At 70.9% G+C, this 57,671-nt stretch carries 46 protein-coding genes, 1 tRNA gene and 6 pseudogenes (1 of these 53 running past the window's edge); 15 read left to right on the forward strand and 38 right to left on the reverse strand.

The window, feature by feature from the left end:
• Nucleotides 1-1,448, reverse strand: a 1,448-nt coding sequence (gene eccD, locus ACXAHD_RS07225; protein ID WP_475049323.1) for a type VII secretion integral membrane protein EccD, incomplete at its 3' end; no start/stop codon positions are given.
• A gap of 103 nt (nt 1,449-1,551) precedes the next feature.
• On the opposite strand from eccD, the gene eccCb reads away from it, so the two are divergent.
• Both eccCb and mycP read left to right on the forward strand, forming a co-directional pair.
• Nucleotides 1,552-5,562, forward strand: a complete 4,011-nt coding sequence (gene eccCb / locus ACXAHD_RS07230; RefSeq protein WP_281555802.1) for a type VII secretion protein EccCb — start codon at nt 1,552-1,554, stop codon at nt 5,560-5,562.
• A gap of 42 nt (nt 5,563-5,604) precedes the next feature.
• On the forward strand, nt 5,605-6,999 hold the full coding sequence (gene mycP / locus ACXAHD_RS07235; protein WP_289211978.1) for a type VII secretion-associated serine protease mycosin: 1,395 nt from the start codon (nt 5,605-5,607) through the stop codon (nt 6,997-6,999).
• Here mycP and ACXAHD_RS07240 read toward each other — a convergent pair.
• The 6 genes from ACXAHD_RS07240 to ACXAHD_RS07265 all read right to left on the reverse strand — a co-directional run bounded on the left by ACXAHD_RS07240 (nt 6,920) and on the right by ACXAHD_RS07265 (nt 12,441).
• Nucleotides 6,920-8,098, reverse strand: a complete 1,179-nt coding sequence (locus ACXAHD_RS07240; protein ID WP_281552786.1) for a MarP family serine protease — start codon at nt 8,096-8,098, stop codon at nt 6,920-6,922. The genes mycP and ACXAHD_RS07240 overlap by 80 nt on opposite strands.
• A gap of 61 nt (nt 8,099-8,159) precedes the next feature.
• Complete coding sequence (locus ACXAHD_RS07245; protein ID WP_475049327.1) at nt 8,160-8,915, reverse strand: NUDIX hydrolase; 756 nt, start codon at nt 8,913-8,915, stop codon at nt 8,160-8,162.
• Nucleotides 8,912-9,526 (reverse strand): TlpA family protein disulfide reductase, encoded by a 615-nt coding sequence (locus ACXAHD_RS07250; RefSeq protein WP_475049329.1) that lies wholly within the window; start codon nt 9,524-9,526, stop codon nt 8,912-8,914. Before ACXAHD_RS07250 ends, ACXAHD_RS07245 begins: the two co-directional genes overlap by 4 nt.
• Before the next feature lie 83 nt (nt 9,527-9,609).
• Nucleotides 9,610-10,380, reverse strand: coding sequence for an endonuclease III (nth, locus tag ACXAHD_RS07255; RefSeq protein WP_289213682.1), 771 nt, complete (start codon nt 10,378-10,380; stop codon nt 9,610-9,612).
• Between the two features lie 107 nt (nt 10,381-10,487).
• Complete coding sequence (locus tag ACXAHD_RS07260; protein ID WP_475049370.1) at nt 10,488-11,597, reverse strand: CapA family protein; 1,110 nt, start codon at nt 11,595-11,597, stop codon at nt 10,488-10,490.
• A 76-nt stretch (nt 11,598-11,673) separates the two neighbouring features.
• Nucleotides 11,674-12,441: an adenosylcobinamide amidohydrolase gene (locus ACXAHD_RS07265; protein ID WP_289211977.1), complete on the reverse strand. Its 768-nt coding sequence runs from the start codon at nt 12,439-12,441 to the stop codon at nt 11,674-11,676.
• Nucleotides 12,442-12,659: 218 nt separating this feature from the next.
• Between ACXAHD_RS07265 and ACXAHD_RS07270 the strand changes: the two genes are divergently transcribed.
• Nucleotides 12,660-13,337 (forward strand): Crp/Fnr family transcriptional regulator, encoded by a 678-nt coding sequence (locus ACXAHD_RS07270; RefSeq protein ID WP_281552784.1) that lies wholly within the window; start codon nt 12,660-12,662, stop codon nt 13,335-13,337.
• 62 nt (nt 13,338-13,399) lie between these two features.
• Here the strand turns inward: ACXAHD_RS07270 and ACXAHD_RS07275 are convergent, their stop codons facing one another.
• From ACXAHD_RS07275 to ACXAHD_RS07310, 8 genes and pseudogenes are all read right to left on the reverse strand, one after another.
• On the reverse strand, nt 13,400-14,446 hold the full coding sequence (locus ACXAHD_RS07275) for a hypothetical protein (RefSeq protein WP_281552783.1): 1,047 nt from the start codon (nt 14,444-14,446) through the stop codon (nt 13,400-13,402).
• Nucleotides 14,443-15,393 carry a transporter substrate-binding domain-containing protein gene (locus tag ACXAHD_RS07280; RefSeq protein ID WP_281552782.1) on the reverse strand — a complete coding sequence of 317 codons (951 nt, stop codon included), beginning with the start codon at nt 15,391-15,393 and terminating at the stop codon, nt 14,443-14,445. Before ACXAHD_RS07280 ends, ACXAHD_RS07275 begins: the two co-directional genes overlap by 4 nt.
• A 396-nt stretch (nt 15,394-15,789) precedes the next feature.
• The gene (locus ACXAHD_RS07285; RefSeq protein ID WP_475049333.1) at nt 15,790-17,556 is read right to left on the reverse strand and encodes a serine/threonine-protein kinase; all 1,767 of its coding nucleotides are present in this window, start codon (nt 17,554-17,556) and stop codon (nt 15,790-15,792) included.
• 54 nt (nt 17,557-17,610) lie between these two features.
• Complete coding sequence (locus ACXAHD_RS07290; protein WP_289211975.1) at nt 17,611-18,063, reverse strand: hypothetical protein; 453 nt, start codon at nt 18,061-18,063, stop codon at nt 17,611-17,613.
• Between the two features lie 142 nt (nt 18,064-18,205).
• A pseudogene (locus ACXAHD_RS07295) lies at nt 18,206-21,793 on the reverse strand (adenylate/guanylate cyclase domain-containing protein); the annotation flags it as partial.
• Nucleotides 21,790-22,644: an MBL fold metallo-hydrolase gene (locus ACXAHD_RS07300; protein ID WP_281552779.1), complete on the reverse strand. Its 855-nt coding sequence runs from the start codon at nt 22,642-22,644 to the stop codon at nt 21,790-21,792. The gene ACXAHD_RS07300 and the pseudogene ACXAHD_RS07295, both read right to left, overlap by 4 nt.
• 89 nt (nt 22,645-22,733) lie before the next feature.
• Complete coding sequence (locus ACXAHD_RS07305; RefSeq protein ID WP_281552778.1) at nt 22,734-23,195, reverse strand: RidA family protein; 462 nt, start codon at nt 23,193-23,195, stop codon at nt 22,734-22,736.
• Complete coding sequence (locus tag ACXAHD_RS07310) at nt 23,192-23,347, reverse strand: DUF4177 domain-containing protein (RefSeq protein WP_123603862.1); 156 nt, start codon at nt 23,345-23,347, stop codon at nt 23,192-23,194. The genes ACXAHD_RS07305 and ACXAHD_RS07310 overlap by 4 nt, the downstream gene beginning before the upstream one ends.
• Before the next feature lie 149 nt (nt 23,348-23,496).
• Here ACXAHD_RS07310 and ACXAHD_RS07315 point away from each other — a divergent pair, with 149 nt between their 5' ends.
• From ACXAHD_RS07315 to bagB, 3 genes are read left to right on the forward strand one after another with little or no spacing between them, the layout of a single operon-like run.
• Nucleotides 23,497-24,324, forward strand: a complete 828-nt coding sequence (locus ACXAHD_RS07315; RefSeq protein WP_475049337.1) for an Rv0361 family membrane protein — start codon at nt 23,497-23,499, stop codon at nt 24,322-24,324.
• A 28-nt stretch (nt 24,325-24,352) separates the two neighbouring features.
• Entirely contained in the window at nt 24,353-25,363 is a 1,011-nt protein-coding gene (gene bagA, locus ACXAHD_RS07320) for an ATPase BagA (protein ID WP_281552776.1), read from the forward strand.
• A 34-nt stretch (nt 25,364-25,397) separates the two neighbouring features.
• A complete protein-coding gene (gene bagB / locus ACXAHD_RS07325) occupies nt 25,398-26,546 on the forward strand; it encodes an ArsA family ATPase (RefSeq protein WP_281555797.1) in 1,149 nt (382 codons plus the stop codon).
• Between the two features lie 52 nt (nt 26,547-26,598).
• On the opposite strand, the gene ACXAHD_RS07330 is transcribed toward bagB, so the two are convergent.
• Nucleotides 26,599-26,895 (reverse strand): WhiB family transcriptional regulator, encoded by a 297-nt coding sequence (locus ACXAHD_RS07330; protein ID WP_281552775.1) that lies wholly within the window; start codon nt 26,893-26,895, stop codon nt 26,599-26,601.
• Nucleotides 26,896-27,290: 395 nt separating this feature from the next.
• Here ACXAHD_RS07330 and ACXAHD_RS07335 point away from each other — a divergent pair, with 395 nt between their 5' ends.
• Both ACXAHD_RS07335 and ACXAHD_RS07340 read left to right on the forward strand, forming a co-directional pair.
• Nucleotides 27,291-29,732 (forward strand): penicillin-binding protein, encoded by a 2,442-nt coding sequence (locus ACXAHD_RS07335; RefSeq protein ID WP_289211974.1) that lies wholly within the window; start codon nt 27,291-27,293, stop codon nt 29,730-29,732.
• A gap of 13 nt (nt 29,733-29,745) precedes the next feature.
• Nucleotides 29,746-29,997, forward strand: a complete 252-nt coding sequence (locus tag ACXAHD_RS07340) for a hypothetical protein (protein WP_475049342.1) — start codon at nt 29,746-29,748, stop codon at nt 29,995-29,997.
• A 469-nt stretch (nt 29,998-30,466) separates the two neighbouring features.
• Here the strand turns inward: ACXAHD_RS07340 and ACXAHD_RS07345 are convergent, their stop codons facing one another.
• The 6 genes and pseudogenes from ACXAHD_RS07345 to ACXAHD_RS07370 form a co-directional block, all read right to left on the reverse strand.
• Nucleotides 30,467-30,646 (reverse strand): hypothetical protein, encoded by a 180-nt coding sequence (locus ACXAHD_RS07345; RefSeq protein ID WP_281552772.1) that lies wholly within the window; start codon nt 30,644-30,646, stop codon nt 30,467-30,469.
• A gap of 10 nt (nt 30,647-30,656) precedes the next feature.
• On the reverse strand, nt 30,657-31,136 hold the full coding sequence (locus ACXAHD_RS07350) for a zinc ribbon domain-containing protein (protein WP_281552771.1): 480 nt from the start codon (nt 31,134-31,136) through the stop codon (nt 30,657-30,659).
• 431 nt (nt 31,137-31,567) lie between these two features.
• Complete coding sequence (locus ACXAHD_RS07355) at nt 31,568-35,548, reverse strand: glycoside hydrolase family 9 protein (protein ID WP_281552770.1); 3,981 nt, start codon at nt 35,546-35,548, stop codon at nt 31,568-31,570.
• A gap of 555 nt (nt 35,549-36,103) precedes the next feature.
• Nucleotides 36,104-36,861 (reverse strand): annotated as a pseudogene (locus ACXAHD_RS07360) (IS5 family transposase).
• Nucleotides 36,862-36,959: 98 nt separating this feature from the next.
• Nucleotides 36,960-37,233: pseudogene (locus ACXAHD_RS07365) on the reverse strand (transposase family protein); the annotation flags it as partial.
• Between the two features lie 247 nt (nt 37,234-37,480).
• On the reverse strand, nt 37,481-37,936 hold the full coding sequence (locus ACXAHD_RS07370) for a GatB/YqeY domain-containing protein (RefSeq protein ID WP_281552768.1): 456 nt from the start codon (nt 37,934-37,936) through the stop codon (nt 37,481-37,483).
• 25 nt (nt 37,937-37,961) lie between these two features.
• On the opposite strand from ACXAHD_RS07370, the gene ACXAHD_RS07375 reads away from it, so the two are divergent.
• Entirely contained in the window at nt 37,962-38,855 is an 894-nt protein-coding gene (locus ACXAHD_RS07375) for a metallophosphoesterase (RefSeq protein ID WP_281552767.1), read from the forward strand.
• Between the two features lie 143 nt (nt 38,856-38,998).
• Nucleotides 38,999-39,075, forward strand: a tRNA-Pro gene (locus ACXAHD_RS07380).
• Nucleotides 39,076-39,162: 87 nt separating this feature from the next.
• Here the strand turns inward: ACXAHD_RS07380 and ACXAHD_RS07385 are convergent.
• From ACXAHD_RS07385 to ACXAHD_RS07405, 5 genes are read right to left on the reverse strand one after another with little or no spacing between them, the layout of a single operon-like run.
• Nucleotides 39,163-39,360: a hypothetical protein gene (locus ACXAHD_RS07385; RefSeq protein ID WP_475049348.1), complete on the reverse strand. Its 198-nt coding sequence runs from the start codon at nt 39,358-39,360 to the stop codon at nt 39,163-39,165.
• Nucleotides 39,360-39,575: a flavin reductase gene (locus ACXAHD_RS07390; RefSeq protein ID WP_281552766.1), complete on the reverse strand. Its 216-nt coding sequence runs from the start codon at nt 39,573-39,575 to the stop codon at nt 39,360-39,362. The genes ACXAHD_RS07385 and ACXAHD_RS07390 overlap by 1 nt, the downstream gene beginning before the upstream one ends.
• Nucleotides 39,572-39,775, reverse strand: a complete 204-nt coding sequence (locus ACXAHD_RS07395; protein WP_281552765.1) for a hypothetical protein — start codon at nt 39,773-39,775, stop codon at nt 39,572-39,574. Before ACXAHD_RS07395 ends, ACXAHD_RS07390 begins: the two co-directional genes overlap by 4 nt.
• Nucleotides 39,768-40,010 (reverse strand): hypothetical protein, encoded by a 243-nt coding sequence (locus ACXAHD_RS07400; RefSeq protein WP_281552764.1) that lies wholly within the window; start codon nt 40,008-40,010, stop codon nt 39,768-39,770. Before ACXAHD_RS07400 ends, ACXAHD_RS07395 begins: the two co-directional genes overlap by 8 nt.
• Nucleotides 40,007-40,327 (reverse strand): DivIVA domain-containing protein, encoded by a 321-nt coding sequence (locus ACXAHD_RS07405; protein WP_281552763.1) that lies wholly within the window; start codon nt 40,325-40,327, stop codon nt 40,007-40,009. Before ACXAHD_RS07405 ends, ACXAHD_RS07400 begins: the two co-directional genes overlap by 4 nt.
• A 266-nt stretch (nt 40,328-40,593) precedes the next feature.
• Here ACXAHD_RS07405 and ACXAHD_RS07410 point away from each other — a divergent pair, with 266 nt between their 5' ends.
• Complete coding sequence (locus ACXAHD_RS07410; RefSeq protein WP_281552762.1) at nt 40,594-42,000, forward strand: NsdA family TPR-like regulatory protein; 1,407 nt, start codon at nt 40,594-40,596, stop codon at nt 41,998-42,000.
• A 65-nt stretch (nt 42,001-42,065) separates the two neighbouring features.
• Here the strand turns inward: ACXAHD_RS07410 and ACXAHD_RS07415 are convergent, their stop codons facing one another.
• The 3 genes from ACXAHD_RS07415 to ACXAHD_RS07425 all read right to left on the reverse strand — a co-directional run bounded on the left by ACXAHD_RS07415 (nt 42,066) and on the right by ACXAHD_RS07425 (nt 45,500).
• Nucleotides 42,066-42,959 (reverse strand): DUF3800 domain-containing protein, encoded by an 894-nt coding sequence (locus ACXAHD_RS07415; protein ID WP_281552761.1) that lies wholly within the window; start codon nt 42,957-42,959, stop codon nt 42,066-42,068.
• Nucleotides 42,960-43,148: 189 nt separating this feature from the next.
• Entirely contained in the window at nt 43,149-44,228 is a 1,080-nt protein-coding gene (locus ACXAHD_RS07420; protein ID WP_281552760.1) for an aspartate-semialdehyde dehydrogenase, read from the reverse strand.
• A 6-nt stretch (nt 44,229-44,234) separates the two neighbouring features.
• Nucleotides 44,235-45,500 (reverse strand): aspartate kinase, encoded by a 1,266-nt coding sequence (locus ACXAHD_RS07425; protein ID WP_281552759.1) that lies wholly within the window; start codon nt 45,498-45,500, stop codon nt 44,235-44,237.
• Between the two features lie 275 nt (nt 45,501-45,775).
• On the opposite strand from ACXAHD_RS07425, the gene ACXAHD_RS07430 reads away from it, so the two are divergent.
• From ACXAHD_RS07430 to ACXAHD_RS07445, 4 genes and pseudogenes are all read left to right on the forward strand, one after another.
• The gene (locus tag ACXAHD_RS07430) at nt 45,776-46,618 is read left to right on the forward strand and encodes a hypothetical protein (RefSeq protein ID WP_475049357.1); all 843 of its coding nucleotides are present in this window, start codon (nt 45,776-45,778) and stop codon (nt 46,616-46,618) included.
• Between the two features lie 488 nt (nt 46,619-47,106).
• A pseudogene (gene leuA / locus ACXAHD_RS07435) lies at nt 47,107-48,792 on the forward strand (2-isopropylmalate synthase); the annotation flags it as partial.
• A gap of 91 nt (nt 48,793-48,883) precedes the next feature.
• Entirely contained in the window at nt 48,884-49,594 is a 711-nt protein-coding gene (locus ACXAHD_RS07440) for an HNH endonuclease family protein (protein ID WP_475049359.1), read from the forward strand.
• A 98-nt stretch (nt 49,595-49,692) separates the two neighbouring features.
• Nucleotides 49,693-49,935: pseudogene (locus ACXAHD_RS07445) on the forward strand (hypothetical protein); the annotation flags it as partial.
• A 48-nt stretch (nt 49,936-49,983) separates the two neighbouring features.
• Here the strand turns inward: ACXAHD_RS07445 and ACXAHD_RS07450 are convergent.
• From ACXAHD_RS07450 to ACXAHD_RS07485, 8 genes and pseudogenes are all read right to left on the reverse strand, one after another.
• Entirely contained in the window at nt 49,984-51,075 is a 1,092-nt protein-coding gene (locus tag ACXAHD_RS07450) for an ABC transporter ATP-binding protein (protein ID WP_281567161.1), read from the reverse strand.
• A complete protein-coding gene (locus tag ACXAHD_RS07455) occupies nt 51,068-52,069 on the reverse strand; it encodes an ABC transporter ATP-binding protein (RefSeq protein ID WP_281552756.1) in 1,002 nt (333 codons plus the stop codon). Before ACXAHD_RS07455 ends, ACXAHD_RS07450 begins: the two co-directional genes overlap by 8 nt.
• Nucleotides 52,070-52,072: 3 nt before the next feature.
• On the reverse strand, nt 52,073-53,044 hold the full coding sequence (locus tag ACXAHD_RS07460) for an ABC transporter permease (RefSeq protein ID WP_475049363.1): 972 nt from the start codon (nt 53,042-53,044) through the stop codon (nt 52,073-52,075).
• A 73-nt stretch (nt 53,045-53,117) separates the two neighbouring features.
• Nucleotides 53,118-54,122 carry an ABC transporter permease gene (locus ACXAHD_RS07465; protein WP_278172097.1) on the reverse strand — a complete coding sequence of 335 codons (1,005 nt, stop codon included), beginning with the start codon at nt 54,120-54,122 and terminating at the stop codon, nt 53,118-53,120.
• A 138-nt stretch (nt 54,123-54,260) separates the two neighbouring features.
• The gene (locus ACXAHD_RS07470) at nt 54,261-55,922 is read right to left on the reverse strand and encodes an ABC transporter substrate-binding protein (RefSeq protein WP_281567162.1); all 1,662 of its coding nucleotides are present in this window, start codon (nt 55,920-55,922) and stop codon (nt 54,261-54,263) included.
• Between the two features lie 238 nt (nt 55,923-56,160).
• On the reverse strand, nt 56,161-56,754 hold the full coding sequence (gene recR / locus ACXAHD_RS07475) for a recombination mediator RecR (protein ID WP_123603876.1): 594 nt from the start codon (nt 56,752-56,754) through the stop codon (nt 56,161-56,163).
• A gap of 10 nt (nt 56,755-56,764) precedes the next feature.
• Complete coding sequence (locus ACXAHD_RS07480; RefSeq protein WP_281555792.1) at nt 56,765-57,073, reverse strand: YbaB/EbfC family nucleoid-associated protein; 309 nt, start codon at nt 57,071-57,073, stop codon at nt 56,765-56,767.
• Nucleotides 57,074-57,211: 138 nt separating this feature from the next.
• Nucleotides 57,212-57,671: pseudogene (locus ACXAHD_RS07485) on the reverse strand (DNA polymerase III subunit gamma and tau); its annotated part runs 136 nt beyond the window's last position; the annotation flags it as partial.

A 57,671-nucleotide genomic window follows, 5' to 3' on the forward strand; every position in this document is an offset into this window, starting at 1 on the left:
GGGGGGGGGGAGAAAGTATTTGGTTGTTCTCTTGGGGGGGGGTCTTCTTGGGCGCGCATCTTTCCCCCCCTCTCTCTCCCCGTTTTTCCCCTCCCCCCCCCCCCCCCCCCCCCCCCGGCCCACCGGTAGAGCCCGAAGACGGCACCGGCCAGCGGAACGACGCTGACCAGCGCGGTGATCTCCAGCAGGTCGGCCGCCCGGCTCAGGTACGGCGACGGTGACCGGCCGGCGTACCGGGCACCGACCGCAGCGGTCGACACCGCGACCATGCCCACGGCCACGACCAACGTCGACGGCGACACCGGCAGGTACGCCGGCAGCGCGCCGAACACGGACAGTGTCGTGGCCGCTGCCCCCGCGACAAGCAGTGGCGGCCGCTGCCGGGTACTGACGAACGACCGCGAGCGCAGTGACATCGCCAGCCCGACGACGCCGACCAGCACCACCCCGACCACCCCGCCGACCTGCGCCAGCACCACGCTGGCCGCGACGCCGACGGCGGCGTACCCGATCAGCATCCCGGTGAGTAGTTGCTCGGCCCGGGCCACGGCACCCGGCACCCGGTCGCTCGTCCCGACGACGGTCGGCACCTGGCCGAGCCGGACGGCGAGTCGGGGCAGCAACCCGACCCCGCAACCGACCACCACCAGCAGTCCGGCCGCCGCGCCGGCCGCCCCGGTGACCGTCGACGCGGCGATGGCCGCCATCGAGCCGAGCCCAGCCACGGTCACCACGGCGACGAAGATCGGCCCGCCGGCGGGCACCGCGGCCCCGGCAGTCACCGCCGTGCCCAGCAGCACGAGTAACCCGGTCGCCATGGCCGCAGCGGTCGGCCAGTCGTCGGGACGCAGCCCGACCGGATCACCGTCGCCGGCAGCGAGCAGACCGGCGGCGAACGCGTACGGCAACGAGCCGGCCCCGAGCACGACGCCGGCCGCCGCGTCCCGCCAGACCCGTCCGGCCAGTACCCCGACGGCGAGCACCGCAGCCCCGACGAGGACCGCCACCCTTGCCCGCTCGGCCGTCCCGGTGCCGGCCCCGACCAGCACCAGCCATCCCGCGCCGAGCCACAGCCCGGCCGCGCCGAGCGCGTACCCTCTGGTTGTCGCGGCCGACCAGGTCCGGCCCTGCTGACTGGCGGCGGCCGCAATCGCCTCGGCGACGTCGTCGTACTCCGGCTCCGGCCAGTAGGTCCGCCCGGGCACCAGATGCAGCACGTCGCCGTCGCGGATCCCCTGCTGGCGCAGCGCCTGCCCGGCAGACACCGGCGCCCCGTCCGCCCGACGCAGCACCCAGCCTCCGTGCCGTTCCCCGTCGTCGGCCAGCCCGTCCCCGTTGTGCCGCAGCAGTTCCGGCAGCAGCTCGGCGACCGGCACGTGTCCGGGCAGGGCGAGATCCAGTCGGCGGTGCGGTCCGCAGACGGTGATCCTGGCCAGGCTCACGTTCATCGCCCCTCCTCGACGCCGCGACGGCCGGACCGGTGCCGGACCGGCGACCGCCATCCACCGCCGGTCCATTGCGGAACACTCTACGTAGGTGTTAGCTGACGCGATGGCGGGCATCGTCCTCAACAGATCCGAGCGTCGTCCGGCACCCGGGATCCCGGCCGGGGAGGTCCGCATCCCCCCGCCTCCGCAGGTCGCCGATCCGGACTCCGGCCGCTGGCAACGCCTGCTGGCCCTGCTGCCGATGGCCGGCGGATCGGTGGCGATGGCAGTGCTGCCGGGCCGCGACGGCGGGGTCTACCCGTACCTGATGGCCGCGGTGTTCGGGGTGTCGACGCTGGCCATGCTGGCGACCAGTTGGAACTCCGCGCCCGGTGCCGGCACGCGGTCCGCGACCGACCTGGCCCGGCGTCGCTACCTACGGCAGTTGGCCGGCCTACGCGGCCAGGTCCGGGGGACCGTGGACCGGCAACGGACCGCACTGAACTACCGGTACCCGGATCCCGATCGGTTGTGGTCGACGGCGGCGAGCAGCCGGGTCTGGGAGCGCCGACCGCACGACCGGGATTTCGCGACCGTACGGGTCGGGGTCGGATCACGCCCACTCGCCACCCCGCTCGTGCCACCGGCCGACGACCGGCCTGTGGACGAGATCGAGCCGCTCACTGCTGCGGCGCTACGACGGTTCATCGACTCGTACTCGGTGGTGCCGGGGCTGCCGATCGTGGTCGGGCTGCGTGACGTCGCCCGGATCTTCGTCGTCGGACGGCCGGACGGCGATGCCCCGGACGGGGCACCGGCCGCGCTGGTACGCGCGGTGCTGGCCCAGCTGGCCGTCCTGCACGCCCCGGACGACCTGCGCATCGCGATCTACGCGCCGGCCGACCGCCGCGACCGGTGGGAGTGGGTCAAGTGGCTACCGCACGCTGGTCATCCGCAGCGCACCGACGCCACCGGCCCGCTGCGGTTGGTCGCCGGCAGCGCAGCGGAGCTGGCTCGGCTGCTGGACTCGATGTCCCCCGCGCACGTCGTGGTGGTGTGCGACGGCACTCAGCCGAACGACGGGACCGGAGCGAACGACAGGACCGGAGCGAACGACGGCGGCGGAAACGGCGTCACCGTGGTCCAGGTGGGCGTACCGGCACCCCGGATACTCGACCGGGTCACCGTGGAGCTGTCGGTCGGCCCGTCCGGTCGGCTGGTCATCCGTGGGTCGACCGGGCCCATCGACACCGGGACGGCCGACGGGCTGGGTGTCGTCGAAGCGGAGGCCCTCGCCCGCCAGCTCGCCCCGCTACGGCTCGCGACGAACAGCGGGCCGGCCCGATCCGCCGCAGTGGCCCAGGCGGACCTGGTCCAGCTGCTCGGCTTCGGCAGCGGTGGTGCCGGCGCCCGCTGGTGGACGACGGCCGGACCGGACCGCAGCCCGTCAGTCGACCGCCACCTGCGGGTCCCGTTCGGGGTCACCGCCGAGGGGCAGCCGGTCGAGCTCGATCTCAAGGAGTCGGCGCTGCACGGCATGGGGCCGCACGGGCTGGTGGTCGGTGCCACCGGCTCCGGCAAGTCGGAGCTGCTCCGTACGCTGGTCCTCGGGTTGGCTCTCACCCACCCGCCGGAGTCGTTGAACCTCGTCCTGATCGATTTCAAGGGTGGAGCAACGTTCGCCGCGCTGGACCGGTTACCGCACACCGCGGCGGTGATCACCAACCTGGCGCAGGAGCTGCCGCTGGTGGACCGGATGGCCGACGCGCTGCATGGTGAGGTGGTCCGCCGCCAGCAGCTGCTGCGCCGGGCGGGCAACCTGGCCAGCCGACAGGACTACCTGCGGGTACAGCCGACCGACGAGACCCTGCCGCCGCTGCCGTCACTGGTGATCGTCTGCGACGAGTTCACCGAACTGCTCACCGCCAAGCCCGACTTCATCGACATCTTCCTGCAGATCGGCCGGGTCGGACGGTCCCTGGGGATGCACCTGGTGCTCGCCTCGCAACGGGTGGACGAGGGCCGGTTACGCGGACTGGACACCCATCTGGCGTACCAGATCGGGCTGCGGACCTTCTCGGCGCTGGAGTCGCGGGCGGTCCTCGGGGTACCGGACGCGTACCACCTGCCCCGCGAGCCGGGTCACGGTTTCCTGCGGTACGGCACCGGGGCACCGGTCCGGTTCCGGGCCGCCTACGTCTCCGGGCCGTACCGCCGACCGGCCCCGCGCCGGGCCGGTGGTCCCCGCTCGACGCCCATGCTGTACGGCTTCCGGACGCACCCGGTGCCGGCGGCCGCCACCCGGCCCGAACCGTCGGCCGCGCCCGGCACGTCGGGCACCGGGGCCAGCCTGCTCGAGGTGAGCGTCGACCGGCTGGCCCGGAACGGTCCACCGGCGCACCGGGTCTGGCTGCCGCCGCTGGGCGAGCCGCCCCAGCTGGATGACCTGCTCGGTCCGGTGCGGCTGGTGCCCGGTCGGGGCCCGGCCGTGGCCGACCCGGACCGGTCGGAACAGCTGCGGGTGGCCGTCGCCGCGGTCGACAAGCCGTACGAGCAGCGCCGGGATCCCTTGTGGCTGGACCTGGACGGGGCGGCCGGGCACGTCGCGGTGGTCGGCGCACCGCAGAGCGGAAAGTCCCAGCTGATCCGGACATTGATCTGCGCCCTGGCGCTGAGCCGTTCGCCGGCCGAGGTGCAGGTGTACTGCCTCGACTTTGGCGGCGGGGCGTTGGCCGGGCTGCGGGACCTGCCACACGTCGGCGGAGTGACGGTCCGCACCGAGCCGGCAACGGTACGGCGTACCGTCGCCGAGGTCACCGACCTGCTCGCGAGCCGGGAGCGGCGGTTCGCCCGGGACGGGGTGGAGTCGATGGCCGCGTACCGCGCCCGCCGCGCGACCGGGACCGGGACCGCCACCGGCAGTACGCCGGACGACCCGTACGGTGACGTCTTCCTGGTCGTCGACGGCTGGACCACCCTGCGCGGCGAGTACGACGACCTGGAACCGTCGATCACCGACCTGGCCACCCGTGGCCTGTCGTACGGGGTGCATCTGGTCGCCTCGGCACCCCGCTGGGCTGACTTCCGGCCGGCGCTGCGGGATCTGTTCGGCTCCCGGCTGGAGCTGCGACTCGGTGACCCGATCGATTCGCTGGTGTCGCACCGGTCGGCCGCCAACGTGCCACCGGGGTCGCCGGGCCGCGGGATCACCAGCGACGGCCTGCACTTCCTCGCCGCGGTGGCCGACACCGCCGCACTGGTCGATGCCATCGCCGACGGCTGGGCAGGGCCGGCGGCACCGCCGGTCCGGCTGCTCCCGGGCCTGGTGCCGTACGCCGCGTTGGACCGCACCGGCACGGCCGGGCTCCGGCTGCAGGTCGGGCTGGCCGAGTCGGACCTGCGACCGGTGTCGATCGACTTCGCCGCTGATCCGCACCTGCTGCTGTTCGGCGAAGCGGAGTCCGGCAAGTCAAGTTTCCTGCGCGCCCTCGCCACCACCGTCGCCGGTCGGTTCGCCCCGGAGCAGGCCCGGTTGATCATCGTCGACTACCGCCGCAGCCTGCTCGGCGCGGTGGACTCCGACCACCTGATCGGCTACGGCGGCAACGCGTCGCATACCGCCGACCTGATCGACTCGGCCGCAGATCATCTACGTCGGCGGCTGCCCGGACCGGACCTCACCGCCGCTCAGTTGGCCGGCCGCTCCTGGTGGACCGGACCCGAGCTGTTCGTCCTGGTCGATGACTACGATCTGGTCGCGGCCGGGTCGGTGAACCCGATCCAACCGCTGTTGGGGTACCTGGTGCACGCCCGGGACGTCGGCCTGCACCTGGTGCTCGCCCGCCGCGTCGGGGGTGCCGGGCGGGCTCTGTACGAGCCCTTCGTCCAGCAGTTGCGCGAGTCGTCCGCCGCGGGCCTGGTGCTCTCCGGCGACCCCGACGAGGGGCAACTTGTCGGCGGGGTCCGCGCAGAGCCGCTACCGCCCGGCCGAGGTCGGCTGGTCACCCGCCGGGACGGCATCCGTCTGGTGCAACTGGCGTACCTGCCGGCGGCCGATCCGACTGGGCCCACCGGCGTCGCGAACCGGCTATCGGCTTCCCCCAAGACTGCTTCTGACAGTGCAGAATCGCGGTAACCTCCGTGCAGCAAGTGTCTGCTGGGGTGAGAAGGCCAGATTGTGACGTCGTTGCCGCGCCATCCACGCAGCGCCGCCCGTTGGCTCGTCGGGGCGGTGCTGGTCCTGGTGACCGCAGTCAGCGGCCCGGCCGCGCCGCCCGGGCCCGAGCCGGTACGCACCGGCACGGGCTCCGCTGCCGCGGCGAGCGCCGCGCTTCCCGCCCGGTACGACCCGATCCGGGACGAACAGTGGCAGTTGCGGGAATTGTCGGCGACCACCGCCTGGCAGTACGCCACTGGCGCCGGGGTCACGGTCGCGGTGATCGATTCCGGGGTGGACGCCAGCCACATCGACCTCGCTGGCCAGGTACTACCCGGGATCGACTTCGTCGACGACGGTGACGGCTGGTCCGACCCGGTCGGGCACGGCACCACCGTCGCCGCGCTGATCGCCGGCCGTGACGACGACGAGGACGGGGTACTCGGGCTCGCCCCGGACGCCCGGATTCTGCCGGTCCGGGTGCTCGACGAGGAGAACCGCTACGACGACGCGCTGGTCGTCGCCAAGGCGGTCCGCTGGGCGGTCGACAACGGGGCCCGGGTGATCAACCTGTCGCTGGGCGGCAGCGGCGACAGCCCGGCGCTGGCCGCCGCGCTGGACTACGCGTTCGCCAGCGACGTCGTGGTGGTCGCCTGCACCGGCAACATCTCGGCCAACGGCACGTCGCGGGTCTGGTATCCAGCCCGGGAGCCAGGCGTCGTCGCCGTCGCCGGGATGGACCGGGGTGGCGAGCAACTGTGGGCCGGTTCGATCACCGGGCCGGAGACGGTCCTCGCCGCACCCGCCACCGGGCTGGTCGGCGCCCGACCGGACGGCTACTGGCAGGTGCAGGGCACCAGCTTCGCCGCTCCGCTGGTGGCCGCGACAGCAGCACTGATCCGGTCCCGGTTCCCGGAGATGTCGGCGGGCACGGTGGTCACCCGGCTCATCGAGACCGCCCGCGACATGGGCGCGCCGGGCCGGGACGATCGCTACGGCTTCGGCCTGGTCGATCCGGTGGCCGCGCTGACCGACGGGGTCGACGAGGTGCCGCGCAATCCGCTCGACGACAACCGGACTCCGGGTGTGGTCGGCTTCGGCCCAGCTCCCGGTCTGGAGTCCGCAGCGCCGACGTTGGCCGGCGGCTCGACCCGGATGGGCGGTCAGGACACCGGCGACCAAGGAGCCGGATGGGCGATCGGGCCGATCAGCGGACAGCGCAGTGAAGGCGGCGGCCAGGGGCTGCTCGGCAGCGGTCTGCTGCTGGTCACGGCGGTCGTCGGCAGCTGGCTGGCCCGGCGGATGCGGATGACGACGGTGGCTGCCCGCAGCGACGTCAGGCACACTCCCCGGTGGCGGTCCGGCGGGTGCTCCGTACTCCCAGAACCGCCACCGACGACGCCTCCTCGGCGGTGACCGCGAATCCGGTGTTCGGGTCGTCCGCCGCCGCCGCGAAGATCACCCCGAGCACGAGTCCGTTGGCCGCGACCAGCGGGCCACCGGAATTGCCGGACCGGACCAACGCACGGATCGTGTAGACCTCGCGGAGGACCTCACCGTCATCGTAGATGTTCGGGCCGGTAATCGGTCCGACGTCGCGGACCCGGGCGGACTGCGCATCGTACGGCCCGTCCAGCGGGAAGCCGAGCACGATCGCGTCGGCACCGGACGGGGCCGGACGGTCGGCGAACGGCATCACCGGAGCCGGCAGGTTCGGCACGTAGATGACCGCCAGGTCCCGCTCCGGGTCGTAGACCACCACTCGGCCGTTGTGCCGCTCGCCCAGAACCTCCACCGCCACGGTCTGCGTACCGGCGACCACGTGCGCGTTGGTCATCACCCGGTCCTCGGCGTAGACGAACCCGGAGCCTTCGATCCGGCGGGAGCAGCGGGGCGCGGAGCCGAGCACCTTGACCACCGACCGCTGGGCGTTCGCCACCACCTCGGAACCGGCCAGCGCCGGGTCCGGGGCCGGTACCTCGCGGACCCGGGTCGGGGTGAGCCCGCCGAAGACGTCCGGGAAGCCGCGGGTGTCGACGGTGTCCCGCAGCGCGTTGGACAACGCCTGCGCCTGCGGTGGCATCACCCGGTCGATGCCGTTGAGCAGGGCGCTGTTGCGTACCGCCCCGGCCAGGCCGGGCATCGCGGAGGAGCCCAGCGGCACCGCGACGAGCCAGGCCACGAGCAGCACCGCCACCAGCGAGATCGCCGCCCCGCCGAGGTCGTCGGCCCGGCGCCCCACCGGGCTGGTGATGGCGTGCCGCAGCCGGGAGCCGGCCCAGCCGGCCAGTGCCTGGCCGAGGACGGCGAGGCCGAACACTGCGACCAGTGACACCACGACCCGGGCCACAGTGTCGACGAACTGTTCAGCCAGCAGCGGCCCGAGCTGCAGACCGACCAGTGCGCCGCCGATGAACCCGGCGAAGGACAGCACCCCGATCAGGAACCCCTGGCGGTAACCGCTGATCGCGAAGACCAACATAAGCAGCAGCAGCACGACGTCGACGGCGGACACCCGTCAAGACTACGGGCACCGGGCGAGCGGCCCGGCCGCAGACGGACGTGGCGGCCGGCGGTCAGCCCGGCAGGCCGGCGGAGCCGTCCACAGTTGCCGCATCGCCGCTGGCCCGGTCACCGAGCGTGTCGGGCAGACCGGCGGCCGACGGATCGCCACCGGGCGACGGCTCGGGCGGCAGGTCAATGATCCGACCGGTCGGCCAGGCACCGGCCCAACCGGCCATGTCCAGCAGTGCGGACAGCACCCCGGCGGTGAATCCCCAGACGAGCATGCCGCGCACCTGGAACGCAGGTGACACCCAGCCGCTCGGGTGGCGTACCTGGAGTCGGTTGTCCGGGTCCACCAGCTCATCAACCGGCAATCGAGTGACATGTGCCACTTCTTCCGGTTGTCGGGGATGCACCGGATGTGGCCGATGCCACCAGCCGAGCACCGGGGTGACCACGAAGCCACTCACCGGTATCCACAGCCGCGGCAGTTGGGCGAGCACGGTGACGCTGCCCGGATCCAGCCCGACCTCTTCTTCGGCCTCCCGTAACGCGGTCGCCCGCGCGTCCCGGTCGCCCGGGTCGGCCGCGCCACCCGGGAACGCGGGCTGCCCGGCATGGTTACGCATGGTCGCGGCCCGCTGCAGCAGCAGCACGTCGGGCTCACCCGGCCGATGCTCGCCGAGCAGGACCAGCACCGCGCTTGGCCGACCACCCCGGGCCGGGGTCGCCACCCGGGTGAAATCGGCGGTACGGGCGGAGCGCACCCGGGTGAGCAGCGGCTGCCACCAGGCCGGCAACGGTTCGGAGGGCAGTGGGTGGGTCACGGGGCCACCGTCAGACCCAACTCGCGCTCGACGAGGTCGGCGAGCGTGGCGTCGTCGAGCGTACCCTCGTACGTCCGACGGATCTCCCCGTCTCCGTCGACGAACAGGGTCAGTGGCAGGCCGACCCGCTCGACCGCCAGCAGCAGCTGCCGCTCCCGGTCGACCAGGCTCGGGAACCGCAGCCCCAGATCCTCGGCGACGGCGACGGCGGGATCTCGGTCGTCGTAGGTGTTGACGCCGATCAGGTGCAACTGCCCGGCGGTACGGTCGGCAAGGCGTTGCAGCGCCGGCAACTCCTTGCGGCAGGGCTGGCACCAGGAGCCCCAGAAGTTGATCACGGCGGGTCCGCGTACCGCCGCGATGTCAACGACCGTCCCGTCGGCGAAGCAGGCCAGGCTGATGTCGGGCAGCGGGGTGCCGCCGCCCGGCGTACCGACGTCGGTCGACGGTTGCGGCGCGGCGGCGGCCGCAGCGGGCGGTGCGGTCAGGCCGGCGCAGTCGGCGAACGGGACCGGTCCGGACGCTCCGGCAGCGTCGCCCGTCCCGGCACCCGGGCCGGTGGTGCAACCGGACGCCGCCAGCAGCAACGGCATCAGGGCGGCGGCGAACAACGGCCCCGGCCTGAGCCGGCGACCTAGCCCCGGCCGACGGCGACGCCCGGGCTGACGGCCAGGCCCCGACGGGCGGCCGGCGCTCATGGCACCTCGGCGGTGACGGCCGCCGCCGGCACCAGGTCGGCGGGTATTCCGGCCTGCTCGGCCAGCTCCCTCGCGCGGGGACCCTTGAGCAGCTTCACCGCCTCGGCAGCGGCGGTCGGACCGGTGCCGTACGCCGGGCACAGCGGGGCTAGCGCACATGCGCCGCAGGCCGGTTTACGGGCGTGGCAGACCCGTCGGCCGTGGAAGATCACCCGGTGGGACAGCATCGTCCAGTCCCGGCGCTCAATCAACGCGCCGACCGCGTGTTCGATCTTCACCGGGTCGGACTCGTCGGTCCACGCCCAGCGGCGGACCAGCCGTTGGAAATGCGTGTCGACGGTGATGCCAGGGACGTCGAACGCGTTGCCGAGGATGACGTTCGCGGTCTTGCGGCCGATCCCGGGCAGCTCGACCAGCTGCGGCAGCCGGCGCGGTACCGCGCCGGCGTACCGCTCGGTCAATGCCTGGCCGAGCCGGATCAGCGAGCCGGCCTTGTTGCGGAAGAACCCGGTCGGCCGGATCAGCTCCTCCAGCTCGGCCCGGTCGGCGGCGGCGTAGTCGGCGGCCGTCGGGTAGCGGGCGAACAGCTTCGGGGTGACCTCGTTGACCCGCTTGTCGGTGCACTGCGCGGACAAGATGGTGGCGACCGCCAACTGCAGCGGGCCGTCGTGGTCGAGCTCGCAGTGCGCGTCCGGATGGGTCTGCGCCAGCAGTCTCGCCATCCGCCGGGCACGACGTTTACGCCCCAGGTCGGTCTCGGTACGCACGGCCCGGGCTGCCGCAGGCCCGGCGGCCGCAGTTGCGGTGGCCGCAGCCGGGGCGGTCGCGGCTCGGGGGGCTGGCGGTGTCACACCGGCCAGCCTACGTCGGCGGGTCAGTCCGACGGTGGCGAGATGGTGCCGTCATCGTCGAACTCGGCGCCGGTCTGCGGAAAGTCCAACCCGCTCAACTCCCGGACCAGGTCGAGCCCTCGGCGTTGCTCGTCGACAACGGGCAGACCGTTGCCGTTCATGTACGTGGCGACAAACTCACCGTCGACCCAGTCGCCGTCCGGGTCGAGGGTCACCTTCAGCACCCCGCCCCAGCCCAGCCGGCCGGTGTTGTTCAGCGTACCGCCGCCACCGGCGAAGTTCCCGAGGCTGTACGCGATCAGCCGGCCCTGGTAGAACTCCATGCCGCGCAGCACGTGCGGGCCGTGGCCGACGATCAGGTCCGCCCCGGCGTCGATCATCGCCCGCCCGAAGGCCATCGGATCACCGCGGTTCTCTCCGGCGAACAGCTCCGTGCCCGGGGTGACCCGGGTCATCTCCGCTCCCTCGGCACCCATGTGGACCTGCACGACGACCAGGTCGGCCTGCTCGTCGGCGCGCCGGACCACCTCCGCCGCGGCGTCCAGGTTGATCAGGCTGTTGTTCGGCGGAGAATACGAGGAGAAGCCGGCCACCGCGACGCTGACCCCCTCGACGTCCAGCACGGTGATCTGATCGAGCGCGCCGGTGTGCCGCAGACCGTGCTCCTCCAGCGTCTGCTGGGTGTTGCGGTATCCGGCCTCGCCGTAGTCGTACCCGTGGTTGTTGGCCTGGTTGAGCAGCATGAACCCGGCGTCACGCAGGTGGGCCGCGTACTCGGGTGGGGCCCGGAACTGGTGGCACTGGGTGGCGTCCGGGGCGCACTTGCCAGTCCCGGTGTCGACCGTCAGCGGCTCCTCCAGGTTGCCCATCACCAGGTCGGCGGCGAGTGCCTCGGAAACCGAGTCGAAGAAGCCGGCACCGCCGTCGGGCGGCAGGCGGTCGGGGGCGTTGCCGAGCACGATGTCACCGGTAGCCGACATCGAGATCTCCTGCGGCTCCGGCGACGCGGTGGCGGTCGGCGACGCAGCGGACTGCCACTGCGGTTCGGATCCGGACCGGTTGATCCCACCGAGCGCGACGATGCCGACCAGCACGGCACCGAGCAGAACGGCGGTCAGCACGACGATCGACAGAACGGGTCGGCCTGCGGCGGGCTCCTGCCGCCGGCGCCCCCGGGCGGCACGCTGGGCGTCACTCACTGGCGTGACCCTACCGGCCGGGAGTCTCCGGCGACGACAACCGTCCGGCTGGTTTGTCCCCGTGTCCGATTTGCCGTCCTTGCGGGTCCGGCGCGCCACCGCCCTGGGCAGTGCCACCACCCTGGGCGGTGCCACCACGCTGGGCGGTGCCACCACGTACCGCCGCGTGCGCTACCCGGGCGAGCCGCCCGCCCCAGGTCGACCGTGGACCGCCGTACCGCTGCTCCGGCCCGTCGGGCGGGCAGAGCACCACCACCGCGTCGGTCGCTGTGCCGGTGGCCCGCAGTCCGAGCTCGACCAGCGCCTGGGTCTTCGCCTCGGTGATGGTGGCGACCGCGTTCACCAGGGCGGCCTCACCGAGCCGTACCGGAAGCGCTGCGACGATGTTGATCGTCCCGACCTGCTCCGGCGGTGGCCCGGCGGTCCTGGGTGCGGCGGCCAGCACCGGGGTGCCGAGCCCGACGGTCGCCCACACCTGCACGCCGGCCTCGTCGCGGGTCACCATCCGACGCACGTCCACCCCGGTTAGCAGGCCGACGCCGGGTCCGCGCAGGTCGGCTTGCTCGGCCAGACCGACGAGGTGGGTGTCGGGGTCGTCGCGGCGGTACGACATCGGCACGGTCGCGTTGATCACCCACCAGCGCAGTCCGATCCCGCCGCCGAGCGGAGCGGAGCTGATGGTCAGCAGCGGCTCGGTGAGCGCCCAGCAGGCGTACGGCAGGGTCCGGCCGTCCTCGGTGCGGGTGGTGAACCATGGGCGGGCGACATCGGGAGACACCGGTCGACGATACGGCGTCCGCCGGTCGCACGGCGCTGACCGGTCGGCGTGCACGGTGCCGCATATTAACGACGGATCCACCCTGTTGGGTTACGCTCCTGGATCAAGATTCGGAGGGTGCGCATCCGGCCAGGGGCGGAGTGCACCTAGACTGACTGCGCGCGGCTGGTCACGGCTGGGGTGCCGGGGAACGGACGCCGCGCAGGCGGAGGTGCGCGATGGACGAGGTGCTGGCTCGTAGCGGGATCTTCCAGGGCGTGGACCCGGAGGCCGCGGAGGCACTCGCCAAGGAGATGGAGACGATCGACGCCCGCAAGGGCGAGGTCGTCTTCAACGAGGGTGAGCCGGGTGACAGCCTGTACATCGTGCTCACCGGCAAGATCAAGGTCGGCCGGCGGGCCGCAGACGGACGGCAGAACCTGATCGCCGTGATGGGCCCGTCGGACATGGTCGGCGAGCTGTCGCTCTTCGACCCCGGGCCGCGTACCGCCACCGCGACCGCCGTCACCGACACCCGCCTCGCCCGGCTGCGCAAGCAGGCGCTGCGGCCCTGGCTGAACAATCGGCCGGAGATCGCCGAGCAGCTGCTGCGGGTGCTTGCCCGACGGCTGCGCCGGACCAACGACGCCCTCGCCGACCTGATCTTCACCGATGTACCGGGGCGGGTAGCCAAGAATCTGCTGCAGATGGCCGGCCGGTTCGGCACCCGCGACGGCGGGGTGCTGCGGGTGACCCACGATCTCACCCAGGAGGAGATCGCCCAGCTGGTCGGGGCCTCCCGGGAGACGGTCAACAAGGCGCTGGCCGACTTCGCCTCCCGGGGCTGGCTGCGGCTCGACGGCAAGAGCATCATCATCCTCGACCCCGAGCGGCTCGCCAGGCGCGCCCGGGTGTGACCCGGCGGCGGATCTGCCCGGGGACCTGCGGCAGATCCGCCCCGGACGGGGCAACGGTTGGCTCACCTCACCGAGGCGGTCGCCCGGCAGACCGCGTCCACCGGGGTGACCGGTCGGACCTCCCGCCCCAACGCCTGCAGCAGCGAGTCCTCGACGTGGAACCCGTGCACCCAGAGGCGGTAGCGCGGCAGGTCCGCCTCGCTCGGGCAGAGCACCTGCGCCTCCACGTCGTCGGTCGGCACGTACCGGACACCGCCCTGTTCCTGCAGGATGGCCACGCTCGCGTCGTCGACCGCGATCACGCTGCCCCGGATGTGCTCGGTCTCCCCGCCCGACACCGCGACGGTGGTCACCGTACTGGGCAGCACCGGTGCGGTGGCCACCGAGTACGACGTCCAAGCCAGCGCGATCATGACGGTGAGCTGGCCGGTCGCGACCAGCAGGTGCACCGTGCCGGGCAGCACCGGGCCGGTCACGACGAGAGCCAGTAGCGGTGGAGCGCCCAGGATCAGCGCCACGAACCACTCACCGGTGACCGCCGCCTCGGCCAGGGTCGGCGCCAGCAGGCCGTAGTAGCCGATCAGCAGCAGGACGAACAGGGTCAGCCGGTTCGTCCGGCCACCGTCCGGCGGGTCCCCGGCCGTGCCGCGTTCGTCCGCCGTACGGGTGCGCAGCTGGGCGGTGGCCGCGATCGCCGGCAGCAGCAGCGGCAGATAGAGGATCTTCCAGGTCACGACGGCGACCAGCAGGGTGACGATCAGGAACCAGACGGGCACCACCCGCATCCAGCGGACCAGCAACGGCGGTCGTCGTCGCGCCCACCGCCGCTGGTCGTTGTTGACGCTGACGGTCAGCACCGCGCTGATCGCGAACAGGGCCATCATCGCACCGGAGACCACCCGGCTCGCCGTGCTGACGAAGGCGGCGACCAGGTTCACCGGGTTGACGTTGGCGGCCAGCAGCAGGGTGGTCTGGAGCTCGCCGCCGGCCTCGACGACCAGCCGGAGCACCGAAATGATCGCCGGAGCGCCGACCACCACGCTCCAGAACTGCTGCGCCGCCCGGTTCCGCCGGTCCGCCTCGTCGACCGGGCGCTCGGCGGCGGTCACCGCCGGTTCTTGTCGTCGTGGTCGACGAGGTCGGGCGCGCCGTCCGGTCGGGGCTGGCTGGCCTCGCCGAGCCACCGCCCCAGATGGTTGTTGTACGCCGTCTCCCAGGCGTTCGCTTCGTCCCGTTGGTCCCGTTGATAGCTCTTGTCCAGGAAGTAGCTGACCAGGTCGCGAAGGTTCTCGTCCTCGACCGGCACCCCGATGCCCAACTCCTCCTCGACGCCGAACGGCATGTCGACGATGGCGAGTTCGTCGGGGTTCTCCGAACGGAGTCCGGCGAGGATCGTCTCGTCGGAGACCATCGCATGGAAGTCGCCGGCCAGGACGCCGTCCCGGCAGGCGGCCGGATTGTCGGCCTGCTGGTGCGGGATCCCCCGTTCCCTGAGCATTGCCTCGGTGGTGGAGCCACCGGCGACGCAGACGGTGTACTCCTCGTCGTTCAGATCGGTGATCGTGGTGATCTCGTCGACGAACTCGGTGGCGACCAGCACCTCGGGTGTGGTGATCAGGTACGGGCCGGCGAACCCGACCCGCTTCTCCCGTTCCTCGGTGATGGAGAAGCTGGCCACCACGATGTCGACCTCGCCGCTGCGCAGCTTCTCGATCCGGTCCTCGGTGTCCAGCGGCACCCACGTGATGCTCTGGTCGCCGAAGCCGAGTGAGTCGGCGATGTAGCGGGCTATCTCGATGTCGAAACCGTGGTAGGAGTTGTTGCGCCGATACGACATCAGCGGAATGTCGATATTGACGCCGATGCGCAGCTCGGTCTGGTCGCTGATGGTCGAGGCCTCCCGGAGATCCCGCACGGTCGGCCGGTCCGGCGGCTGGTTGTCCTCACAGGCGACGAGGGCGACCAGCACCAAGGTCGCGGCAACCGCCAGCGTGGTCATAGTCTGCCGGGTACGGTGGTCGACGTACGTGCGTGACTTGGTGGATCTATCAGTCATGGCAACCTCACGACTGCGACAGTCAGGATCGATTGCGTGTCGGGCAGCCGTCCACATTGCCGGCTCCGCTCAATGTAGTGGTTCCCGGCAATACCCGGCACCGCCGAGTTGCGCCGCGCCGGATCCGGTGATCTTCGTACTGAGGGCTTCAGCGGATCTTCGTAACGGGCCGGATCAGGCGATCTCCGTACTCGGCGGGGTCGTCGACCGGGTACGGGCCGACGGACGGTTGCGGGTCAGCAGTGCCAGCAGGCAGCCGGCCAGCGTCCAGCCGCAGAGCACGAACCACTGCGGCAGGGTCGGACCGTCCGGAAAATACGAGATACCGCCCGCGAATCAACGAAACGGACGCCCCGGGTGGAAAGTCGGACAGCCCGGACTTGCGCCGGATGTCGGTTACCGGGCGGCCAGGGTCGGGCCGAACAGTTGGCCGGGCCCCTTGCCCGCCAGGCACTGGTACCGGTGGTCGCCGGCGGCGAGGTCCGCCGGATCCGGCAGCAGCACCGCGTACTGCCAGTCGTGGGCGTCCATCCGCAGGGTGAACAGCCGGAAGCTCTCCGCCCCGCAGGCCTCGGCGATGGCCGGGTCGGACCGGATCGTGGCATGGTCGGCAGCCCGCAACCGGGTCGGCAGCTCACCGACCGCGAACATCTCCCAGGTGTGCCGGCCGGTGCAGGCGGTCGCGGTCAGGGTACGCGGAGAGTTCGATACCCGGCCGTTGAAGCATTCAAGATCGTCCGGACAGCGCAGCTCCGGTCGCAGCGTCAGGTGGCAGTTCGGCAGCACCGCGCCCGCCGGACCGCCGCTGGTGGGGTCGCTGGCAGGGCTCTCACTGGCCACCGCACCGGTCGTCCGCTGGTCGGCTCCGGTGATCGGGGGAAACGTGGTGGGACCGGAGCCCTTGGCGACGATCCAGGTGCCCAGGCTGGTCATCGCGAGCAGCACCAGCAGGCCGAGCCCGCCGGCGAGGGTCCGCAGCCAGGAACGGACAGCGTTGTCGGGCGAGGTACCCGTTCGGCCGGACGACGGGCCGGACGACGGGCCGGACGACGGGCCGGACGACGGGCCGGACGACGGGCCGGACGACGGGCCGGACGACGGGCCGGACGACGGGCCGGCAGCCGACGGCGGCGGGCCGGGCGGGCCGGGTCGTTGCCCGGGCACCTGGCCCGGCTCCGGCGGAGGTGGCACCGGAACGCTCCAGGACGGGTTGCGTTCCGGCCGGGACGGCACCGGGGTCGTCGGGTCGGCCCAGCTGCTCGACCCGGACGGTGGCCCACCGGAGACCGGGGCGATTGAAAACGGCGGCCGGTGCGGGGCAGCCGGGCTCCAGTGCTGACCGAGCGGTACCGCCGCCAGCATGTCCCGCAGCACGACCGCCGGAGGCCGGGCAGCGGGATCGTTCGCCATTCCCTGGCGTAGTACATCGGTCAGCGCCGGGTTGACCCCGGGCAGGTCCGGCAGCGGCCGGTCGAACATCTCCAGGAGAGCCACCAGGCTCGGGTTGCGCTCGTCGTCCCAGCGTGGCGGCTTGCCGCGCATGATGGCGTACAGGGTGGCGCAGAGCGCGTAGACGTCGGCGGCGGCCGACGGCGGACGGTGCTGGAACGACTCGGGTGGCGCGTACGCCGGGGTCAGCACCTCCAGGGTGACCGAGGCGTCGCGGTGCTCGACCAGCACGGCCAGGCCGAAGTCGGCCAGGGCCGGCTCGTTGAACCGGGAGTAGAGGATGTTGGCCGGTTTGACGTCGCGGTGCAGGACGCCGAGATGGTGGGCGTCGGCGAGCGCGTCCGCGATCTTGACCCCGACGTCACGGGCCTCGAAGGCGTCCAGCGGGGAGGTGCGCATCCGGTCGGCGTACGAGCCGTCGCACATCTCCATGATCAGGTACGGATGGAGATCCCCGGTGACGCCGACGTCGAAGAGGTCCACCACGTGCGGATGGGACGACATCCGCCCGGCGGCACGCGCCTCCCGCATGAACCGGCGCTGGTCCCGCTCGTTGTCCAGAGCCCGGTTCTCCACCTTGACGGCGACCTCCCGGCCGACCGACTCCTGGACCGCGCGATAGACGGTGGCGTAGCCGCCTCTGGCGAAGACTGACAAATCTGACAGTCCAGGCACTGTGGGGAACGGCAGCGCGCTCGGCAGTCTGTCGTTCACACGGTAAACGGTACCCAAGACCCCGGACAGCCGGGGCGACCCCGGGCCCCCGGGTCAGCCGTCGCCAGCCGACCGGCCGGTGCCGGGCGACGGTACGCCGACCCGGCGGCGACGTTCGGTCAGCAACGCCACCCCGGTCACCACCGCGCCCAGCCCTTCCCAGGCGGCCACCCCGACGAACCGCACCGGAGCCACCTCGGCGACTACGACCACGGTGAAGACCACCGTGGTGACCAGCCGGAAGATCACCGAGAACAGGAAGAACGGTCGCCAGTCGGTGACCGACGCCAACAGGTAGTAGACGCCCATGTTGAACGAGGCCATCGACGACGCCGTCATGAAGGTACGGGTGTAGTCGCCGGCCGCCCGCTCCCCGGTGGGCAGCGTGTCGAAGCCGAGCAGTACGAGCAGGACATCGGGCTGAGCCAGGCCGACCGCGCCCAGCAGCAGGGCCATCGCCCCGAACACGGCGACAGTCCATCCGGATACCGAACGGGGCAGCTTCATCGGGTTCCTCCGGCCACAGTGCGCCCAGGATGGAGCACAGTGGGAGTCAGGCTAGCGAGCGCGCCGCCCGGCCGGCATCCCCGGGTCCGCCATGATCCACCCCACCGACCAGGCCACCGTCATCCACAGCGGACCTGATCGCCTCGGCGGGCGCCCGCTCGCTGACCTGCTCGGTGCCGTACGCGAGACTGACCGCCCGGTCAGCTGCCTGCCGTGCCGCGACCTGCTCGCCGTTGGCGGCGAGCGCGGAGGCCAACACACCGAACCCGACGACCTGACTGCGGACGTCCTCCGCCGGCGAGTCCAACGCCCGCCGGGCCCAGTGCAGCGCCGGCTCCGGCTGCCCGTCGGCGAGCAGCGCCGCCGCGTACCGGGCCAACGTCTGACGCCGGGAGAACAACACCGCCGGGCTGTCCATCGCGGTCGCGACCGGTGCCAGCAACCCGACCGCGGTCGGCGGGTCACCCGCTGCGAGCCGCGCCGACGCGAGCAGCACCCGTGGCGCCACCTGGACGGCGGCCAACGGGTTGTGCGGTTCGACCGACGTCAGCACCGACTGCGCCAACCGCTCGGCACCGGCCACGTCACCGCATTGCAGGGCGACGAAGCCGCGCAGCGTCCCGGCCATCCCGATCAGCAACGGGTGATCGATTCGCTCGCCCTGGGCGAGCGCGTCGGAGAGCAGATCGGCGGCGTGTTCCCACTGGCCGAGCCCGCGCGCCACCACCCCCCGCGCCAGCAACGCGAAGCCCCGACCCCAGTCGTCGGCCGCGCTGTCGAAATCCCGGTACGCGCGCCGCGCCGACTGGTCCGCCTCGGCCAACTCACCCAACTCGGCCGCGGCGAACGCCTCCACCGCCCGGAGCGTGCCGACCGCCCACGCCTCCCCCACCCGCTCGCCGAACGGCAGGAAAACCCGGGCCAACCGGCGGGCGTCGGCCAACCGGCCGGAGAGCAGCCGGGCGAACGCGGTGGTGCCCCGCAGCCAGGCCCGCCCCACCGGGTCGTCCAGCTCGACGAACAGCCGCGCCGCCCGGTTCAGCACCGCGTCGGCGCCGGCGAAGTCGCCGCGCATCGTGGTCACCCACGCCAGGCTCTGCAACGACCAGGCCTGCCCACGCCGGTCGCCAGCTGCCAGGTTCACCTGGTACGCCGCAGCGAATCGGCTGCTCGCCCGGCTGAGCCGGCCGGCCAGGAAGTCGGCCATCCCGAGTCGGCGCATCGCCTCCGCCCGCTCGGCGGGCAGCCCGACGTCGGTGGCCACCTGCAACGCCTCACGCCACACCGCCACCGCACGGGCGGCGTCGCCCACCGCCCGGTGGGCCCGACCGGACACCAGCAGAGCACCGGCCCGGGCAGCCGCGTCCTCACCGGCGTTGGCGAGCACCTTCTCAGCGGTGGCCAGCGCCTCGGCCGGGCGGCCGGTCTGCAGCAGCGCCCGGGCGTAGACCAGCCGGTCGGCCTTCGGCACCGCGTCCCCGCCGAGCACGGACGCCCGCTCGGCGTACTCCACGGCCAGCTCCGGTTCACCGACCGCGATCGACCGGCGGGCCGCCCGGCCCAGCGCCGCGACCCCCAGCGGCCCGACGGCGCGGGCCGCCGAGTCCGGGCGCAGCCCGACCGCCTCGGCCAGGCCGACGGCCCGTTCGACGTGCTCGGCGACGAACACGTCCCGCAGCGCCGGGCTCATCCCGCCCGGCCCACCGCTCGCCGGGCCGGTGCCGACCGCATTCGGCGCTTCGGCCCCGGCCGCCCACCGGGCCAGGCACGCGTGCCGTTCCGCCAGGTCGGCCTTGCCGATCCCGGCATAGGCCGCCTCCCGCATCAGCGGGGTCGGAAAGGCGAAACCGACCCGGGTCCGGTGCAGCATGCGGCGCTGCAGCAACTCCTCGACGGCCCGGTCGAGCTCGACCGCCACCACCGCCGCCGGCCGGCCGTCCCGCCGGTCCCGCAACGACTCCAGGGTGCCGTCCGGTACCACGTCGCCGACCACGGCGGCGTCACGCAGCACCGACCGGGCGTCGGCCGGCAACGCGTCGATCCGGGCGGCCAGCACCGCGGCCAGGTCCCGGGAGAGCAGCCGGCTGCTCAACGAGCCGGGTGCCAGCCGCCAGTCCGCGCCGTCGCCGGCGGCGTCGGCGTCGGCCGACGGACCGGTCCGGGTCAGCGCGCCCCGCTCGATCAGCAGGGTGACCAGCTCGGCCAGGTAGAACGGGTTGCCCTGAGCGGTGGCCAGCAGCCGGTCCACGTCGGGTTGCGGCAGCCGCCCACCGCCGAGGTACGAGGTGAGCAGCCGGGCCGCGTCGGCGCCGCGCAGCGGCGGCAACGGGTGCACCTCGGCGTCGGCCACCCCGGTCAGCACCCCGGCGGTACGCACCAGCTCGGGTCGGCCGAGCAGCAGCACCAGTACCGGACCGGTGAGCCGGGACAGCGTCTCGCCGAGCACCTCGACGGTGTCCGGGAGGGCGTCGTGCAGGTCGTCGACCACGATCAGCAGCGGCGCCTCCCGGGCCAGGGCGCTGAGCAGGTCGGCCACCGCGCTCGGGATCGCCTCCGCGTCGAGCACCGGAGCGTCCGTGGTCAGGTCCGCCGGACCGGACGACGGGTGCGCGGCAGCGGGCGGCTCCGCGTACCCGAGCAGGGTCAGTAGCAGGTCGACGGAGAGCGGCGGCGGTTCCGGACGGACCCGGGCCAGCCGCTGCCCGAGGCGACGCAGCCGCTCCTCGACCACCGGGCGGGTGACCGCGGTGGAGCTGTCCCGGGGCAGCCCGGCCGCGATCCGCACCAGGTCGGCCAGCGGGGCCAGCCGACGCCGCTCGCCGAAGGCGGCGCAGCGTACCGACAGCACCCGCGCGCCGGTGGGCGCCGCGTACCGCCCGGTGCCGACGTCGTAGCCGGCGGCGTACCGCTCGACCTCGACGGCGAACCGGGACTTGCCGATGCCGGCCTCCGCGGTGAGCACCAGCACCCGCGGATCGCCGTGGTCGATCACCTCGGTGAGCCGGCCCGCCAGCCGACCGATCTCGGCCTCCCGCCCGACGAACGGGGCCTGGTCGCCGATGCCCGACCGGGTGCCGGGCGCGTCGTGCAGACCGAGCAGCTCGTACGCCTCGACCGGGGCGCGTTTGCCCTTCAGCCGCAGCGGGCGCAGCTCCCGCCAGGCGGCGACGTGCCGGGTGCCGGTGACGGTGCCGGCGCCGGCGTACACCGCGCCGACCGCCGCCGCGTCGGCGAGCCGCGCGGCGGTGTTGACCGTGTCGCCGATCACCGTGTACTCGATGGCAGCCTGAATGCCGGCGACCACGTCACCGGTGTTCAGGCCGACCCGCAGGCCGAGCGGAGCACCGCCGCCACGCTCGTCGTCGAGCACCCGACGCACCGCCCGCTGCATGCTGAGCGCGGCCCGTACGGCACGTTCGGCGTCGTCCTCGTGGGCGACCGGGGCGCCGAAGACCGCCATGATCCCGTCGCCGGTCAGCTTGTCGACGTGCCCGCCGAACGTCTTGACCGCCCCGGCCAGGGCGGCGAGCACCCGGTCGGTGACGGCACCGACCCGTTCCGGGTCGAGATCCTCCGACCAGGAGGTGAAGTCGGACAAATCACCGAAGAGCACGGTGACCACCCGGCGTTCGGCGGCCGGCAGGAAGGCGGCCGCCGGCAGCGCGCCGCCGCAGTTGTGGCAGAACCGCGCGCCGGGTACCGCGACGGTTCCGCACACCGGGCAGGTCACTGCCGTTCCAACCCGGTCCGCCCCGGTGTCGATTCCCGGTCACCTGCCGCGCTGTCGGTCGGCCCGCGCAGGTAGGCGAGCTGCGCCCGGACCGACCACTCGGCGGCCGGCCACAACGCCCGGTCGACGGTGGCGTACACCTCGGCGACGACGGCCGCCGGTGCGGTCACGCCCCGGGCCACCACCTGGCGGACCTGGTCCAGCCGGGCCTGCCGGTGGGCCAGGTAGAACCGGGCGGCGGCGGCGCAGTCGGCCAGCGCCGGGCCGTGCCCCGGCAGCGCCGTCACCTCGTCGTACGCCGCGAGTCGCCGCAGGCTGGTCAGGTAGTCGCCGAGGTCGCCGTCGGGCCAGGCCACCACGGTGGTGCCCCGGCCGAGGATGGTGTCGCCGGTGAGCACGGCCTGCCGCCCGTCCGGCCCGGCGACCAGGAAGCAGGCCGAGTCGGCGGTGTGGCCGGGGGTGGCCAGCACGGTGACGGTCAGGCCGGCGGCGTCCAGCACGGTCCCGTCGCCGAGCCGGTCCGGTTGCTGCACCTGGTGGTCGGCGGTCAGGCCCCGGACCGGGGCCTGGAACCGCTCGGCGGCCGCCGGCACCGCCTCGACATGGTCCGGGTGCCCGTGGGTCACCAGGATCATCGAGTACGGGCCGTGCTGCGCCAGCCGGTCGAGATGCCCGGCGTCGGCCGGACCCGGGTCGACGAGGACGCCGTACCGCTCGCCCGGCCGGCGCAGCACCCAGGTGTTGGTGCCGTCCAGCGTCATCGGCCCGGGGTTGGGTGCCCGCACCAGGGTCGCCCAGCCCGGCAGATCGCTGGCCAGGGCCGCGGCGGGGGTGGTGACGTGCGCGGTCATGGCTGCGATGGTACGGCCGTACGGTGACTTCGCCGAGACTTCTTCAGCCCGCTCGGGTGCCGACCTGCGCCAGGCCGGTGCGCACCGGATCAGGCGACCTCGACGACGACCTCCACCTCGACCGGCGCACCGAGCGGAAGTTCGGCCACCCCGACGGCGCTGCGGGCGTGCCGGCCGGCGTCACCGAAGACCTCGCCGAACAGCTCCGAGGCCCCGTTGATCACGGCGGGCTGGCCGGTGAAGCCGGCGGTCGAGGCGACGAATCCGGTGACCTTGACGATCCGGGTCACGGCGTCGAGGCCGACCAGGGCGTCGATCGCGGCGAGCGCGTTCAGCGCACACCGGCCGGCCAGCTCCCTGCCCTGTTCGGGGGTCACCTCGGCACCCACCTTGCCAACGGCGAGCAGCGCTCCGTCGGCCATCGGCAGTTGGCCGGAGACGTAGACGTGCTGACCGGAGCGGACCGCCGGAACGTAGGCGGCCACCGGCGGGACCACAGTCGGCAGGCTCAGCCCCAGTTCAGCGAGGCGGGCGTGTGGTCCGGCGGTCACGACTTGGGCCGCTTCAGGTACGCCACCAGCTGGTCCGGGTTGGGACCGGGGATCACGGTGACCAGTTCCCAGCCGTCCTCACCCCAGTTGTCGAGGATCTGCTTGGTGGCATGCACCAGCAGTGGCACGGTGACGTACTCCCACTTCTGCATCGCGTTACGGCTCCTAGCTCTGATTCGGCAACCGCCACAGCCTAAGGCCAACGGCCGGGAGGGTGAGCCGGGTGCGTCGGCCAGATACCCTGACCGTCTGGTGGCGGCTACCGTCCGCCGACGACGAGACCTGAAACCTGGGGATGAGGATGACGCAACCGCCCAGTGGCGAGGCACAGCCACCGGACGCACAGCCACCGGCGCCGGACGCACAGCCGACCGAGGCACAGCCGACAGGGCCTGGGCAGTCGGCAGGGCCGGGACAGTCGATCCCGCCGCCGCCTTGGCAGCGTCCTACCGCACCGCCGTTCGTTCCGCCGCCGGACCGGTCGCCGTACGCCCCGCCGCCGGCCGGCGCACCGTTCGCGGCGGCACCGGGTGGCCCGCCGTTCCCGCCTCCGCCGGGACAGTCCGCACCGCCGCCCGGGCAGCCTGTACCACCGCCGCCCGGCCAGCCGGTGTCACCGGGACAGCCGTTACCCCCCGGCCAGCCCGTACCGCCGACTCCCGGCGCACCGGCCGCAGCTGCCGCCGGCCGCCGACGTGGCCTGCTGATCACCTCGGTGGTGCTCGGTGTGGTGCTGCTGCTCTGCGGTGGTGGCGGCATCGCGGCGTTCCTGGTGATCAACAACCTGGAGACGGGTAGCGGCGCGGCCGAACCGGTCGCCGCCGTGGACGAGTTCCTCCAGGCGGTGTACACCGACCGGAACGTCACGGCCGCGGCCGACCTGGTCTGCCGGGAGGCCCGGGACGAGTCCGCGCTGATCGAGAAGGTGGAGGAGATCGAGGGCTACTCGTCGACGTACCGCAACCCGCAGTTCGAGTGGAACGTGCCGACCGTCGACGAGCAGGACGAAGATCGGGCCGTCGTCTCGGTCACCGTGCGCATGGTCACCGAGGACGAGCGCAGCGCGGAGCAGGATCTCAGCTTCATGGTGGTGCAGAAGTCCGGCTGGTTCGTCTGCGACGTCAACTGAGCGGCGTCGCGCACTAGTCTGGTTGGACGTGGGGGTCACCGAGCAGTCACCTGTCGCCGCCGTACCCGGCTGGCCGTCCCGGTTGCACGTGGTGACCGGCAAGGGCGGGACCGGCAAGACCAGTGTCGCCGCCGCGCTGGCGCTCGCGCTGGCCGGCTCGGGCCGGCGCACCCTGCTCGCCGAGGTGGAGGGCCGCCAGGGCATCGCACAGCTGTTCGACCTCGGGCCGCTGCCGTACCAGGAGCGCCGGATCACCACCTCGGCCGCCGGCGGCGAGGTCCGCGCCCTGGCGGTGGACCCGGAGGAGGCGCTGCTGGAGTACCTCGACATGTTCTACAAGCTGGGCGCGGCCGGGCGGGCGCTGCGGCGCCTGGGCGCCATCGACTTCGCCACCACCATCGCCCCCGGGCTGCGCGACGTCCTGCTCACCGGCAAGGTGAAGGAGGCCACCACTCGGATGGTGGACCGGCGACGGGTCTACGACGCGGTGGTGCTCGACGCACCGCCCACCGGGCGGATCGGCCGGTTCCTGAACGTGACCGCCGAGGCTGCCCGGCTGGCCAAGGTCGGCCCGATCAAGACGCAGAGCGAGGGCGTCGCGGTACTGCTGCGTTCGCCGATCACCGCGGTGCACGTGGTGACCCTGTTGGAGGAGATGCCGGTGCAGGAGACCCTCGACGCGGTCGCCGACCTGACCGCGCTGGGCATCCCGGTGGGCAATGTGATCGTCAACTCGGCCCGGCCGCCGCTGCTCGCTGACGGACCGGTCGGCCAGACGCAGCTACGGCGCGGGCTGGCCGCAGCCGGGCTGCCGACCGACCGGGAGACGGTGACCGGCCTGCGGGCCGAGGCACAGGAGCACCTCACCCGCCGCGCGCTGGAGGACTCGCTGCTGACCGACCTGGTCGAGTTGGGCCGGCCGATCGTCCGGCTGCCGCTGCTGCCGGACGGGGTCACCCGCGAGGGCCTGGACACGCTGGCCGCAGCGTTGCTGACCGGCACCGGGCCAGCTGCTGGAAGCGACCTCACAGCGACTTGATCGGCGGATCCTGGGCCGACCCCGATACGCTCGACTGGTGCCTCCTGATCACGCAGCGCCACCGCTGGACGTCGACCGGATCCTGGCCGATCCGGGCGTGCGGATCGTGGTCTGCTGCGGTGCCGGCGGGGTGGGCAAGACGACGACCGCGGCGGCCCTGGCGCTGCGCGCCGCTGAGCGGCACGGCCGGCGCACCGTGGTACTCACCATCGACCCGGCCCGCCGGCTGGCGCAGTCACTGGGCCTGACCGAGCTGGACAACACCCCACGGCAGGTCAAGGGCATCGAGGTGGAGGCCAGCGGCGGCGAGTTGCACGCCATGATGCTGGACATGAAGCGCACCTTCGACGAGGTGGTGCTCGCGCACACCGACACCGACAAGGCCGCCGAGATCTTCGCGAACCCCTTCTACCAGGCCATGAGCTCGACCTTCGCCGGTACGCAGGAGTACATGGCGATGGAGAAGCTGGGCCAGCTGCACGCCGGTGGCGAGTGGGATCTGATCGTGGTCGACACGCCGCCGTCGCGGTCCGCGCTGGATTTCCTGGACGCACCGGCCCGGTTGGCGCGCTTTCTGGACGGCCGGATGCTCCGACTGCTGCTGGCACCGGCCCGGGCCGGCGGTCGAAGTATGTTCAGCCTGGTGACCGCGTCGTTCGGGGTGTTCTCCCGGGCGGTGCAGAAGATCCTCGGCGCCCAGTTGCTCAGTGACCTGTCCGGTTTCGTGGCGGCGCTGGACTCGATGTTCGGCGGTTTCCGGCAGCGGGCCGAGCAGACGTACCGGGTCCTGCAGGCCGACGAGACGGCGTTCCTGCTGGTCGCGGCGCCGGAGCCGGATGCGGTACGGGAGGCGGCGTACTTCGCCGGTCGGCTCGGCGCGGAGCGGATGCCGCTGGCCGGGCTGGTGCTCAACCGGGTGCACGAGCCGGCCGTACCCGGGTTGTCCGCCGAGCGGAGCCTGTCCGCCGCGCAGGAGCTGGACCGCGACGGCGGGCATCCGGCGACGGCCGGGGTGCTGCGGGTGCACGCCGCGGTGGCACAGCAGTCGGCGCGGGAGCGCCGAGTCGCGGCGATGTTCACTGACGCGTTCCCGCAGGTGCCGGTGGCGACCGTCCGCGCGCAGCCCGCCGACGTGCATGACATCGACGGGCTACGGACGATCGGCCACGCGGTCGCCGGCTGAGCCTGGCCCCGCGCAGCTCCCTCTGGTCCTGCACAGCTCCCGGTTCAGCGGATCACTTGGTGGCGACGAGCACCTTTTCGCGGTCCCGCATGGCTGCTTCGAACATTCTGCGCCAGCTCGCCACCTGCGGGTGCCGGCGCAGCAGAGCCCGCCGTTCCCGCTCGGTCATGCCGCCCCAGACCCCGAATTCGATCCGGTTGTCGAGTGCGTCGGCCAGGCACTCGTACCGGACCGGGCAACCCCGGCAGATGCGCTTGGCCACGTTCTGCTCAGCGCCCTGCACGAACAACGCGTCCGGGTCTCCGCTCTGGCACGCCGCCAGGCTGGGCCAATCAGCGATCATGCCCATCGTTCCACGTCCCCCCTAGCAATTTCCGCTTGCAACCGGTGGAGTCAGTCGGCAAGCCGGGCGGCTGACGCTGCTTTCCCCCGCAGCACGCCGCCGTGCGATCCTCGCCGGACCATCATGTTCTGTAGTTGGGTGATTACGCAACGTTATTGGCGAAATCCGCTTATCCGGACACAACACCCTTCCCGGGCGCTCTGCCGAGCAGGGGTACCCGAGGCGGAAACGGGGAAACCCCGCCACCCACACCTTCCCGGGGGGAAAGTAGGCGGCGGAGACCACAACCGCCGGACGGGTCTCTGCGTTTAGCACAACGAGGCCGGAGCCGGCAGGAAATGCACAGGTGCGCCACACGGCGACCTCTTCAGTCCCTCACGTACCCTGACTGGGTGACCTTGATGCGGAAGCGAGACCACAACCCACTGACCAACGCCGCATCGCTGCTGATCTGTGGGCTGCTGGCCGGCGTGGTGGTCGCCGCTGCCGCGTTCCCCGCAGTGGCGATGTCTGGCCTGGCAGCCAAGGCAGGCGCGGAGACCTTCGACAAGCTGCCCAGCGAGCTGACCGTCAAGCGAGCGCCGCAGATCAGCTACCTGTACGCCGCCGACGGCAAGACCACGCTCGCCGCGATGTACGACGAGAACCGCCGCGACGTCCCGATCAAGGACGTCGCACCGATCATGCGGGCGGCGATCATCGCGGCCGAGGACCACAACTTCTACGAGCACAACGGGGTCGACGTCAAGGGTGTCGCCCGGGCCTTCGTCGCCAACCAGGGCGCCGGCGAGACCACCCAGGGCGCCTCGACGCTGACCATGCAGTACGTCCGGCTGGCCATCGCCTACTCGGCGACCCACCCCGAGGACGTGATCGCCGCCACCGAGGACACCAACGCCCGGAAGCTGCGCGAGATGAAGTACGCGATGCAGCTCACCAAGGAGATGACCAAGGACGAGGTGCTGGAGCGCTACCTCAACATCGCCCCGTTCGGCAACGGCGCGTACGGCGTCTTCGCCGCCAGCCAGGTCTACTTCAGCAAGCAGCCGGCGGACCTCACCATCGACGAGGCCGCCATGCTCGCCGGCCTGGTCAAGGCCCCGACGGCGTTCGACCCGACCACGCCGGGTGGCTACCCACAGGCCGTCGACCGGCGCAACTACGTCATCGACAACATGGTCAAGACCGGGGCGATCACCCAGGAGGAAGCCGACGAGGCCAAGGCCGTCGAGCTGGTCGTCAACGGCAAGCGCGCGCCGAACGGCTGCGTCGCCGCCAACAAGAACCACTGGGGCTTCTTCTGCGACTTCTTCTACCGCTGGTGGATGGAGCAGGAGACGTTCGGTGCCACCAGCTACGACCGGGAGCGGCGGCTCAAGAGCGGCGGCTACCACATCGTCACCAGCCTCGACCTGCAGACGCAGGACGCGGCGAAGAACGCCGTCGAGGACGCGCTGAAGACCGGCAGCAAGCACGCGCTGATGGTGGCGGCGGTCGAGCCGGGCACCGGGTACGTACGCGGTATGGCGGTCAACCGCAACTACAAGCTCGACGACCCGGACAACCCGAAGAACAAGCTCTCCAGCGACCCGAAGAAAGCCGACAAGGGCATCCGGGGCACCTACCCGAACACCACGAACCCGCTGCTGACCGGTGGCGGTGACATCACCGGTTACCAGTTCGGCTCGACGTTCAAGATCTTCCCGCTGGTGGCGGCCCTGGAGAAGGGCTACCCACTGGAGTACACAATCAACGCCAAGAGCCCGTACGAGTCGAAGTACATTGTCGAACGGGGCAGCCCGGCCGCCTGCGCGGGCACCAACAAGTACTGCCCCAAGAACGCCAACTCCAGCATGAACGGCGTACACAACATGTGGAGCGCCTTCGGCGCCTCGGTCAACACGTACTTCGTGCCGCTGCAGGAGCGGGTCGGCGCGGCCTCCGCCGTCGACGTGGCGCAGCGCCTCGGCATCACCTTCCGGGCCTCCAACGACGCCCGGTTCGCCGCCGACCCGGAGGGTGCCAACCAGTGGGGCGCCTTCACCCTCGGCGTCTCCAGCACCACGCCGCTGGAGATGGCGAACGCGTACGCCACCCTCGCCGCCGACGGCAAGTACTGCAAGCCGATCCCGGTCAAGGAGATCCGCGACCAGGACGGCAACAGCCTGGACATCGCCCAGCCGCAGTGCAAGCAGGTGGTCTCCACCGAGGTGGCCCGGGCCGCGATCGACGCGGCGCGCTGCCCGGTCGGTGACAACTCGTCGACGTCGCAGTGCCGGAGCCGCACCGCCGGTGGCGTACGCAGCATCGTCGGGCACCCGGTGGCCGGCAAGACCGGCACCACCGACGCCGAGAAGACCGCCACCATGGTGGTGACCACCAAGCAGCTCGCCGTCGCCGGGGTGCTGGCCGACCCGGACTGGGCCGACACCAACGCCACCATGTCGCACGACATCGTCAACCCGGCGGTCTACGAGACGCTGCGGGACGCGATGAAGGGCAAGGAGAAGCAGCAGTTCAAGGCACCGAGCGGCAAACTGGTCCGCGGTGAGCAGCGCTCCATCCCGGGGGTGCAGTGTCAGTCGATCGACAACGCCCGGTCCCGGCTGGCCGGTGCCGGATTCGAGGTCGAGGTGGACCGGTCCGGTGCGGTCGACTCCACCTGCCCGGCCGGCACCGCCGCCGGCACCAGCCCGAGCGGCCGCACCATCAAGGGCGGAGTGGTGATCATCCGGGTCAGCAACGGCCAGGGTGCCCAGCCGAGCCCGGGCGACGGTGACGGTCCCGGTGGGCCGGGCAACGGGCCGGGACGTCCCGGTAACCCGGGCAACCCGGACGACTGACTGGCGAAATCTAGTGGCGGGGGGGGGGGGGGGGGGGGGGGGGGGGAGGGGGGGGGGGCGGGCGGGAAAAGGGGGAAAGGGGGGGGGGGGGGGGGGGGAGGGGGGGGGGGGGCCGCACACCCCCCCCCTTCCCCCCCCCCCCGTCCGCTTCAACCCCTGCTCGCCCGGTACGAGAACTTCCGAGCCGGACCAGTTGATGTCGAGGTTGCCGAGGTCGCTCTCGGGCTGGTCGTCCTCGTCGAGAGTGCTGAAGGCGGCATGGTAGCAGCCGAACCCGTGGCCGCCGGCCAGGGTCGCGATCGCCCAGCCGCGCAGGTTCTCCTCCAGCTTCTCCGGCTGACGTGGGTCGACGGCGACCCGGATGACTTCGAGCAGGTCGTACGTCTGGTCGCGCGTGCCGGCGCTGTCGATGCGGCACAGCGAGAACCCGTACCGCTCGCCTTCCTCCCTCGTCTTGAGCTCGGTTGAATAGTTTCGGTACTGGGAGATTTCGGGGGCGGCGAATCGCCGATCACGTGGTCGGCTTGCTCCGGGTGTTGTCGTTCCGGGTTGGGGCGGGGGTTCGTGGTGTGGTCGGGCCGCCTGGTCGCGCGTCGGTGTCGCTGTGGTCAGCCGGGTGCCGGGCGGACGGCGGTGAACAGGTTGTCGAACGCGGCCTGCGGATGTCCCGCTGGCGGCCGTCGGTTCTCCCCAACGGCGGCCAGTTAGTTCCCCGCCGTGGGTGGTGTTTCTGGTCAGTTCAGTAATTTCACCCGCTGTCCGGTGGTGGCCTGGTTGAGCCGGAAGCTGTCGCCCTGTATGACGACGACGTGGGCGTAATGCAGGTTCGAGCTGACGGCGAGGCTGCGGCGTTCGTAGGCGGCGTCAACGAGGCGGTAGAAGCCTTCGGCGGCGTCGGGTGAGACGGTTGACATCCTCGCCGCCCTAAACGGCGGCGATTCCAGCCACGCCGCGCGTGATACGCGCGGTGTTCTGGTGGGCTACCGTTTCACCGCGCGGTGCCGGGACGGGTCCCGGTCCTACCCGCGCTCCACGGTCGTTGAAGTCCGCCTGCCCGGCGGCCTTGATGTTGATCGCCGCGTTGACGTCCCGGTCGTGGTGACCGCCACACGGACAGACCCACGACCGCACGTCCAACGCCATCCGCTCGTTGATCCGGCCACAGTCCGAGCACATCCGGGTGGACGGAAGCCACCGGTCCACCCGGGCGAACGGTCCCCCGAGCTGTCCCGGGCGGTCCACGACGCGAACTCGACCGCCCGTACCCACATCCCGAACCCGACCACCGGCGAGTGCCACCGGTGCGGCGGCGTACCCGGCCCCTGCCGGCCGTTCCTGCGGGCGATCGCCATCCTGGACCGGTGGGACCCCAGTAGTGCCCGGCGGATCCGCGCCGTACTCCATCTCTCCGGGCTGATGACCGCCGGATACCCGCGCACGACGACCAGGACGAGTCCGCCGAGTCGTACGGAGCGTCGGACGATGCCTGACGACGAAGCTCTGGTGTGCCCCGGTGATCTGGTGGCGCTGCGGCAGTGCGACCACGTGGACGGCAAGCGCCCGGTCCGGCTCCGAGTCCAGGAGGTCTGGCCCTCCCCGCAGTGGCGTTCGTGGATGCTGCTTCACGGCCGGGGAATCAACGCTGAGGAGCCTGACCGCGACGGCAAGACGGTCAAGGTCCAGGCTGTACAAGGACGAGCTCAACCGGCCGGGCGCGGTCCTCAGCAGGGGCCGTCGGACCCGGCTGAACGGCCGGCCCGCCCGGATCTCTCCCGGGCGGGCCGGCCGGCTTTCAGCGACAGATCAGCGACGAATCACCGATGGGTGACGGTGGCTCACCGGCGCGGTGCCTCGTCGGCGGCGAAGGCGCTGACCCACGCCAGCGCCGAGTTCCAGTTGATGGTGATCTCGTTTGTCGACCAGGCCTCCAGGTTGTCCACGTAGCACAACTGGGGGGCGCAGCCGTGCAGCCAGGACGCCGACAGCGGGTCCTGCAGGCTGGAGTTCGGCCCGCCGGACACCGAGCCGACCGGCGGATTCGGCAGCGTCGAGTCGAACGACCTCGCGTACCAGCGGCTGTGCTGGTTCTTCGCGTCGTTGGTGCCGTACCCGGTGACGTAGGACTGACCGAGGGCGTTGCGGCCCAACAGGTAGTCGAACGCCTCGAACACCGCGTCGACGTACATCGTGTTGCCGGTCAGGTCGTACGCCGTGGCGATCACCACCTGATTGTTCAGGATCGACGCGTTCGATCCCCAGTCGTACAGACCGCTGGCCGGGGTGTACGTCTGCCCGAACCGTTCGGCCTGCTGGAACGAGATCAGCCGGTTCGCCGCGGTCGTCACCCAATGGCGGATCTGCGCCTGCTCGGACAGTCCGCTGCCGAAGCGGGCCAGGTCCAGCTGGGCGAGAGCGGCGACCTGCCCCCAGTAGAAGCCGTTCTGGTTGAACGCCGCCCCCGCAGTGTGGTACGGGTTGGCCCGCACCGCGTCGAGGTACGTCCCGCTGCCGGTGGTCAGGTACAGCTGCGTCGCCGCCCAGTAGAACTCGTCGGTGACGTCGCTGTCGGCGTACGGGCCACCGCCGGAGCGGTCCGCCCTGGGCGCGTAGAGCGTCGGGTTGGCCAGCGCCGCGGCGTAGGCCCGCTGCGCCGCCGACCGCAGCCGGGAGGCGAAGGCCGCGTCGTACGGGGCGTAGAGCCGCGCCCCCTGGGCGGCGACCGCGGCCAGGTTCAACGTCGCCGCCGTCGACGGCCGGTGCAGCTCGCGCTGCTTCGTGTCCTGGTGCGGCAGCATCGGCGGCCCGGTCCACGACTCGTCGTGGACCTTGTGGTGCACCATCCCGGCCAGTGGCAGCCCGTCCGGTACCTGCATCTTCAGCATGAATTCGAGGTTCCAGCGGGCCTCGTCGAGGATGTCGGGCACGCCGTTGCCGCGCTCCGGGATCGCCAGGGTGGAGTCGCCCAGCGGCCCGGACCGACCCACCGCCACGGCCCGTTCCCACGCCGAGAGCAGCTGGTAGGTGGCGATGCCGCCGTTGACCACGTACTTGCCATGGTCACCCGCGTCGTACCAACCGCCGGTGACGTCCAGCGTGTAGTCACATGTCCAGTTGTCCATGAACGACTGCGGGAACTGGCACGGCACCGCAGTGTCGCCCCCGCCCGGCGAGGACGCCACATGCCCGGCCGGGCGGGCGTACTCCGCCCCGGCAATGCCGCCGTCGATCGCGATGCCGCTCCGGTTCGGGTAGAAGAACCGCATCGAGTCCGTTCGCAGTGACGCGTACAGGTCCGTCCGGATGTCGAACGGGTAGCTGGCCTGGCCACCGACCACCAGCTCGAACCGGCCGGTCGCCGTAACCGAGCTGAAGTCGACCAGGTGGACCGAAGCGCCGGCCGAGCCGTCGAAGCCGGCCGGGACGGTTTGCCCGGTCGCCACGTCGCCGCCGCCGACCCGCCGCAGCGTCCAGGACTGCGGGTTCGCCGCGTCCGTCACCAGCGTCGCCCGTTTCGGCCCCTGCGGCAGGTAGCCGTGCTGGTTGACCTTCACCGCCGGACCCCGCTGCGCCTGGTACACGTAGCTGGCACCGTTGAGCGTCACGTCGTCCATGCAGAACTCGTACGCCTGGTCCGACCCGCCGAGGCGGAACTGTACCTGCGACAGCACGTACTCCTGGCTGAAGCTGGTGTTGAAGGTGTACTCGTAGGTCCGCCACGCCCCGCCGGTGACGGTCGGATACTTGACCAGGTACGTCGTGTGGTTCGGGTTGTCGAACGGAGCGATCTGCACCACCAACGGCACCGTCTCGCTGGTCCGCACCCGGAACCGGAACGTGTAGGAGTTCCCTCGTGGCAGGTAGATGCTGTTGTGCCCGACAAGCACATCCCATGGCTTCTCCGATGCCGGGGCGGTCACGCAGAAGACCCCACCGTCCACCTTCGGCGTCATCCCCGCGTTCACCCACCACGGTTTGAAGCTGCCGGTGAAGTTGCTGTTCTGAATCAGCCGGCCAGTCACCTGCGGACGCGGATCACCACCGCTGTACGCCGGCAGCGTCCCCGGCGGAAGCTGCTCCGGGGAGGTCGGTACGCCTGGCTGGCCCGGCCCCTGTTCGCCTGACCCGTAGCGCGGCAGCCGCCAACCGTCGACGCCGCCCTCGACGCTGTCGAGCAGCAGCAGGTCCGCGACCTGGTCGCCATCGAGGTCGCTGAAGATCGCACCGGAGCCACCAGCCAGCGGCGCACCCATCCGGATGGTGCCCAGTGACCGCCAGCCGGTCGAGCTGGTCCACGGGCTGCCGACGTTCTCCCATGCCTGGACCCCGCCAGTGACGTAGTCGACCAGGAGCAGATCCGCGCGGCCGTCCCCGGTGACGTCGGCGAAGTAGACCTTCCCGCCGCCCTGTCCCTGGCCCGGATGCCCGAAGCCGTCAATCCGGCTCCAATCAGCCGGCCCGGGCAGGCCCCACGCGGTGTTCTCCCAGGCGCTCACGGTGTTGTCCGCAGTGACCGTCAGGTAGTCGCTGTCACCGTCACCGTCGATGTCGAGGAAGAAGCGCCGCTCGGCAGCGGCGAACCCGAGGTTGTCCGCGACCTGGCTGCCCGCCGCCCACCGGATGTCGCTGATCGACGACTCACTGCGCCAGGCTTGGATCATCGGGACACCGGTCGGTGACTGGCTGGCCTCGAGGACCGCGATAAGGTCGGCTCGGTCATCGCCGTCGAGGTCGCCGAAGTGGACCTGGTCGGCGTTGAACTGCTCCAGTATGTCCTCGATCGGTCCGGCGTCACTACGCTGCGCCCAGAGCCGCTGGCCGTCCTCGCCACACCCGACGTTCTGCGACAGTTCGGCGCGTCCGGCCGCCGCGACCAGGATCCGGTCCGACAGGCCGTCGCCGTCGACGTCCGCGTACTGCAGTTTGGTCCTCGATACCGTTTCGCCCGAGCTGTTGTCGTTATCGAGCAGATCGAGGCGCCGCTTGAGGCCGTCCTGCATCCGGCCGAGTTCCTGCCACCCGAGCCCAGTGCCGTTGCCGGAGCTGGGGTCGTAGCCGGGGCACTTGCCGGTCGCGAACGTTCCGATCCCGTGCCGGGCTGCGAGCTCCACTGCCTTGCGCAGGACGTCCGCGGCCTCGGCCGTGAACATGTCGGCTGCGTGGCTGACGAGGCTCTTGAGCGAGTTCCACACCTTGAGGCTGGTCTCCCTCAGGAACTTCCCCAGCGCGGCGTACATGGGCCGGACAGTCGACTCGACCAGCTGAATGGCACCGTGCAGGGTCGCGCCGACGAACGCACCGCCGAGCGCGGTCCCGAGTACGTCCGACCACACGTCGCTATTGATCTCCTTGCCGGCGAAGACAGCCGACAGCAACTCCCGTACACCGCCTGCGATGAATCCCGCGAAGGCTCCGCACAGCACCGCGGCCACCGGCGCCTCTGGCGCGAAGAAGGCAACGCAGGTGCCTTCGACGAGCGCCCAGACACCGAAGAAGATCAACGCCAGCGCGATCTTCTTCAGGACGCCGATCCAACTCCACGCGGCCTCGACCTCCGCCTGCGGGATCACTATCACCAGGTGGTTGGCCATCCGGTGAATCTCGCCGTCGAAGTCGATATCCTCGTCCTGCTCCGCGTAGTACCCGATCCCGAACTCGTCCGCCTTTGCGAGGAGGTACGAGCTCAGGCTGGCTCCCGCGTCGCGCGCCTGGTTGGCGTCGTCAACCTGACGTTGCAGGATCTCGCGGAGCTCAGCCTCGTCGCGGGCGGGGGTGAACTCCAGGATCGCGACGATGTCGTCGTCGCGCTCTGCGAACACGCCGAAACTCCCGATGTCCCGGGCGCAACCAATACGTAGCGTGACCTCACCCGGTCCGGTCGCTCCAGCTTCGAGAGCCGATTCACCGAATTCGCAGCCTGACGCGCTCTGCGCCGCGACGGGTCGTGCGTGGCCGGTCACCACCAGCACGACCACCAGCGCGAGCGCAACGCAATAGGTCCATAGTGGTCGACGTCTGGCTCGCAGCCAAACTAGGGTTTGCATCAACTGCAGCACCCAACTCTTCATCGCCGATGTGGCGAACCTGAACAGGAGACGGGGGTGTGACCCGGACGGGCAGCGGACTGCCGCCGGCGGCGATGTGGAGGTGATCCTACGCATCTGTGATCAACCAGGAAAGCGCAGGTCCCGGCACCAGCCCCAGCCACCGCAATGGATGGACTGAGGCCTGGACTCACGAGATCCGGCCCCGAACAACAGCCCCTACCGCTCGGATCCTGAGTGTTCACCAACAGTCAGCATTCACTAGGGATCCACCTGGACGTGGCCCAGAGAGTGGTGACCATACAGCCCTAGGGCGTGTATCAAAGTCGGTCACAGCCACTCGTTGATCGCCGCGACCTGCACGGTCGCCTCGTACCGGACGGCGAGTTTGTCGTAGCGGGTCGCGACGGCACGGTCCAGGTTGACCACCGGGATGCCGGCCTCGGTTGCGCTTGAGCCGGTTGATCCCGCACTCGACCGCGTGGCGCTGCTGGTAGATCTCGGGGTCGAGTGCGGGATCAACCGGGGCACCCGGATTCGGTCGAGGACCGTCGTGAACTGCGGGCTGTCGCCACGCTGCCCACCGGTCAGCACGATTGACAGCGGTTTCTGTCCCTGTTCACAGCCCAGGTGCAGTTTCGTGGTCCGTCCGCCACGGGAACGCCCCAACGCGTGGTCGTCGGGTTCCGACCCGGTACCGCCGGGCGGTTCGGCCTGCAGATCCCCCTTTTACGCGCTCCGGCGGCGTGCTGGTGCGCGCGGCTGATCGTGGAGTCCACGGACACGTCCCAGACGATCCGTCCCGCCGCGTCGGCCAGGGCCTGCAACGCGGTCAGGATCCTGGCCCAGGTCCCGTCGCGCTGCCACCGGCGGAACAGGGCGTACGCCGCCGCCCAGGAGCCGTAGTGGTCGGGGATGTCCCGCCACGGGGCGCCGGCCCGGGTCCGCCACCGGATCGCGTCGATGAGCTGCCGTTTCGTTGATGCGGGCGGTCGGCCCGGCCGGCGTGCGGTGGGCAGGAGAGGCTCCAGGACTGCCCACTGAGCGTCCGTCAGGTCGTGCCGCCTCGTCACCGCTACGCTGGTCACGAGGTCTCCGTGTCGATGGTTCGTCTTGGTCGATAAGCCATCCACCGGAGACCTCGCTGTTTGCCGGGCAGCGACACACCGGAAGTTCGTCACCCGCCCACCTGCTCGGTGAACGTCCGGCGTCGACATCCACCCTGGTCGCAATGCCAGCGGCGTTTGCGCCACCGTAACCGCGTCGCCCGGCTCGCCACGGGCAGATCCCGGGGCCGGGTCGTCACCCAGTCCTTGACCCGCCGGGCCCGCGCACCGCAGTCCGAGCGGCATCGTACCTGCTCATCGGCGGTAGACAGAGCGACCACCGGGACACCGTCGGGGTCCAACCTGACCCGGTCCACCATCCAGGCCCAGCAGCCGGGTCATATTGTTGACCATGCTCGCAGCTCTCCGCTTGTGAACATCCGATCTAGACACTCAGATGATCACCGAAGGGCTGCGAGCCCTCTACGCCAGGGTCACCGTCAACCGCGAACCCCACTCAACTCAGAAGAGCCGTTGAAGGCCAGGCAAGCAACTGCTCCGATGGAGCTTACGTATTGAGTGGCATTCACTGTATCGGGACTGCGGGAGCTACTCGCAGTCCCGATAGGCTTTCAAGTTCGGCACCTATCGCAGCTTCCGGTCAAAGGCCGAGCTGGCGGCGTACCGCGGCTGCCACCCGGCCTCCCTCGGCCTGGCCGGCCACCGCGGCCTGGGCCGCCTTCATGGCCGGGCCCATCTGCGCCTTGCCGGTGAACCCACCCTCGGCCAGTGCGGTGGCGACGATGCCGGCCAACGCCTCGTCGTCGAGCTGACGCGGCAGGTAGCGGTCCAGCACCTCGCCCTCGGCCCGCTCCTTGGCGGCCTGATCGACCCGGCCGGCGTCGGCGAACGCCGCAGCCGCCTCCCGGCGCTTCTTCGCCTCCTTGGTCAGCACGGCCAACGCCTCCTCGTCGGAGAGCTCCCGCTTGGCCTTGCCGGCGACCTCGGCGTTGCCGATCGCGGCCAGCGCCATCCGCAGGGTGGAGGTGGTCAGCTCGTCCCGGGCCTTCAACGCGGCCCGCATGTCAGCGGTCAGGCGGTCCTTCACGGTGCTCATGAGTGGCCAAACTACCCTGGTCGGCATGCGAAAGCGCACCGTATTCCGGCTCGCCGCCGGCACCGCAGCACTCGGCGCCGCCACCCTGGCGTACGCCTCGCTCATCGAGCGCAACATGTTCACCCTGCGCCGGTTCGACGTGCCGGTGCTCGCGCCGGACGCAGAACCGCTGCGCATCCTGCACCTTTCGGACATGCACATGATGCCCGACCAGCGGCGCAAACAGGCCTGGGTGGCGGCGCTGGCCGGGCTGGACCCGGACCTGGTCGTGGTCACCGGCGACAACCTCGCCCACCCGGACGCCGTACCGGGCGCGCTACGGGCCCTGCAGCCCCTGCTGGACCTACCCGGCGTGTTCGTCTTCGGGTCGAACGACTACACCGGCCCGGTGTGGAAGAACCCGCTGAGCTACCTGCTGCCCGAGCGGGACTACCGACCCGGCCCGGACCTGCCGTTCGAGGAGCTGCGCGAGGTGCTGGTCGGCGCCGGCTGGCACGATCTGAACAACCGCCGGGCGTCGTTCAAGGCCGGCGGCCGGCTGATCGACGCGGCCGGTGTGGACGACCCGCACATCGAACGCGACGATTACGCCGCCGTCGCCGGCCCGCCGTCGCCGGAGGCCGACCTGAGTCTCGGCCTCACCCACTCTCCCGAGCCCAGGGTGCTGGACGAGATGGCCGCCGACGGGCTCGACCTGCTGCTCGCCGGGCACACCCACGGCGGGCAGGTCTGCATGCCGTTCGTCGGCGCCCTGGTCACCAACTGCGACCTGCCCCGGTCGATGGCCAAGGGCCTGCACCGGTGGCCGGGCACCGACTCGTGGCTGCACGTCTCGGCCGGGCTGGGCACCCACCCGACCGCGCCGGTCCGGTTCGCCTGCCCGCCGGAGGCCACCTTGCTGACGTTGATCGCCCGCTGATCCAACGCTGACCGAACGTCGACGCAGGTCAGCCTGCGTCAGCCGGCGGCCCAGTGACGCGCCGCCCGTGGGCCGGCGGCGGCGCACCGGGGATACCGGATTTGCCCTGCCGAGCCGGTGGGCTAGTATTGCCCAGCGGACCTCGGGGTGTGGCGCAGTTTGGTAGCGCGCTTCGTTCGGGACGAAGAGGTCGTCGGTTCAAATCCGGCCACCCCGACCAGGTCAAGGGCCATGTCGATCACATCGATATGGCCCTTCGCATGTCCAACTGCGTGTCTGAGCGCCCTGGCTGGTGCAGTCCAGTTTCTCACCTTGCGGCGGATCGCCGGATGAGGCGGTAGCGGGGCGGGGGTGGGTCCGGACGCCCGCGATGCTCGTGTTGGTGTTCACGCACCTGGTTCTCCCAGATCTCCTGGTCGTAGTCGGGGTCGGGCGGGATCCAGCGGTGTGAGCCGTCGTCGTAGTGCATCGGTTCGTCGCCGGGGCGCAAAATCGACATCGACATCACAGCCAGCCGAGAAAACGCCAGTAGAGGTCGCAGCCGTGCCCGGCCGGCAGGTCGGTCATCGCCTCGACCATGTTGGTGGCGAGGTAGACCGACAGGGAGACGCGGGCGTCGGCGTACTCGATCGTGAGTTGTCGCCGGCTGTCGAGGCACGGCCAGGCATGCCCGCAGCCGGCGCAGACCCAGCTCGGGCGGACGGGGACGTGCATGCTCATCCGGCGTTCTCCGGCTGGTCGACGGCGGCGACGTGCACACCGAGGTCGCGCAGCCGGGTGAGCGCGACCTCGGTGCGCCAGCAGCGGCCAGCGGCGGTGAGCGGGTCGCCGCAGGCGCAGCCGTCGGCGCGCGGCGCGTGCCGGTCGACCAGCTCCGTCAGGTGATCGATCTCGACCTGGCGGGGGACGGGGTCAGCCATCGGCCGGCGCGGTGCGGTCGCTGACCAGGTCGCTGCCGGCCGGGTCGGGGTCGACGTCACCCCATACCCGGGTACGCAGCAACGGGCGGTCGGTGGCCGACAGCGTGGTGCCGGCGAAGTCGACGACGTCGAGGTGGGCCAGCGAGTCCCGCAGCGCGGCGGCGAACCGGGCGGCGGCCTCGATGTCAGTGAGCCGGGTCGGCAGGTGGATGGTCCAGCGCGGTTCGTCGCTCACCAGTGGCCTCCGTTGCCGGTCTGCCGCTGATGCTCCGACTGGTAGACGCCGGCGGGCGGGTCGTTGAAGCGGCAGCCGACGTGGCGTTGCCGCCACTGCCGCAGCCCTTCGCGCAGCCGGTCGGCCTCGGCCCGGTCGACGGCGGCCTGCCGGGTGAGCCGGTCCAGCACATCGGCGACCTGCCGCAGGTACGCGTACACCGCCGCCGGGTCCAGCCCACGCCACCGCGTCTCGAACTGCACCGCCCTGACCTGCCACGGCTCCACGAGTACGCCCTGCCGAGGCACCACCCGCCCCCGCCTGCTCCGCTGCTCCATGACTTCTCCTCGCGAACTCGACACCAAACGCTCAGCCAACAGCCAGGGGAGGCCACGCTGATCGACAACTCGCATCTATGGATGAGCCGATTAGTAGTTCGAATCGCGAAGCACAATCGTTCGCCATCCAATGATCATCGCCGCGCTCTACTCCGGTGCGGCAGGACCTGTTTGTAGTAAACGGATTGTCGGCGTCCTCCGGTAGCCTGTGAGGACACTGGACGCGTTGAACGCGTTGAACGCCGGTCCGACCAGGGAGGCTGCGGATGACACGGCAGCAGAGGAAACGCAACGAGCAACTGCGGGAGATGATCAAGGCGTGCCGGTGGTCATACGATGCCTGTGCCGCAGCAGTTCGAGTCATCGCCCGCGAGCACAACGACGACCTGCGATCCTGCGATCGGTCACACGTCGGCCACTGGGTCGCAGGGGTACGGCCAAGTGGTCGAACCCCTCGCTACCTCGCCGAAGCGGTCAGCCGTCGACTCGGTCATCTCGTCTCACCGACCGACCTTGGCTTCGACGTGGACGGTAGCCTGGAAGCCGACCTAGGCGGACTCGACTGGTGGGTGGACGACTGCGCCACCAACCTCGTAACGATCGGGAGGGCCGACTTGGAGCGACGAGCTTTCGCGCTCAAAGCCTTGTACTCGCTGGCTGCGCTCGCGGTTCCTTTCGAGTCCTGGCAGGAGGTCGCAGACCGAGGGCGACGCGCACAAGGCGGTGGGGTCGCGGTAGGCCGCAGCGAGATTGACGCCGTGCGAGACATGCTGGCGGTGTTCAGTCGAGCTGACGAGCGGTTCGGCGGCGGCCACGCCCGTCTTGCGGTCATTCAATACCTTTCGTCAGATGTCGCTGACTATCTGCGCGGCAGGTTCTCGTCCGACTCGGGACGCAGGGCAATGTTCAGCCTGGCTGCGGAGATGACCTACCTTGCCGGATGGAAAGCATTTGATTCGTCCCTGCACGGCCTAGCTCAGCGGTACTACGTCCAATCACTGCGGCTCGCGAATGAAGCCGACGACCGCGCACTTGCAGCGTTCACTCTGCGTGCGATGGCTCATCAGGCTGTTGATCTCGGTCACGGGCAACAGGCGCTCAACCTCGCGGAATCCGCTCTCGGCTGGTCGAAGGGAAGCTCCACCCCGGCCGCCACTGCTCTTTTCGCAATCCTCGTGGCGCGGGGTCACGCGGCAACAGGTGACCGTACACGCACCTCAACGGCGATCTCTGCTGCCGAGAAGCGCCTTGCGGAATCTGCACCGGACGAGGAGCCGCCGTGGATTCGGACCAGCGGTTTCACGGAAACCTCGCTTGCTAGTCAAGCTGGACAGGCCCTGCGGGATCTGGGAGATATGTCGGGCGCCGAGATGCAGCTCCGCCGGTCGATTGCGACTCGAAACTCAGATGTCTACCGCCGTATTCACACGCTGACGTTAGCCAACCTGGGCGACGTGCAGTGCGCGCAGGGCCGTCTCGGCGAGGCAGCCGCGAACTGGAACATGGCCATGGACGCGATGACTGGCGTCAAGTCGGGCCGGGCGCGTGCCGCCGTGAAGAACATGCGAGCGCGTCTGGGTGGCGTTGGCCAGCGCCTACCCTCATTCGCTAAACAACTTGATCAGCGCGGTGCCGCTCTTCTTCGTGATGGGAGTATCCCTTCGGGGACCTGACCAGATGCACGATCTTTTGGATCAAGCAGTACCGCCCGACCCGCCACCGTCCGTATGCGCCCCCGTCAAGGTGTGGCGGGCAGAGCCGCAGCCTGCTCCACAGGAGTGCGGGTAGACGGCACAGGGGAGGCAGGACGAAACAGACGTGATCCGGACTGGTGAGCTATTCGATCACTCACCACTAAGCCACCGCGCCACTTGCCCGTCTCGTCTCTGTATCGGTACTGGAGTTGACCCAGACGTGTCCCGAATGAGGAGCGCACCTGGTTGTACCGGGAAGAAGAATGAACATATCCGGGTCGGGAAGTACAGTAGGCTGCCGCAGCCATGGGGAAGACGAAAGTTGAGGCTAGAAGATCCGCGATCTGCAGGCCCGCGTGGTTGTCGCTGGCCGCAAACAGGGGCACTTCCCGGAGATTCGCGTACGGGTCGCCGCCAGTGCGCCACTTCTGAGTAAAGATGGAGTGCGCCACCCGCAGATTGGTCTGGTGACTACGGCCGTCAGCGATCAGCACCCCCACTTCGTCCTCTTGCTGCATGTATTGACCGAAATGACGGGCAATATCCTGCACCGCGTAACAGTAGCTGGATTCAGCGTCCATGCCGGCGGTCGGCTCCTTGATCCAGACGCGACCAACAACCCGGCAATGGTGCGCCTCGACCAGATCCAGAAGTTCGGTCCGGAATCTATCCGCTTGCCGACGCTTGTTACGAGAATCACTGCGGGTCATTTGCAGAATCTCACTACCCTTCACCTCGACCAGAATGTGGTCAAGTGCGCGACTGGAACTGAAACGACCGGGGAAGTGCCGTCGCTTGAGATCCAGGAAGTCTCGAGTCAGAGCCGGGACGGTAGCCGCATCGAGGATCATGCCGAGTAGCACCATTACAGGCGTGGCGGAAGGGCTACTGTTGGGAGGCTCACAGCCGCCCGACTCATCGAGGTAGCAGAGGTGCAAGATTCTCCCTCAAACGCTAAGGCCGCCCGAAGGCGGCCTTAGGATGTGGTGTTCGGGTTTCCCCTAGGCACCGTTAGAAGAGTTCTGTATCAAGTAGAGCACACTTCGGCTGGCTGCTGCAACCTCAACACTGCGTTCAGTCACAGCTGAGACCAGCGCGGCAGCGTCTGCCGCACGTCAGCGCGTCGGTCACCGACTGGCGGACAGATCCCGGGCGATCAGTTCGGCGATCTGGATGGTGTTCAGCGCCGAACCCTTGCGCAGGTTGTCGCCGGTGACGAAGAAGTCGATGGCCCGAGGGTCGTCCATCGACCGACGGATCCGGCCGACCCAGGACGGCTCGGTGCCGACCGCGTCGATCGGCATCGGGAACTCGGCGTTCGCCGGGTCGTCGACCACGATCACCCCGGGCGCGTTGCGCAGCACCTCGCGGGCACCGTCCGCGGTGACCTCACTGCCGAAGACCGCGTGTACGGCGACCGAATGTCCGGTCACCACCGGCACCCGCACACAGGTGGACGAGACCTTCAGATCCGGCAGGCCGAGGATCTTGCGGGACTCGTCGCGGAGTTTCAGCTCCTCGGTGGACCAGCCGGCGTCGGCGAGCTCGCCGGTGAACGGCACCACGTTGAGCGCCAGCGGGGCCGGGAACGGGCCGAGGTCGTCCCCCACCGCCTGACGTACGTCGCCGGGCCGGGAGCCGAGCGTACGGTCGCTGGCCGCCCTGGTCAGCTGGCTGTGCAGCAGGTCCACACCGAACCGCCCGGCGCCGGAGACCGACTGGTAGCTGGCCAGCACCAGCTCGCGCAGGCCGTACTCGCGGTGCAGCGGGGCGATCGCGACGATCATGGCCAGGACGGTGCAGTTGGCGTTGGAGACGATCCGGCGCGGCCGGCGACGTACCTGCTCGGCGTTGATCTCCGGCACGACCAGCGGTACGCCGGGATCCATCCGGAACGCACCCGAGTTGTCGACCACGGTCGCGCCGCGCCCGGTGGCGACCGGTGTCCACTGCCGGGACACGTCGTCCGGCACGTCCACCATGACGACATCGACCCCGTCGAAGGCTTCCGGGCTGACCTGGTGCACCGGCAGGTCCTCGCCCCGGCAACGCACCAGCCGCCCGGCGGAGCGGGGTGAGGCCAGCAGCCGGATCTCACCCCAGACATTGGCCCGTGAGGTGAGCAGTTCGCACATGACGGCACCGACGGCTCCGGTCGCACCGAGCACCGCGAGGGTGGGCAGCTGGCGTGCCCTGGCGTCAGGCACCGGGGTTCACCGGCCGGTGCCTGCGTAGACCACCGCCTCCTCCGTACCGCCGAGGTCAAAGGCGGCGTGCACCGCGCGTACCGCCGCATCCAGGTCGGTGTCCCGGCAGACGACCGAGACCCGGATCTCCGAGGTGGAGATCATCTCGATGTTGACGCCGGCCTCGGCGAGTGCGGCGAAGAAGTTGGCGGCCACGCCCGGGTGGGAACGCATCCCGGCGCCGATCAGCGACACCTTGCCAACGTGGTCGTCGTAGAGCAGGCCCTTGAAGGCGATCCGCTCCTGTTCCTTGCCCAGCGCCGCCATCGCGGTCGGGCCGTCGGCCTTCGGCAGGGTGAAGGAGACGTCGGTGCGGCCGGTGCCCTCGGTCGACACGTTCTGCACGATCATATCGATGTTGGTCTCCGCGTTGGCCACCGTCTCGAAGATGCGGGCGGCGGCACCCGGCTCGTCGGGAACGCCGACGATGGTGATCTTCGCCTCGCTCCGGTCGTGGGCGACTCCGGTGATGAGTGCTTGCTCCACGGAAAGATCCTCCATCGATCCGGTCACCATGGTGCCGGTGTTGGTTGAGTACGACGAGCGGACGTGGATCGGCAGACCGGCCCGGCGGGCGTACTCGACGCTGCGCAGGTGCAGCACCTTCGCTCCGCAGGCGGCCAGCTCCAGCATCTCCTCGTAGGTGATCTGCTTGATGTGCCGGGCGTTCGGCACGATCCGGGGGTCGGCGGTGAACACCCCGTCGACGTCGGTGTAGATCTCACAGACGTCGGCCTGCAGCGCGGCGGCGAGCGCCACCGCCGTGGTGTCCGAACCGCCGCGGCCCAGCGTGGTGATGTCCTTGGTGTCCTGGGACACGCCCTGGAAACCAGCCACGATCGCCACCGCGCCCTCGTCCAGGGCGCCCTGCAGCCGCCCCGGGGTGACGTCGATGATCCGGGCCCGGCCGTGCACCGAGGTGGTCAGCACACCGGCCTGCGAGCCGGTGTAGGACCGCGCCTCGTAGCCCAGGTTGTGGATGGCCATGGCGAGCAACGCCATCGAGATCCGCTCGCCGGAGGTGAGCAGCATGTCCAGCTCCCGGCCGGGCGGCAGCGGGCTGATCTGCCCGGCGAGGTCGAGCAGTTCGTCGGTGGTGTCGCCCATCGCGGACACGACCACCACGACGTCGTCGCCGGACTTGCGGGCCGCGACGATCCGCTCGGCGACCCGTTTGATGCGCTCGGCGTCGGCGACCGAGGACCCGCCGTACTTCTGCACCACCAGTGCCACGGCGGTCCACTCCCCTCCAGCTGCTGCCAACCTGCCCGCATCAGGGTACCGGCGTCCGGAGCCCGTGCAGACAGCCGTTCCCACGATCCGGCCGGGCGCGGTCACCGCCCGTGTCCGTCCGGGGCGGCCGGTCGTCCGGGCGGCCCGGTCCGCGACACGCCGACGCCCCGCCGTCGGGCCAAAAGGCCCCAGCTCGTCAGCGGGCCGGCGACGGAAATCAGCGTGTCCGTGGGCCGCCGGGCCGATAAACCCGACCGGGTACGCAGAATGGGCGGATGCATTCCCGGGGTCCCGTAGCGTCACGAAACTCGCCTGCCGCGCTGGCCTGCGTGGCGTTCGTCACGTTGTCCCTGCTGGGCTGCGATTCGACCGATCCGGTGACGTCGCCGCAGGGCACGCCGACCGGCGAGCAGTCGCCGTCGGCACCGGGGAGCGCTGCGCCGGCGGAGCCACGGGCGCAGCTGGCGGCGGCGGCCGCTGCCGCCAGCGACCTGCGGATGACGGCGTTCTACACGTTGCAGACCCCGGGCCGGCCGGACCGGACGGTGGCGGTGACCCTGGCCGAGGACGGCGGGTGGCGGGTGGACATTCCGGGCGGAGCCCCGGGTGGCGCGGGCGGTACGAGCGGCACGGGTGGTACGGGCGACGTCGCGATGGCGCAGAACGCCGACGGCCTGTTCCGGTGTGCGCTGCCGTCGGCCGCCAACCCGGTGACGCCGTACTGTGTCCGGCTGGGCGACCCGGACGCCGCGGTCGAGCCGGCGCTCGACCCCCGGCTGCACCACCTGTTCGCCGGCTGGCGTGCGGTGCTGGCCGACCGGCGGGCCCCGCTGGCGGTGTCGGTGACCGAGCCGCTCGACGGCGTCGACGGCACCTGTTTCTCCGTGGAGTCCACCACGACGTCGCTGCAGCCGCCGCTGGACGTCGGCATCTACTGCTACCGCCCGGACGGCATCCTCACCGGCGTGCGCTTGGAGCTCGGGACGCTGCTGCTGGCGGGCCAGCCGGGCACCGCCCCGCCGTCGATCACGCTGCCGGGTCCGGTGACCGCCGGCGTGCCGCCGAACGGTGCCGGTACCCCGCCGGTGAGCAGCGGATCCACGGCCGGCACCGGCTGACATCCACAGCTGGGCTTTGCCAACCCGCGATGATCACGTAGGGTGAGAGCTGTCATGTGGCAGGCGCTTCTCCTTCGCTGCCGCGACGAGGCCCCCGAGGCCGGCACCTCGTCGCGGAGTTGACTCGCGCCGCCTTGACCCCATCCGCGCCCACGCTGTCCAGCCGCTCCGGCACCACTCGCCGCACCTGTGCGGGCGCGCCGCCCAGCTGACCGGCCCGGCCGGCGCCCTTCCCGTACCGACGCGCAGACCGCGACCAACTGGTCGCCGGGACCTGCGGGCCGCCCCGGACCGGGTGCCGGCGACGGTCGGCGGACGCGACAGCGCGGGACCTTCCCAGACCAGGAGATCGCACCATGGCACAGCCAACCGCCGGCCCAGCACGCCAGTCCGTCCACGTCCAGCCCACCAACGACCCGATCCCCACCGGCCAGCCCGCTGCTGGCCCCGTCACCACTGATCCGATCGCCCGACAGCAGCCGAGCCGGATGGCGTACCGGCGCTATCAGCCCTACCACCAGCAGTTCGCCATCGACGTACCCGACCGGCAGTGGCCCACCCGCCGCATCGTGCAGCCGCCCCGGTGGTGCGCCGTCGACCTGCGCGACGGCAACCAGGCGCTGATCGACCCGATGTCACCGGACCGCAAACGCCGGATGTTCCAGCTGCTGGTGCAGATGGGCTACAAGGAAATCGAGGTCGGCTTCCCGGCGGCCAGCCAGACCGATTTCGAGTTCGTCCGGCAGCTGATCGAGCAGGACCTGATCCCCGACGACGTCACGATCCAGGTGCTGACCCAGTGCCGGGAGCATCTGATCGACCGGACCTTCGAGTCGCTGCGCGGCGCGAAGCGGGCCATCGTGCACTTCTACAACTCGACGTCGGTGCTGCAGCGGCGGGTGGTCTTCGGCCTGGACAAGGCCGGGATCACCGACATCGCCACCACCGGGGCGCGGCTGTGCCAGAAGTACGCCGAGATCCACACCCCGGACACGGACATCTTCTACGAGTACTCCCCCGAGTCGTACACCGGCACCGAGCTGGACTACGCGGTGGAGGTGTGCAGTGCGGTCATCGACGTGATCGCGCCGACCCCGGACCGGCCGCTGATCATCAACCTGCCGGCGACTGTCGAGATGGCCACCCCCAACGTGTACGCCGACTCGATCGAGTGGATGCACCGGCGGCTGCCGCGGCGGGAGAGCGTCGTGCTGTCGCTGCACCCGCACAACGACCGGGGCACCGCGGTGGCCGCCGCCGAGCTGGGTCTGCTGGCCGGCGCGGACCGGATCGAAGGCTGCCTGTTCGGCAACGGGGAACGCACCGGCAACGTCGACCTGGTGACTCTGGGGCTGAACCTGTTCAGCCAGGGTGTCGACCCGCAGATCGACTTCAGCCAGATCGACGAGATCAAGCGGGCCGTCGAGTACTGCAACCAGCTGCCGGTGCACGAGCGGCACCCGTACGCCGGGGACCTGGTCTACACCGCGTTCTCCGGCTCCCACCAGGATGCCATCAAGAAGGGTTTCGACGCGCTGGCGGTCGACGCCGACGCGGCCGGTGTCCAGGTCGACGACCACTCGTGGGGGGTGCCGTACCTGCCGATCGACCCGCGTGACGTGGGGCGCACCTACGAGGCGGTGATCCGGGTCAACTCGCAGTCCGGCAAGGGCGGGGTGGCGTACGTGATGCGCCAGGAACACAACCTGGACCTGCCCCGGCGGCTGCAGATCGAGTTCTCCGGCGTGGTGCAGGCGGTCACCGACGACTCCGGCGGCGAGATCGAGCCGCAGCGGATGTGGGAGATCTTCGCCGACGAGTACCTCGGAGGTCAGCGGACCGAACCGGCGGTGACCCTGGAGTCGTACGCGACGAGCACCGTCGACGGCAAGGTGGAGGCGGCCTCGGTGGTCGTGGTGGACGGCGTCCGACACACCCTGGACTCGGCGGGCAACGGCCCGATCGACGCGTACGTCAACGCGCTGCAGGCGGTGAACGTCGGCGTGCGGGTGCTGGACTACCACGAGCACGCGCTCTCCGCCGGTGGCGACGCGCAGGCGGCGGCGTACGTGGAGTGCGAGGTCGGCGACCGTACGGTCTGGGGCGTCGGGCTGGACTCGAACATCGTGATCGCCTCGGTGCGGGCGGTGACCAGCGCGGTGAACCGCAGCCGGCGGCACCGAGCCAAGATCCACTATGGTTCCGGCGAAACGCCGGGACGGCGGGTGCCTGGCGCTGACCGCCGGGCACCCGCAAGCTAAGCAGGTGCGAACCCCTTTTCGACAGCGTCCCTGGACCATCCGATTCGACCCGCGCCGGGCGGCGGTCGCGGTAGCCGCCGCCCTGGCGCTCGTCGCGACCGCCGGCTGCGAGTCCGTCGACATCACCCTCGGCTCCCCCACCGCCGCGCCGCCCGACGGGTCGGCGGACGGCTCCGGCGACGGCTCCGCTGATCAGGCGTCCGCGCTGCTCGACCAGCTGACCGTGGCGTCCGCCGGCTCAATGCGGGGCTACAGCCGGGACCACTTTCCGCACTGGAGCTCCGCCGGCAGCAACTGCGATGTCCGGGACACCGTGCTGGAACGCGACGGCACGGCGATCGAACTGGACGGCTGCAACGTGGTCGGCGGGCAGTGGCTCAGCGCGTTCGACGGCGAGTCCTTCACCGACCCCGGCGACCTCGACATCGACCACATCGTCCCGCTGGCCAACGCCTGGCGCTCCGGTGCCGACGAGTGGGACGACGACCAGCGCCGCGAGTTCGCCAACGACCTGGACCGCCCGCAGCTGATCGCGGTTTCCGCGTCGACCAACCGGGCAAAGGGTGACCAGGACCCGTCGCAGTGGAAGCCGCCGAACCGGGACTACTGGTGCCAGTACGCCCAGGACTGGATCACCGTCAAGCACTACTGGGAGCTGTCGGTCACGGAGCCGGAGAAGGCGGCGCTGGCCGACATGCTGGCGACCTGTCCGTGACCGCGACCGGTCCCCGGACAACGACCGGTCGGTGACGGCGGTACGGGCTGCCGACGACGAGACGACAGGAGCTGACCATGGGCGAGCCGGTGGAGTCGAGCCGCACCCGGGACATCGTCGCCGGGCCGGGCGGGGTGATGACCGACGAGGTCGGTGTGATCACCGGCGAGTTGACGCTGCGCACCGAGTTCGCCGCCGGCCAGGTCACCCTCCGCGTGCAGTACAAGGATGCCGCGGAGTGGTACGTGGTGACCGGCGGCCGGGCCGACCTGGCCGACCCGGCCGGCCTGGACGCCGTACACGCCATCGCGGTCGGCCTGCTGCACCGCCCGGACGGTTGAACCTGCGGTCGACCCGGACGGCAGCGGCTCGCGCGAGGGCCCGGACAGCTACGGCAGCGGTTCGTGCGGGGCGGAGACGGTGGCCGGCGCGGAGACGGCACCGGCGGGGGCGACTGCTTCCGGACTCGTCCGGTGTGGGCGCAGCGACCCGGCGGCGATCTGCTCGGCCCAGTGGCAGGCCACCCGGGACGGGCCAATCTCGCGCAGCACCGGCCGCTCGTCGGCGCAGCGGGTCGGCTGCGCCCACGGGCACCGGGTGTGGAACCGGCAGCCGGCCGGCGGGTTCGCCGGCGACGGCAGGTCCCCGGCCAGCAGGATCCGCTCCCGGCGGTCCTCCACCTCCGGGTCCGGCACCGGCACGGCGGACAGCAACGCCCGGGTGTACGGGTGCAGCGGCTCGCGGTAGAGCTGGTCCCCGGGTGCCTCCTCGACCAGCGCGCCGAGGTACATGACCCCGATGGTGTCCGAGATGTGGCGGACCACCGCCAGGTCGTGGGCGATCACCAGGTAGGTGAGGCCGCGTTCGATCTGCAGCTCGTCCAGCAGGTTGATCACCTGGGCCTGGATCGACACGTCCAGGGCGGAGACCGGTTCGTCGGCGACGATCAGCTCCGGGCCGAGGACCAGCGCCCGGGCGATGCCGATCCGTTGCCGTTGGCCGCCGGAGAACTCGTGCGGGTAGCGGGACAGCGCCCAGCGGGGCAGGCCGACCGCGTCGAGCGCTTCGCCGACGATCCGCCGGCGCTCGGTGCGGTCGGCACCGATGTCGTGCGCCTGCAGTCCTTCGACCAGGATCGACTCGACGTTCTGCCGCGGGTCCAGGCTGGACATCGGGTCCTGGAAGATCATCTGGAAGCGGCGGCGCATGGTGCGGAGTTTGGCCGCCGGCAGCCGGTTCAACGTCACCCCGTCGAAGACCACTTCGCCGCCGGTCGGCGGGGTCAGCTGCAGGATGGCCCGGCCGAGCGTCGACTTGCCGCAGCCCGACTCGCCCACCAGGCCGTACGTCTCGCCCCGGGCGATCCGCAGGTCCACCCCGTCGACCGCCCGGACGTGCCCGACGACCCGATCCAGCAGGACGCCCCGGGTGATCGGAAAGTGCACCTTGAGGTCGCGGACCTCGACCAGTGGCTCATTCACCGGCGGCCTCCCCCGTGTCGTCGGTCTCGGGCGGATTGACACAGCGGAACGCGTGCCCGTCCGGCTCCCGGCGCAGCTGCGGCGCGGTGCCGAGGCAGGCGTCCACCTGGCGGGCGCAGCGCGGCGCAAAGGCGCAGCCGTCCGGCCAGGGCAGCAGGTCCCGGACCGAGCCGGGGATGGGCCGCAGCCGCCGGCCGTGGCCCGCGTCGAGCCGGGGAATCGAGCCGAGCAGACCCACCGTGTACGGGTGGCGCGGTGCCGCGAACAGGGGCCGGCGGCGGGCCGTCTCGACCACCCGGCCGCCGTACAGCACGTTGATCGTGTCGCACATGCCGGCCACCACCCCCAGATCGTGGGTGATCATCACCAGTGCGGTGCCGGACTCGCGGACCAGGTCCTTGAGCAGTTCCAGGATCTGCGCCTGGATCGTCACGTCCAGCGCGGTCGTCGGCTCGTCGGCGATCAGCAACCGGGGTTGGCAGGCGACCGCCATCGCGATCAGCGCCCGCTGCCGCATCCCGCCGGAGAGCTGGTGCGGGTACTCCTTCAACCGGCGGGTGGGGTCCGGGATGCCGACCCGGTCCAGCAGGTGCTCGGCTTCGAGCCGGGCGGCCTCGCCGCGCATTCCCCGGTGCCGGACCAGCACCTCGGTGACCTGCACCCCGATCGGCACCACCGGGTTCAGTGAGGAGAGCGGATCCTGGAAGATCATCGCCACGTCGCGGCCCCGTACGTCCCGCATCGCCCGGGGATCGAGCTGCAGCAGGTCGGTGCCGTCGAACGCGGCCTTGCCCTGGACCCGCACGCCCTTGCCGGCCGGCAGCAACCCCATGATCGCCAGCGAGGTGACGCTCTTGCCGCAGCCGGACTCGCCGACCAGCCCGGTCACCTCACCGGCGTCGACCGAGAAGGACACCCCGTCGACGGCGTGCACGGTCCGCTGCCCCCGCCGGGCGAAGGTGACCGCCAGTTCATCCACGTCGAGCAGCGCCATGGCTCACTTCCGCAGTTTCGGGTCGAGGGCTTCGCGCATCGCCTCGCCCAGCAGGGTGAAGCCCAACGCGGTGATGATGATGCCCAGCGCGGGCAGGATCGCCAGCCGGGGCGCGGCGTCCAGGTAGCGCTGCGCGTCGGCCAGCATCACCCCCCATTCCGGGATCGACGCGTCCGGGTTGCCCAGCCCCAGGAACGACAGCGCGGCCACCTCGATGATCGCGGTGGCCAGGGTGAGCGTGGACTGCACGATCACCGGGGCGAGCGAGTTCGGCAGGATGTGCGTCAGCGCCACCTTGCTTCGCCGTACCCCCAGGGAGGTGGCGGCGAGGACGTAGTCGCTGTTCGACTGGGCGAGCATCGAGCCGCGCAGCAGCCGGGCGAAGATCGGCACCGAGACCATCCCGACCGCGATCATGACGGTGGTCAGGCTGGCCCCGAGCAGCGCCGCGATGCTGATCGCCAGCAGCAGGCTGGGCAGCGCCAGCAGCATGTCGACGATCCGCATCAGTACGGTGTCCACCCAGCGGCCCCACCGTCCGCCGAGGCCGGCGGCGGCACCGGCCAGCCCACCGATCAGCGTGCCGACGGTCAGCCCGATCAGGGTGGCGACGACGCCGACCAGCAGGGTCTGCCGGGCACCGACGATCATCCGGCTGAACTCGTCGCGGCCGAGATGGTCCACGCCGAACCAGTTCTCCGCACGCGGGCCCGGGTAGAAGGCCTGCGCCTCGCGGATCTCGTCCTTCCACAGCTGCGCCGCCGGGTCGTACGGCACCAGGAACGGGCCGACCAGGGCGACCAGCAGGAAGACGCCGAGGATGACGGTGCCGACGATCGCCGCCGGGTTGCGGCGCAGCCGGCGGAACGCCTCCTGCCAGAGGCTGACCCCGCGTTCGTCGTCGTGCGCGGCGGACAGCTCGGCGAGCCGGTCGAGCTTCGCCTTCTTCCGTCCCGGGCTCAGGATGTCACTCATCGGGCCGCCTCCGTCCGCGGCTGCGGGCCACGCTCGCCGCAGTCCTGTTCACCCGTACCGGCCAGCCGCCCGCTCACCGGACCCGCACCCTCGGGTCGATGAAGGTGTAGGAGATGTCCACCAGCAGGTTCACCAGTACGTAGACCAACGCGATGATCAGGATGAAACCCTGCAGTACGGGGTAGTCCCGCTGACTGATGGCGTCGGCGACGAAGGCGCCGATGCCGCCGAAGGCGAACACGGTCTCGGTGAGCACCGCACCGGAGAGCAGCCCACCGGTGAGCAGGCCGATGCTGGTGGCCACCGGCAGCATCGCGTTGCGCAGCACGTGCCGGCGGCGGATCACCCGGCCGGTCAGGCCCTTGGCCTGGGCGGTACGGACGAAGTCCTCGCCGAGCACCTCCAGCACGCTGGCCCGGGTGATCCGGACGATGATCGCCAGCGGAATGCTGGCCAGCGCCAACCCTGGCAGCACCAGGTGCCACAGCGCGTTGAGCGAGGCGTCCCACTCCCGGGTCAGCAGTCCGTCCAGGACGAAGAAGTTTGTCACCCGGGTGGCGTCGATGCGGGGGTCCTGCCGGCCACTGGACGGGAACCAGCCGAGGTTCACCGCGAAGATCGCCTTCAGCACGTACGCGAGGAAGAAGACCGGGACGCAGATGCCGATCAGCGAGCCGACCACCGATCCGTGGTCGAGCAGGGTGCCGCGGCGGCGGGCGGCCAGGTAGCCGAGCGGAATGCCGACGCCGATCGCGATCAGCATGGCGGCGGCGGTCAGCTCCACGGTGCCCGGGAAGCGTTGCAGGAACTCGGTGGTGACCTCACGTTTGGTGGAGATCGAGGTGCCGAGGTCGAACTGCAGCAGCCGCTTCATGAACCGGCCGTACTGGATCAGGATCGGCTCGTCGAGCCCGAGGTTGCGGCGGATCGCCGCGCGCATCTCCGGGGTGCCGCGTTCACCGAGGATCGCGGACTCCGGGCCGCCGGGCAGTCGGTGCAGCCAGATGAACAGCAGCAGGGAGAGACCGAACAGCGTGGGTACGAGTTGGAGCAGTCGTCGGACGATGAAGCGGAACACGGTGCCTCGGCAGGGGGTGTGGAGGGTCGCGTGGGCGGGCGCCGCCGCCACCCGGACTGGTGGCCCGGGTGGCGGCTGACGCCCGCCCTCGTTCCGTTCGCTAGTTCACTCGTGGATCTCGCTGGTCCACTCGTGGATTCAGGACTTGAACTCGGCGGTGGCGAACCGCTCGTCGGTGAGCGGGCTGGCCTGCACCCCGATCACGTCCTCGGCGAAGACGATCGCCGGCGGGGAGTGCGAGACCGGCACACCCGGCAGGAACTCCATGATGTCGGCGTTGATGCCCTGGTACAGCTCGTAGCGGGCCTCGATGTCGGCGGTGCCGTCGGCCTCGGCGAACTTGGCGAACAGGTCCGGGTTGTCGTAGCCCCATTCGTCCTTCGGCCGGTCGAAGAACGTACCGATGAAGTTGTAGGCGTCGCCGTAGTCACCGGTCCAGCCGAGCAGGTGCAGGTCGTGCGCGTTGCCGGAGGTGGTGGCGTTGAGGTAGTCCGGCGACCACTTCAGCGGGATCGGTTCGACGGTGATCCCGGCCTCCCGCAGGTCGGCGGCGAGCAGCTCGAAGATGTCCTTCGGGTTCGGCATGTACGGCCGGGTGACCTCGGTCGGGTAGTGGAACCGCAGCGCCAGGTCCGAGTGGCCGGCCTCGGCCAGCAGCTCCTTGGCCTTCGCCACGTCGTAGTCGTAGGTGGTGACGTCGGAGTTCCAGCCCTCGACGGTCGGCGGGACGAACTGGGTGGCGACCTCGGCCCCCGGCGGCATCTTCGAGTCGACCAGCGCCTGACGGTTCAGCGCGTGGGCGATCGCCTGCCGGACCCGGATGTCGGCCAGTGCCGGGTTGCCCTGCTGGTTCATCGCCAGGTAGAGGACGTTGAACGCCGGGCGGGTGAGCACGTTGAAGCCGTCGTCCTTGAGCGGCTGCACGTCGGCCGGGCCGACCAGGTCGTAGCCCTGGATGCCGCCGTTGCGCAGCTCCTGCTTGCGGGCGTTCTCGTCGGAGATGGTCCGGAAGATCAGCGTCTTGACCTTCGCCTTCTCACCGGCGTAGTCCTCGTTGCGGACCAGGGTGAGGGTCTTGTTGGCGATGTCCCAGCTGTCGAACTTGAACGGCCCGGTGCCGGTGGGGTGCTCCAACGCGTACGCCGGGTAGGAGATGTCGTCGGCGCTGCCGGTCACGTCGCTGGCGTTGTGCTCCTCCAGCGCGGCCGGCGAGTGGATGGAGAACGACGGCAGCATCAGGGCCGCCGGGATCTTGCTGGAGACCCGGGTGAAGGCCAGGTCGACGGTGGTGTCGTCGACCACGGTGCACGACTCGAACAGGCTCTCCGGCAGGTCTTCGCTCTCGTTGTTGGCGAAGCCGCCCATCACGTCCTGCCAGTAGGCGGTGACGTCGGGGCTCTGCATCAGGCCGGTCGCGTTGTACCAGCGGTCGAAGTTGACACAGACCGCCTCGGCGTTGAAGTCGGTGCCGTCGTGGAACTTGACGCCGGACTTCAGCTTGAACGTCCAAACGGTACCGGACTCGTCCGGGGTCCAGCTCTCGGCCAGACCGGGTGTGATCGCCGTACCGCCCTCTTCGGGACGGACCAGGGTCTCGAACATCTGCCGGGCCACCCGCAGCGATTCGCCGTCGCTGGCGAAGCTGGGGTCGAGGACCTTCGGGTCGCCGGCTACGCCGAAGACCAGGGTGGCATCGCTGGAGTCGCCGGAGTCGTCACGCTCGCTCTCGGCGCAGCCGGCTAGGGCCAGCGCCGCGACCGCGACGGCCGCGATGGCGGCCTTCGGCCTGGGTGCACGCATGGGTGCTTCACCTCGTCCTTTGGGTACGGACAACGTAGTGACGGGGGTCACCGATGGCGAGACCTTAGCCGGCGTTCGGCGCGACCGGAAACCAGCCGGAACGCGGTTGGTACCGGATCGTGTCTTAACTGTCCCGTCAACGACGATCGAACCCTACAGCGCCGATGATAGGCCAGATATGTCCGAGATTGAGCTATACCAAGTTGTTACATGTTTCGTGTGTTTCGCCGGCCCGGTGTCAGACCGAACGCCGGCCTTCGAACGCCCGGCCCAGGGTGATCTCGTCGGCGTACTCCAGGTCGCCGCCGACCGGCAGACCACTGGCCAACCGGGACACCGCGATCCCCATCGGCTTCACCATCAGCGCCAGATAGGTCGCGGTCGCCTCACCCTCGGTGTTCGGGTCGGTGGCCAGGATCAGCTCCTTGACCGTCCCCGAACCCAACCGCAGCATCAGCTCCCGGATCCGCAGGTTGTCCGGGCCGACCCCCTCCAACGGATTGATCGCCCCACCGAGCACGTGGTAGCGCCCCCGGAACTCACCGGTGCGCTCGATCGCCACGACGTCCTTCGGCTCCTCGACCACACACAGCACGTCGTCACTGCGCCGCTGGTCGCGGCAGATCCGGCAGTGCTCGGTCTCGGCCACGTTGAAACACACCGTGCAGAACTTGACCAGATCCTTGACCCGGCGCAGCGCGGTGGCCAGCCGGGTGACGTCCGCCGGGTCGGCGGAGAGAATGTGGAACGCGATCCGCTGGGCGCTCTTCGGCCCCACGCCGGGCAGCCGGCCCAGCTCGTCGATCAGGTCCTGGATAGCGCCTTCGTACATCTGCGGCGGCTCAGAACCCGGGTAGTCCGAGACCGCCGAGGCCGCCCGTGACCGGGCCCATCTTCTCCTCGGTCAGCTTGCGGACCTCGTCGTTGCCGTTGCGGACCGCGGCCAGCACCAGATCCTCCAGCGTCTCCACGTCCGCCGGGTCCACCGCACTGGGGTCGATCTTGATTGACCGGATCTCGCCGACGCCGGAAAGGGTCGCCGTGACCAGCCCTCCGCCGGCCACACCGGTGACCTCCGCCTCAGCCAGCTCAGCCTGGGCGGTCGCCATCTGCTGCTGCATCTTCTGCGCCTGCTTCAGCATCTGCTGCATGTTGGGCTGTCCACCGGGGCGCACGGCACCGCTCCTTCGATCAGTGTGGCCGGACCGTGGCCAGCCTAGTCCGTCCCGCCGGATCCGCAGCGCCCGGCACGGAAGCCGCACACCTGGTCGCCACGAATCGGCCTCAAGTCACCGCGAATCGATCTCGCCGATCTTCTCCGCACCGAGCGCCTGGCGCAGCAACTGCATCGCCTGTTCCTCGCTGCTCTGCCGGGCGGTCTGCTCGTCCACCACTTCGTCCAGCGGCTCGTCGCCCGGGTCGAAGCCCTCATAGACGGGGCCGCGCGGCGGACCGGACGCGGCACCGGGCCGGACCGGACCGTCGTAGTCCGGGTCGTACGGCGGCTCCTCGGCGGACGACCCGTCGGCCCAGGCACCGCCCCCCGCCGACGACGCTCCCCGACCGGCCGCGGCGCTCGCCGGCCGACCGACCGACCGCGACGCCGGGCCGTTCTGCCGCGCCGGGCCGTTCTGTTGCGTCGGTGCCGACCGTTGTTCCGACCCAGGGCCGGTGGACGCGCCCCCACCGCCCGGCCGGGCACCGTCAGCGGCCTGCCGGGTGCCACCCGGCGGTGGGCCACTACCGGAC

The organism is Micromonospora sp. ABR4_055 (genome assembly GCF_056160425.1).

What these genes read in the sequence shown, in the direction of transcription:
- ACXAHD_RS07460 (WP_475049363.1), bottom strand. Translation starts at nt 53,044, where the DNA reads ATGAGTGACATCCTGAGCCCGGGACGGAAGAAGGCGAAGCTCGACCGG.
- ACXAHD_RS07405 (WP_281552763.1), bottom strand. Translation starts at nt 40,327, where the DNA reads ATGGAGCAGCGGAGCAGGCGGGGGCGGGTGGTGCCTCGGCAGGGCGTA.
- ACXAHD_RS07410 (WP_281552762.1), top strand. Translation starts at nt 40,594, where the DNA reads ATGACACGGCAGCAGAGGAAACGCAACGAGCAACTGCGGGAGATGATC.
- ACXAHD_RS07470 (WP_281567162.1), bottom strand. Translation starts at nt 55,922, where the DNA reads ATGCGTGCACCCAGGCCGAAGGCCGCCATCGCGGCCGTCGCGGTCGCG.
- ACXAHD_RS07345 (WP_281552772.1), bottom strand. Translation starts at nt 30,646, where the DNA reads ATGTCAACCGTCTCACCCGACGCCGCCGAAGGCTTCTACCGCCTCGTT.
- ACXAHD_RS07455 (WP_281552756.1), bottom strand. Translation starts at nt 52,069, where the DNA reads ATGGCGCTGCTCGACGTGGATGAACTGGCGGTCACCTTCGCCCGGCGG.
- ACXAHD_RS07395 (WP_281552765.1), bottom strand. Translation starts at nt 39,775, where the DNA reads ATGGCTGACCCCGTCCCCCGCCAGGTCGAGATCGATCACCTGACGGAG.
- ACXAHD_RS07310 (WP_123603862.1), bottom strand. Translation starts at nt 23,347, where the DNA reads ATGCAGAAGTGGGAGTACGTCACCGTGCCACTGCTGGTGCATGCCACC.
- recR (WP_123603876.1), bottom strand. Translation starts at nt 56,754, where the DNA reads ATGTACGAAGGCGCTATCCAGGACCTGATCGACGAGCTGGGCCGGCTG.
- ACXAHD_RS07335 (WP_289211974.1), top strand. Translation starts at nt 27,291, where the DNA reads ATGCGGAAGCGAGACCACAACCCACTGACCAACGCCGCATCGCTGCTG.
- ACXAHD_RS07375 (WP_281552767.1), top strand. Translation starts at nt 37,962, where the DNA reads ATGCGAAAGCGCACCGTATTCCGGCTCGCCGCCGGCACCGCAGCACTC.
- ACXAHD_RS07280 (WP_281552782.1), bottom strand. Translation starts at nt 15,393, where the DNA reads ATGACTGATAGATCCACCAAGTCACGCACGTACGTCGACCACCGTACC.
- ACXAHD_RS07290 (WP_289211975.1), bottom strand. Translation starts at nt 18,063, where the DNA reads ATGAAGCTGCCCCGTTCGGTATCCGGATGGACTGTCGCCGTGTTCGGG.
- ACXAHD_RS07390 (WP_281552766.1), bottom strand. Translation starts at nt 39,575, where the DNA reads ATGAGCATGCACGTCCCCGTCCGCCCGAGCTGGGTCTGCGCCGGCTGC.
- ACXAHD_RS07370 (WP_281552768.1), bottom strand. Translation starts at nt 37,936, where the DNA reads ATGAGCACCGTGAAGGACCGCCTGACCGCTGACATGCGGGCCGCGTTG.
- ACXAHD_RS07480 (WP_281555792.1), bottom strand. Translation starts at nt 57,073, where the DNA reads ATGCAGCAGATGCTGAAGCAGGCGCAGAAGATGCAGCAGCAGATGGCG.
- ACXAHD_RS07315 (WP_475049337.1), top strand. Translation starts at nt 23,497, where the DNA reads ATGACGCAACCGCCCAGTGGCGAGGCACAGCCACCGGACGCACAGCCA.
- ACXAHD_RS07330 (WP_281552775.1), bottom strand. Translation starts at nt 26,895, where the DNA reads ATGGGCATGATCGCTGATTGGCCCAGCCTGGCGGCGTGCCAGAGCGGA.
- ACXAHD_RS07385 (WP_475049348.1), bottom strand. Translation starts at nt 39,360, where the DNA reads ATGTCGATGTCGATTTTGCGCCCCGGCGACGAACCGATGCACTACGAC.
- ACXAHD_RS07430 (WP_475049357.1), top strand. Translation starts at nt 45,776, where the DNA reads ATGCATTCCCGGGGTCCCGTAGCGTCACGAAACTCGCCTGCCGCGCTG.
- ACXAHD_RS07270 (WP_281552784.1), top strand. Translation starts at nt 12,660, where the DNA reads ATGGACGAGGTGCTGGCTCGTAGCGGGATCTTCCAGGGCGTGGACCCG.
- eccCb (WP_281555802.1), top strand. Translation starts at nt 1,552, where the DNA reads ATGGCGGGCATCGTCCTCAACAGATCCGAGCGTCGTCCGGCACCCGGG.
- ACXAHD_RS07350 (WP_281552771.1), bottom strand. Translation starts at nt 31,136, where the DNA reads ATGGAGTACGGCGCGGATCCGCCGGGCACTACTGGGGTCCCACCGGTC.
- ACXAHD_RS07300 (WP_281552779.1), bottom strand. Translation starts at nt 22,644, where the DNA reads ATGACCGCGCACGTCACCACCCCCGCCGCGGCCCTGGCCAGCGATCTG.